This is a genomic window from Mycobacterium sp. pV006 (assembly GCF_041287115.1).
GTDB lineage: Bacteria > Actinomycetota > Actinomycetes > Mycobacteriales > Mycobacteriaceae > Mycobacterium.
Map to the genome: position 1 here is coordinate 1 of NZ_JBGGKT010000022.1, position 48,549 is coordinate 48,549.

Below are 48,549 nucleotides of genomic sequence, written 5' to 3' on the forward strand. Positions count from 1 at the left end.
CACCACCGACCCCACACCGGCATCGGCGGAATGACACCAATCGAGCGCCTACGCGTTCACAACCTACCCGTGAAGAACATCTAGCGCGACTTCGCGGCAATTCCGCCCGGACCCTTCTGCTGGAATTGGAACACGTTCTAGTCTGTAGCCATGACCGCAGTCGATGCCTCCTCGCGCCAGCGCTCGTCGGACCCGATGCTCCGTCATTTCCTGCACTCCGGACACCTCACCGCCGGGGCGTTGCGGCGGCACAAGGACCGGCCGGTGCTGTTCCTCGGCGACACCACGATGACCGGCGGCGAACTCGCCGACCGCATCAGCCAATACATCCAGGCGTTCGAGGCGCTGGGCGCCGGCACCGGTGCGGCGGTCGGGCTGCTGTCGCTGAACCGCCCCGAGGTGCTGATGATCATCGGCGCCGGCCAGACCCAGGGCTACCGGCGCACGGCACTACACCCTCTGGGTTCCCTCGACGACCACGCCTACGTGCTCACCGACGCGGAGGTGACGTCGCTGATCATCGACCCGAACCCGATGTTCGTCGAGCGGGCGCTGGGGTTGGTGCAGAAGGTGCCGTCGCTCAAGCAGGTGCTGACCATCGGCCCGGTGCCGCCCGAGCTCGTCGAGGCCGACGTCACCGCGGTCGACCTGACCGCCGAAGCCGCGAAGTACCCGGCCCAGCCGCTGGTCGCCGCGGATCTGCCGCCCGATCACATCGGCGGACTGACCTACACCGGCGGCACCACCGGCAAGCCCAAGGGCGTCATCGGCACCACGCAGTCGATCACCACGATGACCACGGTGCAGCTGGCCGAGTGGGAGTGGCCGGAGAACCCCCGTTTCCTGATGTGCACACCGCTGTCGCACGCCGGCGCCGCCTTCTTCACCCCGGTGATCGTCAAAGGCGGTGAGCTGCGGGTGATGACGAAGTTCGACCCCGCCGAGGTGCTGCGCGTCATCGAAGAGCAGAAGATCACCGCGACGATGCTGGTGCCGTCGATGATCTACGCGCTGATGGACCACCCGGATTCGCACACCCGCGATCTGTCGTCGCTGGAGACCGTCTACTACGGCGCCTCGGCGATGAATCCGGTCCGGCTCAAGGAGGCGATCCGCCGCTTCGGCCCGATCTTCGCGCAGTACTACGGCCAGTCCGAGGCGCCGATGGTGATCACCTACCTGTCGAAGAAGGACCACGACGAGAAGCGGCTCACGTCGTGCGGACGGCCGACGCTGTTCGCGCGCGTGGCGTTGCTCGACTCCGACGGCCGGCCGGTGCCCCAGGGCGAGGTCGGCGAGATCTGCGTGTCCGGGCCGCTGCTGTCCGGCGGGTACTGGAACCTGCCCGAGGCCACCGCGGACACGTTCCGGGACGGCTGGATGCACACCGGCGACCTGGCCCGCGAGGACGAGGACGGCTTCTACTACATCGTCGACCGCACCAAGGACATGATCGTCACGGGTGGGTTCAACGTGTTCCCCCGTGAAGTGGAAGACGTTGTGGCCGAACATCCTTCGGTGGCCCAGGTGTGCGTCATCGGCACTCCGGACGACAAGTGGGGCGAAGCGGTCACCGCGGTGGTCGTGCTGCGTCCCGACGCCGACGGCTCCGAGGAGGCGGTCGCGCGGATGACCACCGAGATCCAGACCGCGGTCAAGGAGCGCAAAGGTTCGGTGCAGTCCCCCAAGCAGGTGATCGTGGTGGACTCGGTGCCGGTGACCGCGCTGGGCAAGCCGGACAAGAAGGCGGTCCGGGCACAGTTCTGGGCTGGCGCCGACCGTTCCGTCGGCTGAGCCGACGAGTCAGGCACCGTAGGCTGAGACCCGTTGTGGCGAGCGCGCGTGTTTGTGCGCAACACACCGGGGAAAGGTGAGCACTTTGGGCGCGCTCGCGGGCCGCTGGTTTCCCGGTGACCACCTCGGTCTCGACTTTCCCGGCGACGCCGAGGCGCTCACAGCCGGCGGACCCGCGTTCCTGACCGACGCGCTGCACCGCGCCGGCACCCTGGCGGCCGGCAACGCCGTCGTCTCCGTCGACGAGGTCCGCGAGTTCCGCGGCGGCAGCACCGGCCGCAAGGCACTGCTGACCGTCTCCTACCGGCAGCCCACCGACCTTCCGGACGAATTGTTCGTCAAGTTCTCCCGCGACTTCGACGACCCGGCCCGCGACCTCGGGCGCAGCCAGATGGCACTCGAGGTGCGTTTCGCGTTGCTGACCCGCGACCAGAGTTTCCCGATCGCCGTGCCGCGCTGTGTGTTCGCCGACTATCACGCCGCCACCGGGACCGGAACTCTGATCACGAGCCGAATCCCGTTCGGCGTCAACGGCGTCGAACCGCACTACGACAAGTGCGCCGATTACACGATGCCCGACCCGCTGGCGCACTACCGCGCGTTGTTCACGGCGCTGGGGCGGTTGGCCGGCGCCCAGAAGAGCGGCCGGCTCGGCACCGATGCGGACTTCGCCGTCGACATGCGCGCCCTGTCGGTCGGGGAACGCCCGCCCCCGACCGGCGAACAGATACATCGCCGGCTCGACCAACTCGCCGAACTGGCGGGCCGCCCCGGCCTGCTGCCCGCGAATATCACGACGCCACAATTCCTCTCGCGGCTGCGGCGCGAGGCCCCCGGTGTGCCCGGCCGGGTCGACGCCCTGTGGGACACCCTCGGTGACCCGGACTACGTCGCGCTGTGTCATTGGAACGCCAACGTGGACAATGCGTGGTTCTGGCGCGACGGCGACGCACTGCGGTGCGGCCTACTCGACTGGGGCTGCGTCGGCGAGATGAACCTGGCGATGGCGGTGTGGGGTTCGCTGTGCAGCGCCGAAACCGCCCTGTGGGACACGCATCTCGACGAACTGCTCGAGCACCTCGTCGCCGAGTACGTCTCTGCCGGCGGTCCGCCGCTCGATGTCACGCGACTGCGCGCCCACTTACTGACCTACGTCGCGATCATGGGGACGACGTGGCTGCTCGACGTCCCGGGGTTCCTCCTCAAGGCGCTCCCCCCGGATGTGGCCGACCGATTCGACCCGCGGGTCGCCGACGACGAGCAGATCCGCAGCCGGCTGCTGATGATGACCAACTTCCTGAATCTGTGGGACCGGTCGGACGTCGCCGCGATCGTCGCTGACTGACCCAGACACCGTGCGGGGCGGCCAGAATCGGTTTCCAGGCGTAACTTCGGACCCATGGGCAATGCACGCATCCGGCCACCGTGGTGGCTCAAACCGCTCAACAAGACCCTGATGGCCGGGGTTCGGATCGGGCTCATCAAAGACGGGCCCGTGGTGCTGACGGTCACGGGCCGCAAGTCCGGACGCCTGCGCTCGACGCCGATCACCCCGTTCGAGGTCGACGGCCGACGCTACGTGGTCGGCGGCTTTCCCGGCGCGGACTGGGTCCGCAACGCACAGGCCCACCCCGAGGCGACGCTGACCCGCGGCAAGGTGCGCGAACCGGTGCGGATGGTCGAGCTCCCCGCCGAGGAGGCCCGCCCGCTGTTGCGCCAGTTCCCGACCCTGGTGCCCACCGGTGTCGACTTCATGAAGAACGCCGGGTTGGTCACCGGGGCGAACCCCGACGAGTTCGAAAGGCTGGCCGGGCGCTGCGCGGTGTTCCGGTTCGATAGCGTCTGACAGGTGGACAACCCGTTCGACGCCAGCCTGTGGGAGCCGGTCCCCGGCTTCGAGGACCTGACCGACATCACCTATCACCGCCACGTCGCCGACGGGCGGCGCCTGCCGACGGTGCGGGTCGCGTTCGACCGCCCCGAGGTGCGCAACGCGTTCCGACCCCACACGGTCGACGAGCTCTACCGCGTGCTCGACCACGCCCGGATGTCGTCCGACGTGGGCGTCATCCTGCTGACCGGCAACGGTCCGTCCCCCAAGGACGGCGGCTGGGCGTTCTGTTCGGGCGGTGACCAGCGCATCCGCGGCCGGTCGGGCTACCAGTACGCGTCCGGGGAGACCGCCGAGACCGTGGATCCGGCCCGCGCCGGCCGGCTGCACATCCTGGAGGTGCAGCGACTGATCCGGTTCATGCCGAAGCCGGTGATCTGCCTGGTCAACGGGTGGGCCGCCGGCGGCGGCCACTCGCTGCACGTGGTGTGCGACCTGACGCTGGCCAGCCGCGAGCACGCGCGGTTCAAACAGACCGACGCTGACGTCGGCTCGTTCGACGGTGGCTACGGCAGCGCGTACCTGGCACGCCAGACCGGACAGAAGTTCGCGCGCGAGATCTTCTTCCTGGGGCGGGCCTACACCGCCGAGCAGATGCACGCGATGGGCGCGGTCAACGAAGTGGTGGACCACGCGGACTTGGAAACCGTTGCGTTGCAATGGGCTTCGGAGATCAACGGCAAGTCGCCGCAAGCCATCCGGATGCTCAAGTACGCGTTCAACCTGCTCGACGACGGGTTGGTGGGTCAGCAGCTGTTCGCCGGCGAGGCCACCCGCCTGGCCTACATGACCGACGAGGCCGTCGAGGGCCGCGACGCGTTCCTGGAGAAACGCGACCCCGACTGGTCGCCGTTCCCCCGCTACTTCTGACCGCCGCCGGACCAACGGAGCGGACCAGGGAGAGGACGAGACCATGAGCAGGAATCCGTTGCGGCGGCTGGCCGATCAGGTGCTGCTGACCAGCATGCGTCCGCCGATCCTGCCGGCGCTGCTGGAGCGGACGTCACGCGACATCGTCGACCTGGCCGGGAAGCGGATCCTGCTGACGGGCGCGTCGTCGGGTATCGGGGAGGCGGCCGCGGAGAAGCTGGCCCGTCGCGGCGCCACGGTCATCGCGGTGGCGCGGCGCCAGGAACTGCTCGACGCGCTCGTCGAACGCATCACCACCGACGGCGGCGCCGCGCGCGCGTATGCGAGCGACCTGTCCGACCTCGACGCCGTCGACGACCTGGTGGCCGCTGTCGGCGAGGAATTCGGTGGCGTCGACATCCTGATCAACAACGCCGGCCGCTCGATCCGCCGCCCGCTGACCGAATCGCTGGACCGCTGGCACGACGTCGAGCGCACCATGGCCTTGAACTACTACGGTCCGCTGCGGCTGATCCGCGGGTTGGCCCCCGGAATGCTCGAGCGCGGCGACGGCCACATCATCAACGTGTCGACGTGGGGTGTGAAGACCGAGTCGCCGCCGCTGTTCGGGGTGTACAACGCGTCCAAGGCGGCGTTGTCGTCGATCAGCCGGATCATCGAAACCGAGTGGGCCGGCCGCGGTGTGCACGCCACGACGCTGTACTACCCGCTGGTCAAGACCCCGATGATCGCCCCGACCCGCGCCTACGACGGGCTGCCCGGACTGTCGGCCGCCGAGGCCGCCGGATGGATGGTCACCGCCGCGCGCCACCGCCCCGTCAGCATCGCACCGCGCATCGCCGTGACCGCCCACGCGATCAACAGCATCGCCCCGGGCGCCGTGGACGCCATCATGAAGCGCCAACGGATGCAGCCCACCGATCGATGATCGCGACCGTCGCCGACATCCTCCGCGTCCACGGGCGTGCGCGTCCCGACGCGCCGGCACTGATCGTCGACGACCGCGTCCTGACCTTCGCCGACCTCGACGCCCGCTCCAACCGGGCCGCGCAGGCCTTCGCCTCGGCCGGTGTCGGTCGCGGGGACCGGGTGGCGTTCGTCGAGAAGAACAGCGTCGAATTCTTCGACGTCGCTTTCGGTCTGGCGAAACTCGGCGCGGTCGCGGTGCCGGTGAACTGGCGCCTGGCCGCCCCGGAGATCCGCCACATCCTCGCCGACTGCGACGCGAAGGTCGTCGTCGTCGGCGCCGAGTTCTTCGGCCAACTCGAAGCCGTCGAGAACGACCTCGACGCGACGCTCGTCGCGGTCGGATCCCACGACCGCTGGCCTGATTTCGACGACTGGGTGGCCGGCCACTCGGCCGTCGACCCCGGGGTGCGCACGGCTGCCGACGACCTGGTGATGCTGATGTACACCTCGGGCACCACGGGGTTGCCCAAGGGGGTGATGCTCAGCAACGCCAACTACGTCTGCAAGACCGGCGGGGTGGCTGCGGGGGCGTGGCAGCTGTCCGCCGACGCGGTCAGTCTGGCGGTCATGCCGCTGTTCCACATGGCCGGTTCCGGTTGGGTGTTCGCCGGGTTATGGGAGGGCGCGACGACGGTGCTGCTCCGCGACGTGGTTCCGTCGGCGATCCTCGACGCGATCGAACGCCACCGCGTCACCAACATCCTGCTGGTGCCGGCCGTCATCGCGTCCCTGCTCGACACCCCGGAGGTCGAGTCCGCCGATCACTCGGCGTTACGCCTGATCGTCTACGGGGCCTCCCCGATCAGTGACGACGTGCTCCTGCGCGGCATCGACCGGTTCGGTGCCATCTTCGCGCAGGTGTACGGCATGACCGAGACGTCCGGATCAATCACCCAACTCGACGGCCCCGACCACACGCCGCAGCTGCTGCGCTCGTGCGGGAAGCCGTATCCGTGGGTCGAGTTGCGCATCGTCGGCCCGGACGGTCGGGATGTCCCGACCGGTGCGGTCGGCGAGGTGTGGACGCGTTCGGCGCAGAACATGCTGGGCTACTGGAACAACCCGGACGCCACCGCGGCCACGCTGACCGCCGACGGCTGGCTGCGCACGGGGGACGCCGGCTACGTCGACGCCGACGGCTACCTGTACCTCTACGACCGGGTCAAGGACATGATCGTCTCCGGCGGTGAGAACGTGTACCCGATCGAGGTGGAGAACGTTCTGATGGCGCATCCCGGGGTCGCCGACGTCGCGGTGATCGGCGTCCCCGATCCGAAGTGGGGCGAGGCCGTCAAGGCCGTCGTCGTCCCCGCGACCGGCGTCCGGCTCGACCGGACGGAGCTGCTCACGTTCGCCCGCAGCCGCCTGGCCGGGTTCAAACTGCCCAAGAGCATCGACGTCGTCGACGCGTTGCCGCGCACGCCCAGCGGCAAGATCCTCAAACGCGCTCTGCGCGAGCCGTACTGGGCCGACGCGGAGCGCCGCATCGGCTGAGCACTCTGGTAGACACAATGACCATGGACATCCTGGCCAGCCGGGTGCTGTTCCGCCCGAAGGACTATGCGCGCACGGTGGCGTTCTATCGCGACGGGCTGGGCCTCGCGATCGCGCGGGAGTACGCCGCCGGGACCGTGTTCTATGCCGGGCAGTCGCTGATCGAGATCGCCGGCCACGGCGGCCCGGACGAGGGTGCGCCGCCGTTTCCCGGCGCGCTGTGGCTGCAGGTGCGCGACGTCTACGCCACCCAGGAGGAGTTCCGCGCGCGCGGTGTCACGATCACCCGCGAGGCGAAGCAGGAGCCGTGGGGACTGCTCGAGATGCACGTCAGCGATCCGGACGGGGTGGAGCTGATCTTCGTGCAGGTGCCCGACGACCATCCGTTGCGGCGCGACATCCGGAATTAACGCGTCGGCGCCCCCAACGGCCACCCGACCGAGGCCAACCGGGCCGCGACCTGGTGGATCTCCTCGGGGTTGGGTTCCTTGGCCGTCACCATGTGGATGGCCGCGCGGATCTCCTGCGGGGTGACCGTGTCGGAATCGTTGCCCCGCAACACGGCCTGGGCGACCTCGACGACCTCTTCCTCGGTCAGGGTGCGCGACAACAACGCCAGCAGGGGAAAGTAGTCATGCCGCGGGACGCCCTGCGGGTAGCCGTCGTGCAGCCACGTCAGCACGCTTTCGAAAACACCGGAAGCCATTTACATCACTCACTTGGCGGGCAGGAACGGGAACAGGTCCACACCGGTGTGGTGGATGATCGTCGCGCGGGTGATCCACAGCACCGCGGTGATGATCGCCCACGCCACGAACACGAACAGTGCGATGCCCAGGTAGCGCATGCCGGGCCGGGCGGCCACGACGGCGGACCCGTCGGACCCGTCGCTGCCCTGGCCGCGCGAGTACGCCACCAATCCGGCGGCGAACAGCGCCGGCAGCCCGGCCCCCAGCACGAGGCCGACGGCCAACACCTTCAGGATGCTCTCGAAGTACGTCATCACTGTCCTTCCCGGCTCAGACGGCGACCGGTTCGACGGTCGGCTTGGGCGATGTCGGGATCTCGCGCAGTTCGGCCGGGATGACCGAGTTGGTCTGGCCGTCCCAGTCGGCGTTGACGTTGGAGTGGTCCACCTTCTGGATCTGGGCGCGCCGCCACATGGCGTAGGACGCGGCCACCAGCACCGCGAAGATCAGGCCGTCGCCGGCCAACGCGGAACCGGTCAACGCCTCCACCCCGTGCGACAACCAGAACGCCAGCGCTCCGACCAGCCCGGCCGCGGGCAGTGTCACCAACCAGGCCACGGCCATCCGGCCGGCCACCGCCCAGCGCACCTCGGCGCCGGTCTTGCCGACGCCGCTGCCCAGGATCGATCCGGTGGCGACGTGGGTGGTCGACAGCGCCATACCCGCCGCGCTGGAGCTCAGGATGATCGCCGCCGACGACGCCTCGGCGGCCAGACCCTGCGGCGACTCGATCTCGACGAGCCCCTTGCCCAGGGTGCGGATGACGCGCCAGCCGCCCAGATAGGTGCCCAGGCCGATGGCCACCGCGCAGCTGAAGATCACCCAGAACGGCAGCCCGTCCTGCTTCACGTCGCCGCTGAGGTGACCGGTGGTGATCAGCGCGAGCGCGATGACGCCCATCGTCTTCTGCGCGTCGTTGGTGCCGTGCGACAGCGCGACCAGCGAGGCGGTCGCGATCTGTCCCCAACGGAAGCCCTGTTCGCGCTGCTTCTTGGCGACGTTGCGGGTGATCCGGTAGACCAGCCAGGTGCCGCAGGCCGCGACCAGACAGGCGATCACCGGCGCCGCGAGCGCGGGCAGCAGCACCTTCGCCGTCACCCCGGACCAGTTGACCCCACCCAGACCGATGGCCGCGATCCCGGCACCGATCAGACCGCCGAACAGCGCATGCGACGAACTCGACGGGATGCCGAAGAGCCACGTCAGCAGGTTCCACAGGATGCCGCCGATGAGCCCGGCGAAGATGATGGTCAGCCCGGTAGAGGCGTCGATGGTCGGCAGCAGCGCGCCGCTGGCGCCGTCCTGGATCCGCAGCACCGAGGTGGTGACGGTGACGGCGACCTCCACCGACAGGAAGGCGCCGACGAGATTGAGCACCCCGGCCAGCAACACCGCCGACTTGGGCTTGAGCGCGCGGGTCGCGACCGACGTGGCCATCGCGTTCCCGGTGTCGTGGAACCCGTTGGTGAAGTCGAACGCCAGTGCCGTTGCCACCAACAGCACCAGAATGATCAACTCTGCGCTCATGCCGTCATTCTGCTGCTCGCAGCGCGGAATCCACTAATCGACACCCGGAAAAATCGACGTCCTGACGTGCCACTTTTCCCGCGCTGGGAACACTGTTCATCTGTTGTTCACCTGACGTCCGGATGTTGTTGGCCCGGCTGATCCCAGCCGTCCCACAGCTACCATCGGAACCGCACGCATCCTGCCGACCGAGGACACACCATAGCCACGCTGCAGCCCGTCGAGATCCCCTCCGGCCCGGCCGCCGTGTCCGCTGTCCGGGTGGCCGACGACGTCCTGCACGGCCGCATCTGCGCGTTGCCGGTACCTGCTGCGGATCCCGCCCAGATCACGCTGCTGACAACGACTTTGCGGGCCGGCGAACCGATCGACGACGCCGTCGCGGTGGTGCTGTCCACCTCGGGGACCACGGGACCGCCGAAAGGCGCGCTGCTACCCGTGTCGGCCCTGACCGCCAGCGCGGAGGCCACCCACGACCGGCTCGGCGGACCGGGTCGGTGGCTGCTGGCGTTGCCGGCCTATCACGTCGCGGGATTCCAGGTGCTGGTGCGCAGCGCGCTCACCGGCACTGACCCGGTGGCGGTGCCCCCCGGCTTCGCTCCCGCCGATCTGGTGGTCGCGGTGGCCGCCATGGGCAGCGGCCGGCGCTATGCATCGCTGGTTGCCGCACAGCTGGACAAGGCGCTGCGTGATCGGTCCGCCACCGATGCGTTGGCCGCGCTGGACGCCGTCCTGATCGGTGGCGGTCCGATGCCCGCCGGACTGTCCGAAAAGGCCTCTGCCGCAGGGATTACGGTGGTGCGCACCTACGGGATGAGTGAGACCGCCGGCGGCTGCGTCTACGACGGCCGACCCCTGACCGGGGTGGAGGTGAAAGTATCCGACGCCGGCCTGGTTTCGTTGGGTGGGCCGACGGTCGCCCTGGGTTACCGCAACCCCGTCACCCCGGACCCGTTCGCTGATCCTGGCTGGTTCCAAACCAATGACGTTGGCGTGCTGGATGATTCGGGCACGCTTCGCATTCTGGGCCGCGCCGACGACGGCATCAGTACCGGTGGGCTGACGGTGCTGCCGGAACTGGTGGAGGCCGCGGTGCAGACCCATCCGGGGGTGGCCGAGTGCGCAGTCTTCGGCGTGCCCGACCAGCGGCTCGGTCAGCGCGTGGTCGTCGCGGTAGTCCCCGAACGCGGCGCCACAGTGACGCTGGAAGCGCTGCGCGAGCACGTGGCCACCCGGCTGGCGCCGACGGCCGCGCCGCGGGAACTGCACGTCGTCGACGAGCTGCCACGGCGAGGCATCGGCAAGGTGGACCGGCGCGCGCTGGCGAGCCGGTTCGAAGACGCCGCGCCTTCGGCATGATGGGACCCATGAGCCGCCAGGTCACCAGCGCCGAGGAACTGCGCGCCATCGTCGGCCAACCCAGCCAACCGGTCATCGACAAGGTCAAGGACCGGCTGTTGCCGCCGCACCGGCAGTGGTTGGCGCACACACCGCTGGGCTTCGTCGCGACCACCGACGCCGCAGGCCGGGTGGACGTCTCACCCAAAGGGGACCCCGCCGGATTCGTCCACGTCATCGACGACACCACCATCGCGATTCCGGAACGCCCCGGCAACCGGCGGGTCGACGGCTACCTCAACGTGCTGGAGCGACCCCGCGTGGGCACCCTGTTCGTCATCCCCGGCCGCGGGGACACGCTGCGCATCAACGGCAGCGCCCGCGTCATGGCCGACGCCGACTACTTCGACACCATGGTGGTCGCGGGCAAACGTCCGCTCCTGGCGCTGGAAATCGATGTCGAAGAGGTGTTCTTCCACTGCTCCAAGGCATTTCTGCGCGCTGAGGCCTGGCAACCCGACACGTGGGATCCCGCCGCGGTTCCCAGTGCCGCGCAGTTGGTCAAGATGATGTGGGAGTCGGCCGATCTCGGGCAGCTGACCGACTACTTCAGCGAGTCCAACATGCGCACCATGCTGTACTGAACGGCCAACACTGACGATTGGATGACATCCAGGCGGGCAACCGTCGTTGCGCGCTAACCTCGGTGTGGTGACCCGTGTGCTGATCGCGGACGACGACGACGTCGTGCGCAACGTGGTGCGTCGGTACCTGGAGCGCGACGGTCTGGAAGTCCTGTCCGCCAACGACGGCACCGAAGCGCTGCGCCTGTTGCGTTCCCAACGCATCGACGTCGCCGTCCTCGACGTGATGATGCCCGGGCCCAACGGACTGTCGCTGTGCCGCGGACTGCGGCGCGGCGGCGATTTCTCGATGCCGGTCATCCTGCTGACCGCGCTCGGCGAGGAGGAGGACCGCATCGCGGGCCTCGAGGCCGGCGCCGACGACTACCTGACCAAACCGTTCAGTCCACGCGAGTTGGTGCTGCGGGTCCGCTCGGTGTTGCGCCGCAGTCCCGCCGCCGGGCCGTCCCCCGACCAGATCCGGTCCGGCGATCTGACGGTGTCACCCGCGGCCCGCACGGCATCGGTGGCGGGCGTCCCGGTCAGCCTGACGAACCGCGAATTCGACCTGCTGGTGTTCTTCCTGACTCACAGCGACGTCGTGTTCACCCGCGAGGACCTGCTCAAGCAGGTCTGGCGGTGGGACTTCGGCGACCTGTCCACCGTGACGGTGCACGTGAAGCGGTTGCGCGCCAAACTCGGCGACCGGCACCGGGTGCAGACGGTGTGGGGCCGCGGTTACATGTGGGCGTCGCAGCAACCCGCGCCGGCCTCCGGACAGACGGATGCCGCCAGCTGAGTTCGCCGAGATCGTCGGCTGGGCCCTGGCCTGCTCGGTACCCGTAGTCATCGCCGGCGCCGCGGTGATCCGCATCGCGCGCTCGTGGTCGCTCGCGGTGAGCATGGTCGCGCTGGTGCTCATCCCGGTGCTCGCGACCTTCACCGGGGTGCTGGGCGCCAGTGGGTTCACGGTGACCGAGACGTTCTCGCGGACGTGCGTCGTGCTGGTGGTGGTGGCGATCGTGACGATCCCGGCCGCGGTGATGCTGGGCCGCTACCAGGCGCGTCGCACGGTGTGGGAGGCCGAGATCCGCGACTCCGAACAGGCCGCCGAACAGTCGCGGCGGCAGTTGGTGGCCTTCGTCAGCCACGATCTGCGCACCCCGCTGGCCGGGATCCGGGCGGTGGCCGAGGCGCTCGCCGACGGGGTGGTGCCCGCCGAGGAGGTCGCCGCGCACGCCCAGCACATCGAGCACGAGTCGGTGCGGCTCAGCGAGATGGTCGACGACCTGTTCGAGATGTCGAAGATCAACGCCGGCGCACTGACCCCGTCGCTGGACCCCGTCGCCCTCGACGAGGTCGTCGACGACGTGCTCGCAGCCCACCGCTTGACCGCCGAACGCGCCGGTGTGCAATTGCGCGCCGACCTGCCCGAGCAGCCGGTGCGCGTCCTGGGCAGCCACCGCGCGCTGGTGCGGGTGTTGTCGAACCTGGTGGCCAACGCGATCGCCCACACCCCGCCCGGCGGCCGGGTCGAGCTCGCCCTGGGCGCCGACGGGCACGCCGCGTGGGCGCGCGTCGACGACACCGGGGTCGGCATCGACGAAGCCGACCTGCCGCGCGTGTTCGATGTCGCGTACCGCGGCTCCAACGGCCGTGTGCCGCGGGCGGATTCGTCGCTGCCCAGCGGATCGGGCCTGGGGCTGGCGATCGCGGCCGGACTGGTGCAGGCCCATCGCGGCACCGTCTCGGCGCACAATCTGACCACCGGCGCGCGCTTCGAGGTGCGGCTGCCGCTGGCGTGACCTCAGCCTGGCAGAGAGTTGCTCAACCGCTCGGCCGCGGCCAGGTAGTCCTCGATGAACTCGCGCACCACCTCGCGGGCCGGCTTGACCTTGTTCATCAGGCCGACGCCCTGCCCGACGAAATAGGTGGCCAGCGCCTGGGCTCCCTCGTGGCCCTGCGAGGCCAGCACGTCGATGCGCCGGATCACCGGCTCGCACAACATCGACTGCAGCGGCAGCGGCAGCGGCTGCTGACCGTCCTTGGCCGGGAGCCACGCGTCGGTCCACTCCGAACGCAGCTGGCGCGACGGCTTGCCGGTGCGGCCCGCCGAACGCACCGTGTCGCGCGACGTGGCGGCCAGCATCTTGGCCACGGTGTGCGGCGCGGTCTCGGCTTCCTCGGTGGTCAGCCACACCGAACCCGTCCAGGCGCCGGCCGCGCCGATGGCCACCATGCCCGCCATCTGGCGGCCGGTGACGATGCCTCCGGCGGCCAGCACCGGCACCGCACCGTCGACCGCCTCGAGCACCTCGGGGACGACGACCAGCGTGCTGACCTCGCCGCAGTGTCCGCCGGCCTCGGTGCCCTGCGCGACGATCAGGTCCACGCCCGCGGCGACCTGCTTGACCGCATGCTCCTTGGCGCCGACCAAGGCGGCCACGCGCACCCCGTGTTCTCGCCCGGCCTCTAACATGTAGTCCGGCGGCACGCCGAGTGCGTTGGCGATCAACCGGATCGGGTGCGACAGCGCCACATCGAGCAGTTCCTGGCCGGTGTTGCCCGACAGCATCGGCTTGCCCAGGCGGCGCTCGGGTTCGGGCTCGATGTCGTAGGCGCGCAGCAGGTTGTCGACGATGTCCTTGTACTCCTGCGGGATCCGCCCGGCCAGGTCGGTGCTGGACAACTTCTCGCCTTTGCCCTCGAACTTCGCGGGCACGATCAGGTCGACGCCGTAGGGCTTACCGGCGACGGCCTCGTCGATCCAGGCGAGCTCCTGGTCGAGTTGCTCGGGGCTGTAGGCCGTCGCGCCGAGCACGCCGAAGCCACCCGCGTTGGTGACGGCCGCCACCACGTCGCGGCAATGGCTGAACGCGAAAAGCGGGAAATCGATGCCGTACTGCTCGCACAGTGCTCTGCTCATGGCGTCAGTATGGCTTGACGGGTGTCAACGACACCAGGGGCCCCTGCCCCAGTTCTCACGGCAGCTCGAACGGCAGCGTCATCCCCTCGTGGGGCAGACAGTGCGTGCAGGTTCGTTCGGAGTCGACGACCACAGCGGCCTCAATGGCCTCGTGCACGAGCTTCTTGAACGGCACCAGGTTGCGCTGGAACTCGGCGAAGACGTCGACCGCGCGCACCCCCTGCCCCGACTCGATGCCCGCATCCAGGTCGGTCACCAGTGCGATTGCGGCGTAACACATCTCGAGCTCACGGGCGAGCACTGCCTCCGGGTAGCCGGTCATGTTGACCAGCCGGAAGCCCTGGCTTGCGAACCACCGACTCTCGGCGCGCGTGGAGAACCGCGGCCCCTGGATCACCACCATCGCGCCACCGTCGACGACGTCGGGCAGGCCGGTGACCGCGGTTCGCAGCGACGGGCAGTACGGATCGGCGAAGTCGACGTGGATGCCGCCGGAATCGAAGTAGGTGTCCGCGCGCCCGGAGGTGCGGTCGACGAGTTGGTCCGGCACCACGATCGAGCCGGGGCCCAACGCCGGGTCGAGGCTGCCGACCGCGCACGGGCCGAACACCCGCCGCACCCCGAGCGTGCGTAGCGCCCACATGTTGGCGCGGTAGGGCACGGTGTGGGGCGAGAACTCGTGGTCGATGCCGTGGCGCGGCAGGAACGCGACCTCGTGCGCACCGACCGTGCCGACGGTGAGCGGTGCGCTCGGCGGACCGTACGGGGTGTCCACGCTGACGGCGCGGGCGTCGGCTCCGAAGAACGAGTAGAAGCCGCTGCCGCCGATGACTCCGATCACCGGCTACGCGTCGTCGTCGGACTGCTGCACCGCGCGCCGGGCGGTATCGCGGATCTCGAACACGTCGGTGGCGAACCCGCCGACGGCGTTCGCGACGTCCTTGACCGCCGTGGTGATGATCGTGCTCACCTCGCCGATGACCGAGGCGCCGGACGCGACGATCTCCTGGAGCGCGTCCTTACCGATCTCGGCCTTGCTCAGTCGCTCGTCCATGCGCACAGTCTGCCACGCCCGGCGACCTGCAAGACTGGCCCTCGTGGCCACATTCGCGCAGTGGGTGGAGGGCGCGCGTCCGCGGACGCTGCCCAACGCCGTCGCCCCCGTCCTCGCAGGCACCGGTGCCGCCGCGGCGCTCGACGGTGCGTCGTGGTGGCGTGCGCTGCTGGCCTTGCTGGTCTCGCTCGGCATGATCGTCGGGGTCAACTACGCCAACGACTACTCCGACGGCATCCGCGGCACCGACGACGTCCGCGCCGGCCCGTTGCGGTTGGTCGGTTCGAAGGTGGCGTCGCCGCGGGCGGTGCTGACCGCGGCGATCGTGAGCCTGACGATCGGCGCGCTCGCCGGTCTGGTGCTGGCCTGGGTGTCGGCGCCGTGGCTGATCGCCGTCGGCGCGGTATGCATCGCCGGGGCCTGGCTGTACACCGGCGGGTCGAAGCCGTACGGCTACCGCGGGTTCGGCGAGATCGCCGTGTTCGTGTTCTTCGGCCTGGTCGCGGTGCTGGGCACGCAGTACACACAGGCGCTGCGGGTCGACTGGGTGGGCGTGACGCTCGCGGTCGCGACGGGCTGTCTGTCGTCGGCGGTGCTGGTGGCCAACAACCTGCGCGACATCCCCACCGACGCCGAGAGCGGCAAGATCACCCTGGCCGTGCGGCTCGGCGACGCGAAGACGCGGGTGCTGTTCCAGGTGTTGCTGGCCGCCGCGTTCGCGCTGACGTTGGTGCTGGTGGCCGCGACGCCGTGGTGCGCGGTCGGGCTGGTCGCGCTGCCGCCGGCGCTGCGGGCCGTCAAGCCGGTGCGCGGCGGTGCCGGTGGTAAGGACCTGATCCTCGTGTTGCGCGACACCGGGCTGACGATGCTGGTGTGGGCGGTCGCGGTCGCGCTGGCGTTGATTTTCGGCTGATCGGGTGGCCTGAAGCACTCTGAGCGGGCGTTTGCGCCCCGGATTCGCGTGGTATCTAGGCCGGGATGAACGCTGCCCCGACATCCGGTGAGTCCGTCGACGCCCGCGAGGCCCACCGGGTGGTGGCGGCGCTGTCCGAGGCGTTCTCCGCGAAGATCGTCGGTCAGGAACGCCTGCGTGAATCCCTGCTGATCGGTCTGCTCACCGGCGGGCACGTACTGCTGGAGAGTGTGCCGGGGCTGGCCAAGACCACCGCGGCGCGCGTGATCGCCGAGTCGATCGACGGGCGCTTCCACCGCATCCAGTGCACCCCGGACCTGCTGCCCAGCGACATCGTCGGCACCCAGATCTACGACGCCTCGACGGGCCGGTTCGTCACGCAGCTGGGCCCGGTGCACGCCAACGTCGTACTGCTCGACGAGATCAACCGTTCCAGCGCCAAGACCCAGAGCGCGATGCTCGAAGCGATGGAGGAACGGCAGACCACGATCGCGGGCACGGTGTACCCGATCCCCGAGCCGTTCCTGGTGATCGCGACCCAGAACCCGGTCGACCAGGAAGGCACCTACGCCCTGTCGGAGGCCCAGACCGACCGGTTCCTGATCAAGGAGATCGTCGGCTACCCGACGCCGGAGCAAGAGGTCGAAGTCATGCTGCGCCGCGACGCCGGGATCTACGAGAAAGACCGCCCCACCCGTCCGGTGGCCACGCTGGAGCAGATCCGGCGCGTCCAGCAGGTGGTGCGCGAGGTGTACATGAGCCCCGAGTTGATGCTCTACGCCGGGCGGCTGGTCGGCGTGACCCGCGACCCGGGCAACCACCTGCCCGCTCAGGTGGCCCGGCTGGTCGACTACGGCGCCAGCCCGCGCGCCACCATCGCCCTGTGCACCGCAGCCCGCGCGCTGGCCGTGCTGGCCGGCCGAAATCATGTGCTGCCCAGCGATGTCGCCGACGTCGCCCACCGGGTGCTGCAGCACCGGCTGATCCTCGGCTTCGAGGCGGCCGGCGCCGGCGTCACCGCCGACGTGGTGATCGACGCCGCCCTGCGAGCCGTGCGGGTGCCCTGAGGGGGCCGCGGTGGGTAAGCACCTCGACCGGACCCGATCGATCTTCGGGTCGGACACCCGCGGCATGCTCGACGGCGGCCGACACGCGCTCCTGCACACCCGCACACTGGATTTCGACGAACTGCGCCCGTATGTCCCCGGCGACGACGTCCGCGACATCGACTGGAAAGCCACCGCGCGTTCGGGTGAGGTGCTGATCAAGAGGTTCGTCTCCGAGACCCACCACAAGGTGCTGCTGGTCGCCGATGCCGGGATCAACATGACCGCGCTGACACCGAGCGGAGAACGCAAGTGCGACATCGCCACCCACATCCTGGGCGCGATCGGGCTGATCACCCTGGGTCGCTCCGACGAGATCGGCATGGTCTACGGAGACGCGCGCGGCAGCATCAACGTCCGTCTCCGCCGAGGTGAGAACCACGTGGAGAACATGCTGGCGCGCTACCACGACCACCTGTCCGGCCAGCAGGGTGCCAGCGACATCGTCTGCCAATTGACCTATGTGGCAGACCATTACCGGCACACCATGCTCGTCGTGATGGTCTCCGACGAGCCGGACCCGACACCCGAACTCGAGGCAGCGCTACAGCGCCTGGCCGGTCGCCACGACCTGCTGTGGGCGATGGTCGCCGACCGCTCCGCCGCCGAGGACGGCGGGTTCGACGTGGCCAGCGGGCGGCCCGTCCTCGGTTTCGCCGCCGCCGATCCGAGGGTGGTTGCCGCGTATCGGCGCGCGGAGCAGCACCGCGCGGCGCGCACCACCGAGTTACTGAATCGGCACGCGATCGCGCACACCACGATCACCTCGAGCAAAGGCATCCGGACCCACATCGCCGGTCTGACGAGGGTGGGATCGCGTGCAGGATGATCTGCTGCGGTTCGTGGGCGGTCCCCCCGGATACTCGCCGTGGTGGCTGGTTCTCGGCGTCCTTCTGCTGGCCCTCGTCATCTGCTGGTACGCAACCGTTTTCGTGGCCACTATGCCGTCGCAGCGGTTGCGTCGCATCCCGGTGATCCGCGACCTGCACGCCCGTGTGCTGCGTCACCGGTATGAGCGCACCGTGGCATCGATCGGTCGGCGGCACCGCGCCGGTGAGCTGTCCGACGCACAAGCCGGCGCGGAGCTCAGCAGCGCGTTGCGCAGCTTCCTGCACCAAGCCACCGGCCAACGCGCGCAGTACATGCATGTCCGCGCGATCGCGATGAGCGAGAACCGCACGGCCGCACCGTTGCTCGATACGTTGGAGTCCGCGCGGTTCGACCGGACCGCAGAGGTCGACGTGGCACGGCTGGCCGACGAGACCGGGGAGTTGATCCGCTCGTGGCGCTGACGTGGTGGCCGGTGGCGGCCACAGGGGCGGTGCTGCTGATCGCGGCGATCGTCATCGGCTACCTGTGGCCGACGAAACGCTCGGCCCGACACCGGATCCCCCTGGCCAACACGCACCGGCTGACGCGGCTGCCCGAGTACCGAACGGTGGTACGACGTCAGCTCCAGTCCACGGTGATGGTGTTGGCGCTGGCGGTCCCGCTGTTCGGTGCGCTCGTGTGGGCGAGCGCCCGTCCGACCGCAGCGGTGGACGACGAGGCCGGCGCCGAGCGACGGGCCGACATCATGCTGTGTGTCGGGCAACCGGTCACCGACGCCACCAGCGGCAGCTTCCTCGGATACTTCGCGCGTCAGGTCGGCGCCTACGCCGCCGACCGAATCGGGCTGACCTCGGTGAACCGCCGGGTGATCCCGATGACCCGCGACTACCAGCTCGCCGCGGGGCGCCTCGGGGAGTACGCCCAAGCCGCTCAACTGCAGGCCGAGGCGGAAGCCGGGACGTTGGGTGCCGCGGGTGCTGTGACCCTGCGGTCGCGGACATCGTCGTTCGCGCCGACCGTGGAGTACGACGATTACGCCCCGACCGTTGCCGATGTCCTGGCGTTGTGCCTGACCGGTTTTCCCGACTTCGAGCGCCCCGGCGACGTCCCGCGCTCGGTGCTCTACCTCGGACCCGGCGAACTGCGCGCACCCGACGACGACCGTCCGTCGCTGTACGGCGGCGACGAGGTCGTCGACATGGCCCGGCGGGCCGGGGTACGGGTGGACGCCGTGGCGACCCCCGGACGTCCCACCGAGACGCTGAGCTCGGTGGCCTCGGCGACCGGCGGGCAGTTCGTGCGCGCCGATCCCGAGCAGTTGACCGATGCACTCGATGCGATCCTGACCGACCTCCGGGAGCCCGATGAGGCCACCGAGCGCCGGGACTCCCCCGGTCCGGCGCTGCTGGTGGCGCTGGCCGCCGGCGCCCTGCTCGGTGTCGCTTTGTTGGCGGCGCGCCGATGACCTTCGATCCTGTTGCCCCCGCGCCCGCGCTGGCGGTGCTGGCCGCGGTGCTCGTCGTGCTGCGGTTGGTGGCGTTGTGGCCGGCGAGATCCGCGGGCCGGGAGTCGCTCGCACGGTGGGCGGCGATGACGGTCGCGCTGATCCTGGTGCTGCTGGCCGCATTTCGGCCCGGCAGCGGTGCGGTCGAGGACACCGAGCACTCCGCGACCGCAGGCGGCGGCACGAATGTGTTCTTCGTCGTGGACCGTTCGGCGGATTCGGCGATTGCAGATTTCGGTGCAGCGCCGCGGATGTCGGGGATGCGTGCCGACATGACCGCTCTGATGGAGGCCCATCCCGACGCCCGATTCTCGGTGATCTCGTTCGCGGCACGGCCGGCGATCGACTGGCCGCTCTCTGCCGACACCTGGAGCCTGGCACCCATGCTGGACGCGCTGAGCCCGTACCCCGGCGAGCAGGCAGAGGCACCCAATCCGGTTGCGGCGGCCACCGTCCTGCGCTACCAGTTGATCGCCGCCGGACAGCAGTATCCAGGTGCGGACAACCTGGTCTACTACTTCGGTTCGGGCGCCGAGCAGGCGCAGACTCCGCCGGGCGGGTTCGAGTCCGACGGCGTGGACGGCGGCGCGGTGTTCGGGTACGGCACTGCGGCGGGACGAGATCGCTTGTCCGCCATCGCTGATCAACTCGGGGTTCCGTTCTACGCCCGCTCGCCCGGCACCGAGCTGCCGCAGGGGCAGGACCGCGCACCGGTCGCCGCGGCACCGACCGCTGCGTCGCAGGAACGGCGCACGGAGTTGTACTGGCTGCTGACGATGGCTGCGGCGGTGCTATTACTCGGCGAGATCACGCTGTCGGTGCGCGACCTGCGACGGGCCCGCGCCACCGGACGGGAGGTGCGCGCATGACACCCGCCCGGCTGCGGCTGCGGCGCCGACTGCTGATCGGATCGGCGGTGCCGATGCTGGTGGCCGTTCTGGTGGCGGTGAAGCTGATCTCGATGGTGGTCGCGGGCTCTGCCGCACAGCGCGATTTCGCGGCCGGACGCGCCGACGCGATGGCCACAGCCGTCGGTGTCCTGCAGGTGTTCGACGTCATCGAGCCGGGCACCACCGCGTTCGCCGCCGGTAGCCAGGCCGTCCTCGATCAGCGACTCGACGTCGCCGACGGCTACTTCTCCGAGGCGCTGGCGCGCACCGCCGCCGACGCGTCGTGCCCGGTACGCGTCAACCTGATGCTGGTGCGGGAACGCCGAGGTGACATCGACGCGTGGGAGGCGCGCATCGACGCAGCGCGTGATCAGTACCAGTCGGCGCTGACCGTGATCGCCGAGGCCCCCGCAGGATGCTTCGCCGGCAATGACGACACCGATCCGCAGCGACGGGCGGTACGAGCGGACGCGTCCGCTCGTATCACCGCCAAGCTCGCGGCTCTCGGTTCGGTGGCACCCCTCACGCCACCGGTACCGACGCCTCCGCCCGCCGCTGCGACGGCTCCCCCAGATATCGGTGTCGATGATCCCGACGCGCCCCGCCAACGCCAGCTGTCGCCCGACACCGAGGATCCGCTCGAGACGCTGCGTCGCGTGCTGCGCGACGCAGCCGGCGCTTAGCCGCGCGCGGTGCCGTTCCAGTACTCGACGATCTTCCCGTTGGCGATGCGCATCATGTCGTTGCCGGTGTAGCGGGCCGGTCCGCCGTCGGTGGATCCGGTACCGATCCACCGGCGCCCACCAGGTCACCTTCCTGGAACGGGCCGACGTCGAGGACGAACTGCAGTTCCTTGAGGGTTTCGCGGGTCTGGTCGACCACCGACTGCAGTTCGGCGGGGCCGCGGACATCCCGGTTGGGCCAGTGGCCGACGAAGTCGTCGGAGACGAGCTCAGCGGCGGTGCAGCGACCGCTCCACAGCTCGTTCAGCCAGCGCCGGTACAACACCTTGTGCACCGAAGGAGGCCTGACACTGCTGACATTTCCGTGACCGCTGTACGCCCTCGGGCGGTTCATCACCTGCCGATCGCTCATGCAGCTTGGGTTACCCATTCGTTACACAACTAAGCATCAAAGGTTTGCCGAGCAAACCTCGAACTTTGCCTGAATCAGGGTCCGACCACTCGTAAGAAGCGGGGTGACCAGTGTTGATACCGGTCAGGATCTATTTTTGGGCGGTTTCGGAGAGTCGGCGCCACTGGATTTCGGGGTAGCTTCACCGCGCAGCCGAGCCTGCAGCTGGTCCTTGTCACGGCGGCGGCGTTCGTCCCACTCGGCGATGCCGGCCGTCGCACGGCGGCGCAGCGGCGCGAACAACCAGATCCCCAGGGGCAGCGCGATGACGATCGCGAACAGCAAGGCCACCACCAACGGAAACTCGTCCACGCCGAACAACTTTCCGGCCCCGAGGATCAGCGCGGTGAGTGCCACCACGAGCAGCAGTCGGGCGGCCGTGTAGGCCAGGACGTCGATGAGCAACCGGGATGTCGGGCGTGGGTCGTCGGACACGGTCCGAGCCTACCGACGGTGCGTATTATTGACACCAAGGAGGTTTTTGGTGGCGTACTTGCTCCTGATGCTCGTCTTGGCCGCAGTCGTCTATGTCGGCTGGCGAATGACCCGGATGGCGGCGAACAGACCGCGCACCCGGGTGATCGGCCCTGACGATGATCCGGATTTTCTGCGGCGGATCACTCCGCGCGACGATCAGCCGCGGTCCTGACCCGGGTCCGGGAATCCGGCTGCGACCACCGCTGCGAGTTCCAGGAGCGCCGTCCGTGTATCGCGGCGCAGACGATCGAGACTGATCTCGGCCCCCTCCTCGAGGTGCGGATCGAACGGCACGATGCACACCGCCCGACAGCGCCGGGAGAAGTGGTCCACCACCTTCTTGATGTCGACCTTGCCGCCGCCCCGTCCGCTACGCGGCCGAACACCGTTGATCACCGCGATCGCGTTGCGGACCATGTCCTCGTGACCGTGGGCGTCGAGCCAGTCCAGGGTCGCTGACGCGCTGCGCGCCCCATCCACCGAGCCCGAACTGATCACCACCAGCGCGTCGACGCGCTCCAGCACACCCGACATCACCGAATGCACCATCCCGGTGCCGCAGTCGGTGAGCACGACGCTGTAGTAGCGCTCGAGCAATTGCACCGCGCGGCTGTAGTCCTGCGCGCTGAAGGCCTCCGACACCGAGGGGTCGCTCTCGGAGGCCAGCACCTCCAGCCTGCTGTCCCCCTGTGAGGTGTACTGCCGGACGTCGCTGTAGGCGTTGATCCCCTCGGCGTCGCGGAGCAGGTGCCGGATGGTCGCCGGGGTCTCCACCGGCACCTTCTGGCTGAGCGTCCCACGGTCCGGGTTGGCGTCGACGGCGATGACCCGGTCCCCGCGGATCGAGGCGAACGTCGCGCCCAGCGTCGCGGTGATGGTGGTCTTGCCCACCCCGCCCTTCTGCGACAGCATCGCGACGCGGTAGCAGCCGCGTACCGGGCGGGCCACCTGCGCGGTCAGCGCTTCGCGGCGCAGCACCTTCGGGCTCTCGCCGAGGTTGATCAACCCGGCCGAACCCTTGTACAACCACCGTCGCCAGCCCTCCGACGGGCCGCGGCGCGGCGCGCCCAGCAGCGCGGCGGTGCTGAGGTCCACCGGCGCGGGGAGGTTCGCCGGCACCGGCCCGGGCAGACCCTGCGGTGGGGTGGGCGGGAGACCCTCGGGCGGTGTGGGCGCGGACCACTCGGCGGGGACGACCTCCATGGGGTCCCGGAACCGTTGCTGCGCACGGAAACTGGTCACTACGTCGGTCACCGGTCGATCCCCCACGTCAGCAGTCCGTCTCGGCAGTCCTCAGGCACTCCACCCGGTGGCCGGCTCAGCCGACGCCTGCATACGAGTGCAGACCCACGGTCACCAGGTTGATGAAGAACAGGTTGAACACCATAGCGATGAAACCGGCGACGTTGATCCAGGCGGCCTTGCGGTCGCGCCATCCCGCGGTCGAGCGGGCGTGCAGGTAGGCGGCGTAGAGCACCCACGCGATGAACGACACCGTCTCCTTGGGGTCCCAGCCCCAGTACCGGCCCCAGGCCTCCTCGGCCCAGATCGCGCCGAAGATGACCCCGAACCCGAACACCGGGAACGCGAAGATCGTCGTGCGGTAGGCGATCCGGTCGAGCAGCTGCGCATCAGGCAGCTTGGCCACCAGCCGAGCCACCGGGTCGGTGCGGTCGGGCTGACCGAAGCGCGACATCTTCAGCAGGAACAGCAGGCTGGCGACGCCCGCGACCAGGAACACCCCGGAGCCGAGGCTGACCACCGACACGTGGATGGGCAGCCAGTAGGACTGCAGCGCAGGCATCACCGGCGCGGCGTGCGAGTAGAGCCACTTGCCGGACACGGTCAACAGGATCAGCACCGGCACCAGAACGAACACCCACAGCGACCGGTACTGCGGTTTGCGCAGCACCACCGCGGCGGCCACCAGCCCACACCAGCAGGTGAGGTTGATGAATTCGTACATGTTGCCCCACGGCACCCGCGAGGTGGACAGACCGCGCAGCACGATGCACGCGAGCAGCGCCGCGATCCCCACGTAGGTCAGGGCGACACCGCTGGAACCGATCCGCTCGTCGAAGGGGCGGCGTGGCGCGTCGACGACGACGCCGGGCCGGGCGTCGTCGGCCGCGACACCGGCGTTGACCAGTTCGCGGCTCTCGACCTTGCGGCTGCGGCTGTAGGCCAGTTCCACGGCGAACAGCAGCAGCGCGGCCAGCAGGATCAGCACCGACGAGGTGAACGCCCAGTCGGAGTAACGGGCCAGCCCGATGTCGACGGTGGTGCTCATGCGCGATCTGCCTTCTTCTCGTCCTGCCGGGAGGCGTCGGTGGCGGTGCCGACATCGGCCAGCAACCGCTCGGTGAGCCGCTCGAACTCGTCACCCCAGCCGGAGTTGTCGGTGCGGGCCAGCCCGCCCAGCTCGACGTTCACGGTACCCGGCGAGACCGGCGACAACCGAACCCAGATGCGTCGCCGCCGGATGATCAGCGAGACGAGCAGCCCGCCCATCATCGTCATCGAGAACACGAGCACCCAGATCTGGGCGGGGTCGTGGGAGACCTGCAGGTTGACGAACGGCACGGCCCCGTCGAACCGCACGACGGTGCCGTCGTCGAGGCGGGTGTCCTCGCCGGCCTTGAGGTTCACCCGGGCCATCTTGGTCAGGCGGCCCTGGCCGATCATCCGCTCATCCAGGGTGAACAGCGATTGCGGCCGGCCGGTGTCCAGGCCGCTGTCGCCCTTGTAGATGTCGACGGCGACGGCGGGGTCGTTCATCTCCGGGAAGCTCGAGGACAGCAGGGTGCCGTCGAGCTGGGCGGTGGGCGCGAACAAACCTTGGATGGCGATCTGGTTGCGGCGGCGTTCCCGGTCGTCGGTGTAGGTGCCACCGGGCGGGTCGAAGCGCATGGCGCCCGACGACAGGAACGTGATCTGGTCCTCGGGTCGCCACTGCAGCGTCTGCGTGCGGGTCTGGCCGTCGGGGAAGGTCACGGTGAAGGTCGGCGCGTAGCCGTGGCCCTGCAGGTAGACGCGGTCGCCGGCGACGCGCAGCGGCTCGTTGACCTTCAGCAGATAGGGCTGCCAGGTGCCGGTCTGCAGATCGTCACCGGCCTGGTACTCGATGTCTGCCTGGAATCCGACGGCCTGCCCGCTCTCCAGATAGGTGGCCTCGAAGTCGTTGACGCGCACACAGATCGGGTACAGCGAGGTCCCGTCGACGGTGTTGCCGGCGCGGAACGAGTCGAACGCGGCCGGGGAGGCCGAGCAGAAACCGGGGCCGCCGTCGGCGACGACGATGACGTTTCCTTCGTAGCTGAACATCTTGCCCGCGGCGATAGCGACGAGCAGCCCGAGCAGCGAGAAGTGGAAGACGATGTTGCCGAACTCGCGCAGGTAGCCCTTCTCCGCGGAGATCTCGATGGTGTCGATTTCGTCCGTCCGGCGGGTGGTGCGCCGCCACCCGCGCAGCCGGGCGTCGACCGCGGCGGCGATGGCGTCGGTGTCTGTGCCGGTGATCTGCGTCTCGTGGTGTTTCGGGAGCCGCGCGAGGTTGCGCGGTGCGGGCACCGGGACGGCGCGGAGGCTGCGGACGTGTTCGATCAGACGTGGTGTCAGGCAGCCCACCAATGACACGAACAGCAGGACGTAGATCGCGGTGAACCAGAAGCTGGAGAACACGTCGAAGGCCTGCAGCCGGTCCAGCCACGGGCCCAGCGTCGGGTGTTCGTCGAGGTAGTCGGCGACCAGGGCTTCGTTGAGGCTGCGTTGCGGCAGCAGTGCGCCCGGGATCGCCGCCAGCGCGAGCAGGAACAGCAGCACCAGCGCGGTGCCCATCGACGTCAGCGTCCGCCAGGTGTTACGTATCAACGCGAGCAGACGCGAAAGCCCCCTGTTGGGCCGCTTGGCGGGGGTTTTCACGTCTGCTCGCGGAGAGGAGGTGACCATCAGATGGGGAGCCTGACGTCGCTGACGAAGGCGTCGCGGATCCACGACACGAAGTCGTTCCACAGGCCGGTGACCAGGGCGGTGCCGACGACGATCAGCAGGATGCCGCCGAAGATCTGGATGGTGCGGGTGTGGCGGCGCAGCCAGCCCAGCCCGTCGACCGCCCGCGAGGACCCGAACGCCAACAGCACGAACGGGATACCCAGGCCCAGACAGTAGGCCAGCACCAGCACGATGCCGCGGGCCACGTTGGCCCCCTCGGTGGCCGAGGCCACGGCGATCACCCCGGTCAGCGTCGGGCCCAGACACGGCGTCCAGCCCAACGCGAACACCGCACCCAGCAGCGGGGCACCGGCGAGCGTGGAGATCTGCCGCGGCGCGAACCGGGTATCGCGCTGCAGCATCGGCACCAGACCGATGAACACCAGGCCCATGAAGATGGTCACGACGCCGCCGATGCGTTGCAGCAGCAGCTGATTGGTGATCAGCGTGGTCGTCATACCCAGCACCGCGACGGTGCCCAGCACGAACACCACGGTGAAACCGGTGACGAACAACGCGGCAGCACCGGCCACCCGTAGCCGGGAACGGCGCACCGCAAGGGTGCCCGATGTGTCGGCACTGCCGACGGGTGCGGGCTGGTCCTGCACCCCGACGACGGCGGCCAGGTACGACAGGTAGCCGGGCACCAGAGGCACCACGCACGGTGAGGCAAAGGACACCAGTCCGGCCAGCACGCTGACCGCCAGCGCCAGCAGCAGCGGTCCGGTGGCGGTCAATTGGTCGAGCTGATCGAGATTCACTGCTCTGCGGCCACCCGTTCGACGACCGGCTGCAGGTCCTCGGCGAGCAGTTCCCGCAGGAACACCGCCGCGACGCGATGGGATCGGTCGAGCACCACGGTCGACGGGATCACGGTGGTCGGATAGCGGCCGCCGAACGCGATCAGCGTGCGCATCGACGGGTCGTAGATCGACGGGAAGGTGACCCCGCGGTCGATGATGAAGTCACGTGGGGCGTCGATGTTGTTGTCGCGCACGTCGATACCGAGGAACGCGACACCGCGCTCGCGGGTGGCGTCGTAGACCTGTTGCAGTTCGGTGATCTCGGTGCGGCACGGCCCGCACCATTGGCCCCACACGTTGATGACCACGACCTGGCCGGCGAAGTCGTCGAGTGAGATGGTCCTGTCGGTGTCCATCAGGTCCGGACCCGACAGTGGCCCGGGCTTGCCGCGGTCCTGCGGTGGGTCGTAGAAGATGTCGGTCTTGCCGCCGGGGGCGACGAACTCGAAGGTGCCGCCCTGGGCGACGGCACCGGAACCGGTGGAGCAGCCGGCGAGCACGAGGGTGGTCACGCACGCCGTGACCAGCGCGCGCCAGAGAACCACCGATCTGTTCACTGCCCGGCCAACTCCGCATACCCCCAGCCGACGCATTCGTCGTGGTGGAAGTAGAACGACGTCACCGACGCCAGGTTGCACATGCGCCGCGTCGGAAAGTGATGCAGCGGGCGGCCGGTCATGGCGCGGCGCAGTGTCTCCACCGGCAGCTGGTGGCTGACGCAGACGGCCTCGTGTCCGGCCGCTTCCGCGCGGGCCCGATGCAGCGCGCGCTGCATCCGGGCGGCGATGTCGTGGTAGGGCTCCCCCCACGACGGAGTGCGCGGGTTGCGCAGATGCCACCAGTTGCGCGGGTCGCGCAGCGCGCCGTCGCCCGGCGAGACCCGCTGTCCCTGAAACACGTTCAGCGATTCGATGAGCTCGTCGTCGGTGGCCACGGGAACGCCGTGCCGTTCGGCGATGGGTGCCGCGGTCTCCTGCGCCCGTTCCAGCGGCGAGGCCACCACATAAGTGATGTCGCGGTGGGCCAACCACTCGGCGACCGCCTTGGCCTGCGCCTGTCCGCGATCGGAGAGGTGGTAGTCGGGCAGACGCCCGTAGAGGATCTGGTCGGGGTTGTGCACCTCGCCGTGGCGCATCACGTGCACGACGGTCCTGGTCATGTCGCTCATGCGGATTCCCTGGCCTCGGCGGCGGCGCGTGCCGCGCCCGGCAGGGCGGCGGCGATGCGGTCGAAGGCGTCGTCGTCCAGTGCTGTTGAGACGAACCAGGTTTCGTAGGCGCTCGGCGGCGGGTAGACACCCGCGTCGAGCAGGGCGTGGAAGAACGCGGGGAACCGCCACGTCTCGGTGGCCCGGGCCGACTCGAAGTCGGTGACCGGCTGGTCACCGAAGAACACGCTGAACATGTTTCCCGCCCGTGGAATCTGATGTGCCACACCGGCTTCGGTCAGCGCGTTGTCGATCAGCGCGACCAGACGGTCGGCGTTGGCATCGACGGTGGCGTAGGCGGTGTCGTCGGCGGCGCGCAGCGTGGCCAGCCCGGCGGCCATCGCCACCGGGTTCCCGGACAGGGTGCCGGCCTGATAGACCGGGCCCAGCGGTGCGAGCCGACCCATCACCTCGGCGGACCCGCCGAACGCGGCGGCGGGCAGCCCGCCGCTCATCACCTTGCCGAACGTGAAGAGGTCCGCCTCGACGGGATCGAGGCCGTACCAGCCGGCGCGGCTGACCCGGAAGCCGGTCATCACCTCGTCGACGATCAGCAGCGCACCGTGCTCGGCGGTAATGCGGCGCAGCGCGGCGTTGAAACCGGGCCGCGGCGGCACGGTGCCCATGTTGCCGGGGCTGGCCTCGGTGATGACGCACGCGATGTCGGGACCGGCCTGCTCGAACACCTCGGCGACGGCGGCTTCGTCGTTGTAGGGCAGCACGATGGTGTCGGCCGCGGCGGCGCCGGTCACCCCGGGTGACGACGGCAACCCGAGCGTGGCCACGCCCGAACCGGCGTCGGCCAGCAGCGCGTCGCTGTGGCCGTGGTAGCAGCCGGAGAACTTCACGATCTTGGGCCGGCCGGTGTAGCCGCGGGCCAGCCGGATCGCGCTCATCGTGGCCTCGGTACCGCTGTTGACCAAGCGCAACCGTTCCACCGGGGCGACCCGGTCGATGATCTCGCGGGCCAGCTCGGACTCCGAGGGGGTCGGCGCGCCGAACGACAGCCCGTCGGCGGCCACCCGCTGCACGGCCTCGACGACGGCAGGGTGCGCGTGGCCCAGGATCATCGGGCCCCACGAGCACACCAGGTCGACGTAGGTGTTGCCGTCGGCGTCGGTGAGCTCGCAGCCCTTGGCCGACGTGATGAAGCGGGGGGTACCGCCGACCGAGGAGAACGCGCGCACCGGGGAGTTGACTCCGCCCGGGATCAGGGCGGACGCGTCGGCGAACAGTTTCGCGGACGCGTCGGTTCTGCTCATGCCGACCAGTGTCCCAGCCGGGCCGACGCCGTCAACTACAGGGTGTAGTGGTAGAGGTCACCGACGCCGGGGGTTCAGGCCATCAGCGCCTCCCCCAGCGTCTGCCCTGGCTGGACCCCCGGCAGGATCGCGAAGGTCGCCGAGCCGATCGTGGTGATCCACGGATTGAGCCCGTCAGACTCGGCCAGCCGCTGCTGCACCGGGACGAACTGCGTGGCCGGGTCCTTCTGATAGGTCGCGAAGAGCAGCCCGCTGTCGGTGGTCTGCCCGGGTGAGGGCGGGTCGTCGTAGTTGTACGGCCGGCGCAGGAACCGCTCGTCCTCGGTGCGGTGCCGCGCGCGGGCGATGTGCGAGTTGGGCGCGATGACCGGGATGCCGCCGACGTTGGCCTCGAAGTCGGGTTCGTCGGTCTCGACGTCCCCGGTCAGCGGAGCGCCGTCGGACAGGCGGCGCCCGACGACGAGCTCCTTGGCGTCGCGGTCGAGCTCGTCCCAGGTGTCCATGACCGCCCGGATGCGCCGCAGCACCAGCACGGTCCCGCCGGCGAACCAGGGTTGGTCCGACCCGTCGTGCCAGACGTGGCGGTCGAACTCCTCCTCCGTGCGCAGGTTCACGGTGCCGTCGACCTGACCCATCAGGTTGCGCATGCTGCCGCCCGGCGCCGTCGCCCCGTGAGCGTTGCGGAACCCGCTCTGGCGCCAGCGCTGCCGGGTCATGGTGCGGACGTTCTTGAGCATCACCCGGCCGGCGTGCGCGATCGCGACCGGGTCGTCGGCGCACAGTTGCAGCAACAGGTCGCCGGCGGACCACCGCGGCTCCAGTTGGTCGGTGGCGAAGGCCGGCATCTCGGTGACCGCGCCCGGTCTCCGGTGGGCCAGCCCGGTGCGGTCGAACACCGACGGTCCCAAACCGACGCTCACGGTCAGCCGGGCCGGGTTTTCGGCGAGCTCGGGTTCGGTGTCGGCCAGCGCCGGTTGCCCCTGGGTCAGCCGCTGCGCGTCGGACGTCCACAGCCGCAGGATCGCCTCCAGGGTGTCGTGGGCGGTGCGGTTTCCGGCCGGGGCCAGATCGAGGGCGACGAACAGCGCGTGCGCCTGCGGGACGGTGGCAACACCTGCCTGGTGGCGGCCGTGGAACGGCTCGACGGCACGACCGAACTCGCGAAAACCTTCGGTGGCTGCTGCGCCGGCGCTGGTGCACCCGGCGGCAAAGCCGGCGCCGGCCAGCGCGGCGGCACCCCCGGCGACGAAGCGCCGCCGGTTGACCGCGGGAAAACGTGACTTACCCATGGTGGTGGTGCGCACCGCCCTCCGTCTCGGTGTCGGGACTGTATTCCTCTCCGCCACCGGCGAAGTCGCGAATCTGAGCGGTCACCGGCAGCGTCGATCCGTCCTCGAACTCCAGCGTCACCGTGATGTCGGCGCCCGGAAGCAGCGGCTGCGTCAGGTCCATCAGCATCAGGTGGTCGCCACCGGGGATCAGCTCCCGCGTCTCACCTGCGGGCACGGTCAGTCCACCGTCCTTCTCCCGCATCATTTTTCCGCCCAGCTCGTCGGCCACGACCTCGTGGATCTCGACGTGTCCGGCCTGCGGTGAGCTTCCGCCGACGATCTGCGCGTCACGGCCGCCGGTGTTGGCGAGGCTGCCGAAGACTGCCGCCATGCCGGTCTCCGCGGCGTTGGCCCACTGGTTTTCCATGGTGACGGTGTCGGCCATCGGCTGCGCCGGCTGCTCTTCTGAGCTGCAGGCCGACGTGCCGACGAGTACGACGGCCAGCGCGCCGACGGTCAGGAATCGAATTCTCTTGTGCATCTACTTATTTCCTTTCTGAGGCATTGGAAGACCGGCGGCGGCTGATCACAGCTTCGGCGGCGAGTACGACCAGCAGGGAGATGCCGAACACCGGGAAGATCACCCCGAGAACGACCGCTGCGACGACCAGCGCGACGAGTGCGCGTTTGGGCATCGGAGAGCCGGCCGGTGTGGGCAGGCCGGCGCTGCCGGCCGGGCGGCGCTTCCACCACATCGCCAGGCCGGTGGCCACGCTGCCCAGCACCCCGAGGCAGGCGATCGTGGCGAGGATGCGGGTGAGGACGCCGTACTGGTGGCCCATGTGCATCGCGATGCCGAAACTGGTGAGCTTCGACAGTGCCCCGTCCTGCGCGGCCGTGGCGTTGGTGATGGTTCGGCCGGTGAACTGGTTGAGGTAGAGGGTGCGCTGTTCGGACAGTTTCTGCGGCCAGGCGTTGACGACGGTGTAGCTGCCGTACACCGGCTCCACCGGGTCGGTCACATCCGACGGCGGGATGATCGCGTAGCCGGGCACCATGTGCTCACCCTTGGCGATCCGGTCGATGTCCTCAAAGGGAAGCCGCTGCGGGACAGCAGTATTCGGCGCCGAGGCGTACACCGGGTCGTCGGTGGCGGCCCATGCGATGCGGCGGCCCAACCGGTCGTAGTCGCCCAGTTGCGCGGGCGTCGACGGGGCGTCGACCTGGGTGGACGGGGCGACCGTGGACGAGAACGCGCGCCAGTTCTCGCCCCAGTACCGCGACCAGGTCATCCCGGACAGGACGTAGCCGATCAGGATCACCGCGACGACGACTCCGGTCAGCGCGTGGATGGCGCGCCACCGGATCCGCCCGCCCTGTCGCCACCGCACCCGCAGTAGCGGTTTGGTGGCTTCGATCGCCCGGGGCCACCACAGGTAGATCCCGGTGGCCAGCAGCACCAGGATCCAGATGGCCGTCAGCTCCATCCAGAGGTTGCCGATGCCCACGGGGATGGTGGCGTCGGGGTAGGCGGTCGGGTTGATGAGATGGCCCAGAGACGGAAGTTGCAGCGTCGGTGCGTCATTGCCGAACATCCGATGGATCTGGTTGGCCCAGCCGACCAGCCCGGACAGTTCGCTGCGCTGGCCCAGGTACCGACCGGTGTAGGGGTCGATGAACACCTGCGTGACGTTGCCCTCGGCTGCGGGGTATTGCTGTGCGTCCGCAGGCAGGAAGTCGACGCGGGTCGAGCGCCCCGGACCCGCCGGGGGTGTCACCGCGTCGAGGGTGTGATCGGCGCCGACGTGCTGTTGGGCGATGGCGATCTGAGCGTCGAGTGACACCGTGTCGCTCGCCTGATCGACCACGAACAGGTCGCGGTGCAGCCAGTTGTCGAGCGGTTGGCTGTAGAGGATCACCAGTCCCGAGCATGCGAGGACGATCAGTGCGGGGGCGGCGAACAGCGCCACCCAGAAGTGCATTCGCCAGATGCGCTGCAGGACGGCGGTGTTGCCGCCTCGGGTGGAGGGCTTCGAGATCGGTGGAGCGCTCATCGGCGTCTCCGGAGGGCAGGTACGGGAATGGGAAGACCAAAGGTCACGGTGAAGTTCTTTCGCCGAGAAGTCGTGGTGCGGAGCGCGACCTGTGCTGTGGGTGCCGCGGACGACGCCCAGGGGTCAGCGCACGAGCACCGCGCGTGTGGCGCGGTGTGACAGAAGCAGTTTCGCAGCCGCTATACGGCCGGGATGAGGGCGACGCGGGGCGGTGCGCGCATGCCCAGACCGGTGGCGCACAGCGCCGACCGCACGAAAGACGGGCGTGGTTCGGTGTCCTGACGCGGCGCGGCGGGCAGCCGGCGAGCCGCGGCGAACAGGCGCAGCCAGCACAGCACCGAGACACACACCACGTATAGGTATTCGGCGGCAGTGATCACGGCTCCGAGCAGCACGGCTGCGGCGAGGTGAGCAGCCGCCATCGACCACGACATCCCGAGCCCGCTGTGGTGGTGGGTCGCGGCGGCGACCAGCGTGAGGTGGCCGAGGGCCTGGGCGGCGGCGAGCGCACCGATGACGGTCAGCAGCCGCAAACGGCGCCCGTCCAGGGCGGCGCCGGCCAGCGCGGCTCCGACCACCGCGCAGACCAGACCCACCACGATCAGCGCCGGGCCGGACGGTACGTGTCCGCCGGCGCCGGTGTGGGCCCCGCAGGTGGCCACCGTCGAGCATGCACCGACCAGCGCGCCACGCAACCAGCGCGCACGGGACCTCGGTGTGCTCACGTCATGGACCATACCGGGGCGCTACTAGGAGTCCGGTCGTGCTCTCACCCGAAGATCCCCGGCGGGATCGCCGGCACCCGGTTGAGAGCCGCCTCGTCGACGCGGACATTGAGCACCCCGAGTCGACCCGTTCCCAACGCGCCGACCTCGTCGACGGCAGCGAGGAAGCGCTGCTGCTCGGCAGGATCGACGATGCCGTCGGCCAGGGTGGTGAACTTGTCGCGGTACTGCTGCCGGGCGAACGGCCGCGCGCCCAGCGGGTGGGCGTCGGCGACGGCGAGCTCGTCGCTGATGACGTCACCGTTCTTCAGCGTCACGACCGCCTCGGCGCCGAACGCTTTCTCCGCGGGGTCGTTGGAGTGGTAGCGCCGGGTCCACTCCGGGTCCTGGACGGTGGAGATCTTGCGCCACAGGTCGATGGTGTCGGGCCGGTGTGCCCGTTCCGGCGCGTACGACGTCTCGTGATGCCAGACCCCGTCCTGCAGCGCGACCGCGAAGATGTACATCACCGAGTGGTCCAGTGTCTCCCGGGAGGCGTCCGGGTCGAACTTCTGCGGATCGTTGCTGCCGGTTCCGATGACCACATGGGTGTGATGGCTGGTGTGCAAGACAATCGACTCGATCTGGTCGAGATCGCCGATGCGCTCACGCATCCGGCGGGCGAGGTCGATCGGTGCCTGGCTCTGGTACTCGGCGGAATGCTCTTTCGTGTAGCTGTCCAGGATCGCGCGTTTGGGTTCGCCGGGTTCGGGCAGCGGGACCTGGTAGGTGTGCTCGGGTCCGGCCAGCATCCAGGCGATCACGCCGTCCTCGCCCTCCCAGATCGGCGCCGGCGATCCTTCACCGCGCATGGCGCGGTCGACGGCTTCGATGGCGACCTTGCCCGCGTGGGCGGGGGCATACGCCTTCCAGGAGGAGATCAGTCCCTTGCGGGACTGCCGGGTCGCGGTGGTCAGATGCAGCGCCTGACCGATCGCGGCGTAGATCGTGTCGGGATCCAGCCGCAGCATGGTCCCCAATCCGGCTGCGACAGAGGGGCCCAGGTGCGCGACGTGGTCGATCTTGTGTTCGTGCAAGCAGATTCCGCGGACCAGGTCGATCTGGATCTCGTAGGCGGTGGCCAGGCCGCGGGTCAGGTCGGTGCCGCCGACGCCGAGTTGCTGCGCCACGGCGACGAGCGGGGGGATGTTGTCACCCGGGTGGGAGTAGTCCGCGGCCAGGAAGGTGTCGTGAAAATCCAGCTCCCGGACGGCTACGCCGTTGGCCCAGGCCGCCCATTCGGCGGAATAGGTGCCGTCGACGCCGAAGACCGCCGCACCGGTCCGGGTCCGATGCGCCTGTGCCTGCGCCCGGGCGACCGCAACGGGTCGACGCGTGACCGCGGCCGCCGACACTGCCGCGTTGTCGATGATCCGGTTCTGCACCATCTCCCCGACGTCGGCGTCGACCGGAACCGGGTCGGCCGCGACTTGGGCGATCTTCCAGGCCAGGTGTTCGTCGCGCGGGAAGTCCTCGGCGCTGCGCCGGGTGCGGACGTCGTGCTCACGCATGCTCCGCACGGTACGCAGAACCGATCAATGCCGCGCGCGCCAGGGTTTCCTCGGCCATCTTCACGTGCGCGGCGTCGACCAGTACGCCTTCGACGCCCACCGCGCCGCGGCCCTTCTCCTCGGCTTCCCGATAGGCCTTGACATTGCGTTCCGCACGGGCGATTTCGTCGTCGGTGGGTGCGTACACCGCGTTGGCGATCGGCACCTGGTCGGGATGGATCGCCCACTTACCGGTGTAACCCATCAGTGAGGACCGGCGCGCGTCACGCTCGTAGCCCTGCAGGTTCTTGTAATCCGGGTACGGCGAGTCGATCGCGTCGATGCCGGCGATGCGCGCGGCGACCATGATCTTGTTGCGGGCGTACACCCAGAAGTCGCCGGGGTACTCGCCCAGCGGGTCGAAGTTGGTGTCCACCCGGGCGCCCTGGGACAGCGAAAAATCCCCGACACCGAAGATCAGGGCGTCCAGGCGTGGGCTGGCCACGGCGATCTCCTCGGCATTGGCCAGACCCTCGACCTCCTCGATGAGCACCTCCAGGCGGATCTCGCGCTGCAGACCGAGTTTCGCTTCGAGCTGGGTCAGCAGCACGTCGACCCACCAGACGTCGCGTGCCGTGCGAGCCTTCGGGATGACGACGGTATCGAGGTTCTCTCCCGCCTCGGTCACCACCTCGATGAGGTCGTCGTGGCACCACGGCGTGTCCAGGCCGTTGATGCGGATGGCGCGAGCCGTGTGCCCCCAGTCGAGCTCGTTGAGGGCTCTGATGGCCTTGGCGCGGGATTCCACCTTGAATGCCGGTGGGACCGCGTCTTCGAGGTCCAGGAAGACCAGGTCCGCGCCGCAGGAGGCGGCTTTGTCGAACATGTTGTCGTTGCTGGCCGGTAAGGCGAGCTCAGAGCGGCGCAATAAATCGGTCATCGAAATTCCTTCGGGGTCAGAGCACGCCGCGGGCGCGCAGGTCGTCGATTTGAGAAGTGTTGAGGCCCAGCAGTTTCCCGTAGACCTCGTCGTTGTGTTCGCCGAGCGGCGGGCCGAGATGGTCGATCCGGCCGTCACTTTCGGAGAAGCGCGGTACCGGCGCCTGCACGGTCATCCGGCCCAGCTCGGTGTCGTCGACGCTGACGAACACACCGCGGTGACGAAGTTGGGCGTCGGCCACCAGATCTACGATGTCGTAAACCGGGGCGGCGGCGACCTCGGCCGCGTCGAACACCGCCATCGCCTCGGCGAGGGTCTTGGTGGCGACCCACTCGGCCACCACCGCGTCCACCTCGCGGGCGCGGGCCAGCCGTCGCTGCGGATCGGAGAAGTCGGCATCAGAGACGAGGTCGGCCCGGCCGATCGCGGTGAACACGCGCAGTGCCAGCGCCGGCGAGCTTCCCGACATCGCCAGCCACTTGCCGTCGGCGGTCTGATAGGTGTTGCGCGGGGCGGAGATGTCCCACCGGTTCCCGGCCCGCCGCGGCACCAGTCCGAGTTGGTCGTAGCCCAGCAGCGTCTGCTCGAGCAGCCGCGCCAACGGGTCGATCAGGTTGATGTCGATCAGCTGTCCGCCGCCGCCGTGGACGTCACGGTGGTAGAGCGCCATCAGTACGGCGTACGCGGCGTTCAAGGATGCGACGCCGTCGGCCAGCATGAACGGCGGCAGGGTCGGTGGGCCGTCGGCCTCGCCGGTGAGGTGGGCGAACCCGCTCATCGCCTCGCCGAGGGTGCCGAATCCGGGTCGCTGCGCCTTGGGCCCCGACAGTCCGTACCCGGTGATGTGGAGCATGACGATTCGGTCGTTGACACCACGCAGCGTGTGGTAATCCATGTGCCAGCGGCTCAACGTCTGGGGCCGGGTGTTGACCACAACGACGTCGGCTTGCTCGACGAGCCGGTGCGCCAGCGCCTGACCCTCGTCACCGCGCAGGTCGAGTGTGACGGATTTCTTGTTGCGGGACACCGATTTCCACATCAGGCCGACACCGTCGCGCTGATTGCCCCAGGACCGTATCGGGTCGCCGTGACGCGGTTGTTCGACCTTGATCACCTCGGCTCCGAACTCCCCGAGGTAGGTCGCGGCCAGCGGGGCGGCGGCCAGGGTCGCGAAGTCGAGAACCCGCACCCCCTCGAGCATCTGCCGCGAGGCCATCAGGCGGTGGCGCCCATGCCGGTGGCCACGGGACGATCCAGTCCCAGATGACCGCGCAGCGTCGAGGCCTCGTAGGCGGTGCGGAACAGTCCGCGTCGCTGCAGCTCGGGCACCACCATGCGCACCACGTCCTCGAACGCTCCCGGCATGTGCGTCGCGGCCAGGACGAACCCGTCACAGGCCTCGGCCTCGAACCACTCGGCCATCTGGTCAGCGACCTGCTCCCCGGTACCGACGAACCGCGGTCCCTGCAACAGGGTGGCGCGGTGCCCGGCGAGGTCGCGGATGGTCACGGTGTCGCCGCCGATGTGTTTGCGGATGTTCTGCACCAAGCCCCGGATACCGGACACCGACGCGATGAGCTCGTCGGTGATCGGGTCGTCGAGGTCGTGCTGCGCGAAGTCGTGGTTCATCAGCTCCGACAACAGCGTCAGCGAGGCCATCGGGTCGACGAGGTCGTGCAAGAACATCGCCTCGCGTTCCTTGGCGTGTGACTCGCTCTCCCCGACCACCGCGTAGGCCATCGGGCAGATCTTGACCTTGGCCGGGTCGCGGCCGGCGTCGGCGATGCGGGCCTTCTGGTCGGCGTAGTGCTCGGCGGCTATGGCCAGTCCGGGGTCGCCGGTGAAGATCAATTCGGCCCAGCGCGAGGCGAAGTCGCGGCCGCGGCCGGAGGATCCGGCCTGCAGGATGACCGGTCGTCCCTGCGGCGTCCGCGGCACGGTCAGCGGCCCTCGCGCGGAAAAGTACCGCCCGGTGTACCCCAGTTCGCGCACCTTGCCGGGGTCCGCGTACAGGCCGCCGGCACGGTCGTGCAGGACCGCACCGTCCTCCCAGGTGTCCCACAAGCCGGTGACGACGTCGAGGAATTCGTCGGCGCGGTCGTAGCGCTCGTCGTGGCCGAGGTGGGCGTCCACGCCGAAGTTCTGTGCCTCGCTGTCGTTGACCGACGTGACGACATTCCAGGCCGCCCGGCCACCGGAGAGGTGGTCCAGAGTCGCGAAGGTGCGCGCGACGTGGAACGGCAGGTAGTAGGTCGTCGAGTAGGTGGCACCCAATCCGATCCGTGAGGTGGACTGGGCCAACACCCCGAGGATGACGCTGAGGTCGAGCTTGACGGGGCGTGCGCCGTAACGCACGGCCTCGGCGACCGAGCCCCCATAGATTCCGGGCATCGCCAACCGGTCGTCGAAGAACATCAGGTCGAAGCAACCTTCTTCTAGCTGTCGGCCGACCTTCGCGTAGTACGAGGCGTCCAGGTAGCCGTGCTCGGTGGCGGGGTGGCGCCACGAGCCGGCGTACACCGAAGTGCTTCCGGCCTGCATGAAAGCCACCAGGGACATCTTGTCGGTGCGTCGCTGAGCCATAGTCTGGAATCTAACATTTGATATATCAGGTATCAAATGTGAAGTGTGTCATGTTGCTAAACTCCGACCATGACGGGAGCGGTCGACATCGGCGGGACGGTCCGCGAACGCGCCGCCCGCGAACTGCGCGATCGCATCCTCACGGGGGCTCTGCCCGCGGGAAGCCGCATCGATCTCGACGCGATCACCGAGGAATTCGCCACCAGTCGCACCCCCGTGCGCGAGGCCCTTCTGGAACTCTCCTTCGAGGGTCTGGTCCGGGTGGCCCCCCGCAGTGGCATCACCGTGATCGGGATCAGCCCTGCCGACGTCCTGGACAGCTTTACGATCCTCGGCGTGCTCACCGGTCAGGCCGCGGCGTGGGCCGCCGAGCGGGTCAGCTCCGAGGAACTGGCCCACCTGCGCGAACTCGCCGCCGGTGTGGCCGCGCATTCCGGGGACGATGCGATCGGCGAGGCGAATTGGTTGTTCCACCAAGCCATTCACCGTGCAGCGCACTCGCCGCGACTGATGACCCAGATCAAACAGGCCGCGCGCGTCGTGCCGACCAACTTCCTGGTGCTGTTCCCCGAGCACGAGAAGCACTCGCTGTCCGAACACGAGGAACTGCTCGAAGCACTCGAGCGGCGCGACGGCGACCACGCGCGCGCCATCGCCGAACGGCACGTCCTGGAAGCGGGTCGCTCGCTGGTCGAATGGCTGGACCGGCGCCGGGCCGACGAGTCGGCGAGGCGGCCCGAAGCGCGATAGAGGTACGCTGCTGGCGCAGCTGGTTTGACCGGCGCGGCCTCTTCGCGAGAACCGCGTCGGACATCGAGCGCCGCACGCTGACACAGGTGCGGACGCGAGAGGGAACCCGGTGAGAATCCGGGACTGTCCCGCAGCGGTATGCAGGAACGACCGCCGTCACACGCACTGGCCCTTCACGGGCTGGGAAGCGACGGCCAGTAGGTGCACGAGATGTCGTGCGCGCCTGCGAGTCCGAAGACCTGCCGGCTGTACCGGGCGCGCCGCGTCCGGTGGTTCATCGCCTCGTGGAGTGGGCGTCGGCCGAAACGGACACCGCTGGGTGCTCCGTGCTCGGTCCGGCGTCCGTCGGCGATGACCTCCCGTCGCACCAACAGGACATGTGATGACCGAAGTTCACCCGTTCACCGCCACCATCCTCGGTTCGCCGCGCATCGGCCCCAACCGTGAGCTCAAGCGCGCCGTCGAAAAGTACTGGGCCGCAGCCCTCGACCGCTCCGAGCTGGAAACCGTCGCCGCAGAGATCCGGCGCAACACCTGGGCGTCGCTCAGCGCGGCCGGCCTGGACTCCGTGCCGGTGAACACCTTCTCCTACTACGACCAGATGCTCGACACCGCGGTGCTGTTCGACGCGCTGCCCGATCCCGTCGCGGGGGTGAGCGACGAACTCGACCGCTACTTCGCCGCCGCGCGCGGGGGGACCTACGACGGCGCTGACATCGCGCCGCTGGAGATGACGAAGTGGTTCGACACCAACTACCACTACCTCGTTCCCGAGATCGGTCCGGACACCCGGTTCCGCTTGAACCCCAGCAAAGTGCTGAGCGAACTGGAAGAAGCTCGGGCGCAGGATATTCCGGCGCGGCCTGTGCTCATCGGACCGATCACGTTCCTCGCACTCAGCAAGGCGGTCGGCGACACCGGTGTGCCGCTGGACCGGCTCGCCGACCTCACCGTCGTCTACGCGGAACTTCTCGCCCTGCTCGCCGAGCGGGGCGTGGAGTGGGTCCAGATCGACGAGCCCGTGCTCGTCACCGACACCCTTGACGATGTCGCCGGCCTGGTCCAGCAGACCTACGACACACTCGGTCGCTCGGCCGCTCGACCCGCGATCTTCGTGGCGACCTATTTCGGCCACCTGACCGATGCCCTACCCGCGCTGGCCGACACGCCCGTGGAGGCGATCGGCGTCGATCTCGTCGCCGGATCGGCCACGGCGGTGGCGGCGGTTCCCGCGCTGACGAACAAGACCGTCGTCGCCGGCATCGTGGATGGTCGCAACGTCTGGCGCACCGATCTGCAGGCCGCGCTGACCACCGTTGCGTCGCTGCGGGATTCGGTCGGGACACTGGCCGTGTCCACGTCGTGCTCGACCCTGCATGTTCCCTACACCCTGGATGCGGAAGACGACATCGACGCGGACTTGCGCAGCTGGCTGGCGTTCGGATTCGAGAAGGTCACCGAGGTCGTCGCGCTGGCCCGCGGGCTCAGGGACGGCCGCGACGCCATCGCGGCCGAGATCGCCGCGTCCGACGCCGCGATCGCGTCCCGCAGCGCGGATCCCCGGCTGAACAACGCCGACATACGGTCGCGGCTGGCCGCGATCTCCGCGTCGGGCACCCGCCGCGGCGCACCCGACCGGCGTCGCGCCGCACAACAGGAACGGCTGCAGCTGCCCTCCCTGCCCACCACGACGATCGGTTCGTATCCGCAGACGTCGGCGATCCGGGTGGCCCGCGCCGAACTCCGGTCGGGCAAGATCGATGCCGCCACCTACGAGCAGCGGATGAAGGACGAGATCGCTGCGGTCATCAAGCTGCAGGAGGACCTGGGTATCGACGTGCTGGTGCACGGCGAGCCGGAGCGCAACGACATGGTGCAGTACTTCGCCGAGCAGCTCGACGGGTTCTTCGCCACACAGAACGGCTGGGTGCAGTCCTACGGCAGCCGGTGCGTGCGGCCACCGATCCTCTACGGCGACGTGGCCCGCCCGAAGCCGATGACCGTCGAATGGGCGACGTTCGCCCAGTCGCTGACGTCGCGTCCCATCAAAGGCATGCTGACCGGACCGGTGACGATCCTCGCGTGGTCGTTCGTCCGCGACGACCAGCCGCTTTCCGATACTGCAGCACAGGTGGCGCTGGCGATCCGCGAAGAGACTGTGGACCTGGAGTCCGCCGGCATCGGCATCATCCAGGTGGACGAGCCCGCGCTGCGTGAACTGCTGCCGTTGCGCGCGAAGGACAAGGACGCTTACCTGAAATGGGCGGTCGACGCGTTCCGGCTGGCGACCTCGGGGGTAGCCGATTCGACCCAGGTGCACACCCACCTGTGCTACTCGGAGTTCGGCGAGGTGATCGGCGCCATCGCCGATCTGGGCGCCGACGTGACGTCGATCGAGGCGGCCCGGTCTCACATGGAGGTGCTCGACGACCTCAACGCGGCGGGCTTCGGCAACGGCATCGGTCCCGGCGTCTACGACATCCACTCGCCGCGGGTGCCCACCACCGAGGAAATGGTGACATCGCTACGGGAAGCGTTGAAAGCTGTTCCCGCCGAACGACTCTGGGTCAACCCCGACTGCGGACTGAAGACCCGGAAGACCGACGAGGTGACCGAGTCGCTGCGCAACATGGTGGCTGCGGCCAAGCAGATCCGCGACAGCGCGTAGTCGGCGAGGTGGCGACCGTGAGCCACACGGCCACGGTCGCCGCGCCCGGCGTGGGCGACGTCAGCTCGGCGGTTCGCTCACCTTTATAGCTGAACACATGTGCAGGTAGACAGATGCGGTTGGCCAGCCCTACGGTGGTTCCGGACCCGCGGTGACCGCTGCGGCGCCATCGCGTTCCACTCACGCAAAGAGAGGACCTTCATGGCCGAGTACACGCTGCCGGACCTGGATTACGACTACGGCGCACTCGAGCCCCATATCTCGGGGCAGATCAACGAGATTCACCACAGCAAGCACCACGCCACCTACGTCAAGGGACTCAACGACGCCATCGCGAAGTTGGAGGAGGCGCGGGCCGAGGGCGACCACGCGACGATCTTCCTCAACGAGAAGAACCTGGCGTTCCATCTCGGTGGGCACGTCAACCACACCATCTGGTGGAAGAACCTGTCACCCAACGGTGGCGACAAGCCTACGGGCGAACTGGCGGCAGCCATCGACGACCAGTTCGGTTCCTTCGACAAGTTCCGCGCACAGTTCACCGCCGCTGCGAACGGTCTGCAAGGGTCGGGCTGGGCGGTCCTGGGCTACGACACCCTCGGGCAGCGGCTCCTCACCTTCCAGCTCTACGACCAGCAGGCCAACGTGCCGCTGGGTATCATCCCGCTCCTGCAGGTCGACATGTGGGAACACGCCTACTACCTGCAGTACAAGAACGTGAAGGCCGACTACGTCAAGGCGTTCTGGAACGTCGTGAACTGGGAAGACGTCCAGAACCGGTTCGCAGCGGCCACCAGCAAGGCCCAGGGCCTCATCTTCTGATCCGCGTGCGAGACAGGCCGGTCCCTGGTGCACAGTCGCGATTCGGCACACCGGGAACCGGCTCAGTCTCCGCGCATGGCAACATCGATGGGGCTGGTCGTTTGAGCTGACGGGAGGCGGCCCCTATCGACGTGAGTACGGACGACGGAACCGTCGACGACTTCGTTCCGCCGGGCACGGTCATCGACCTCGACAACTGTGCCCGCGAGCCGATCCACGTCCCGGGCAGCATCCAACCCCGCGGTGTCCTGGCCGTCGTCAACGAGTCGGACTTCACCGTGCGCCACGTCAGCGCCAACGTCGCCGGTGTGCTGGGCCGCACGGTCGACACGGTCCTCGGCGCACATCTGTCCGCGCTCGTCGGCGCCGACCAGGCCGAGCTGATCGCGCAGGCGACGGCGACGTTCAGCGATCTGCACCAGCGCAATCCGATCGAATGCCTCGTCGAGGTCGACGGTGTGCTGCGGGAGTTCGACGCGATCCTGCACCGGGACACCCCGGGCCGGCTGTTCGTCGAACTCGAGATCGCCTACGGCCAGCGCCCGTACTCGTTCCCCAACACCTACCAGGCGGTGCGCAGCTCCGTGGAGGCCCTGAACCGGGCCGCTTCGCTGGCCGAGCTCTACGACGTGACCGCGCGCGCGGTGCGTGAACTCACCGGCTTCGACCGGGTGATGGTGTACCGCTACGACGAGGAGTACAACGGCGAGGTCGTCGCCGAGGCCAAACGCGAAGACCTCAACTCGTTCCTGGGACTGCACTATCCGTCCACCGACATCCCGGCGCAGGCACGCGCGCTGTACGAGAAGAACTGGATCCGGCTGATCTCGGACGTGGACTACACACCGGCACCTGTGGTGCCACCGGTCGACCCTGCGTCGGGCGAGCCGCTGGACCTCACCTTCGCCACGCTGCGCAGCGTCTCTCCGATCCACATCGAGTATCTGCAGAACATGGGTGTGCGGGCGTCGATGTCGATCTCGCTGCTGCGACACGGTCGGCTGTGGGGCCTGATCGCGTGCCACCACTACGCCGGACCGCACCTGCCGCCGTTCGGCACCCGGGCCGCCGCGGAGTTCCTCGGATCGACGCTGTCGTTGCGCCTGGTCGACCAGCACGACGAGGACCAAATGCAGCGCCGCCTGGTGACCCGCGAGGTGCTCGCACAGCTGATCGTGGCGACCCTCGACGACGAGAAGCCGCTGCCGGCAGCACTTCTGGGCACCCCGGGCCTGCTCGACCTCGTTCCCGCCGGCGGTGTCGTCGTCGCCATCGAGGGTGAGGTCGTCACGAGCGGCACGGTCCCGGCGCCTGAGGTGGTTTCCGCAGTCATCGACTGGGCCCGGCGCCGAGACGACGAGTCCGCCTGCACCGACCGGTTGTCCGACGAAATCCGTGACGTCGAACTGGACCCGCGCGTCGCCGCCGGTGTGTTGACCCTCAACCTTCCCGACGACCAGGCCCTAGTCTGGTTCCGTCCCGAGGTGCTGCGCTCGGTGGACTGGGGCGGCGACCCGCACAACAAGGCGATCGCGGTGGCCGAGGGCGATCAGGTCCGTCTGAGCCCGCGCAAGTCGTTCGACCGCTGGCGCGAGATCGTGCGCCTGCGCAGCGAGCCGTGGGCGGCCGGCGAGGTCGAGGCCGCCGCCGCGCTGCGGCGCAGCCTGGTGGAGTCGCTGTACCGGCGCGCCCGAGGCGCTCTGCGGGTGGCCGAGGTTATGCACAAAAGCCTGATGCCCCAGTCGATTCCGAAGATCGACGACTGGGAGTTGTCCGCGCGGTACGAGCCCGCCGCCGGGGGTCGGGTCGGCGGGGACTGGTACGACGCGTTCGAGTTGCGCGACGGCCGGCTGGCGGTGGTCCTCGGCGACGTCGCCGGGCACGGTGTCACGGTGGCCGGCACGATGGCCCAGTTGCGCAATGCGTTGCGGGCCCACCTCTACGGTGGGGCCGGGCCTGCGGAAGCGTTACATCAGCTCAACGACTTCTGCCTGCACATGGTCCCCGGTGTCTTCGCGACGGTGGTCGTAGCCCGCGTCGACCTGGCCACCGGTCACGTCGAGGCCGCCTCGGCAGGTCACCTGATGCCGTACCTGACCCGTTCCGGGCATGCCCGGCAGGCACCGATCCGGCTGTCTCCCCCGATCGGCGCCCGGGGCGCCACGTTCTATCCGAGCACCTTCACGATCGAACGGGGGCACGGCCTGGTGATGTTCTCCGATGGCCTGATCGAACGGCGCGGAGAAGCCATCGACGACGGAATCGACCGGCTCGCAGAGCTTCTCGGCCGGCACGGCGACACTCCGGCGAACTGGATCTGGGACGCGACCCGAACCGACGACAGCGAGGATGACATCACAATCATTGCGCTGCAACGGCATTAGCGACGGCGCAGGCGCGCCCGGATCGGCCCCTTGGCCACCGTGGTGAACGGCACTTCGCAGTCGAACACGTCCTCCAGGGACTCGATGACCGTCGAGCGCACGATGGTGGCCAGGGCCAGCGTCGTCTCCAGCCGGGCGAAGTGCTCACCGATGCACGGACGCCCGCCGCCCAGGAACGGCAGGAACTGCCACCGGTCACGGTTCTTGACGTTCTCCGGGCTGAACCGCTCCGGATCGAACTCGCTCGGGTTCGGCCACAGCTGCGGATCATGGTGCAACGCATACAGTCCGATCGCGATGAGGCTTCCCGCCTCGACGCGGTAGCCGTCGACGACGATGTCGCGGGTCGCCAGCCGCGCGACCCCGGCCGCCGGCGGGCACAGCCGCAGCGCCTCGTGGAGGACCTGTTGCGTGTAGCCGAGGCGGGGCACGTCGTCGGGGGTCAGCTCGCGCTCACCGATCGCCGCCACCTCCGCAGCCACCCGGTCCTGGGCGTCCGGATGGTGTCCGAGCACCCACAACGAGTAGGTCAGTGCGGTCGCGGTGGTGTCGTGGCCGGCGAGCATGAAGATCAACAGGTCGTTGGAGATGTCTGCGTCCGACAGCGGTCTGCCGGTCTCGGGATCGGAGGCAGCGATCAGGGCCTGTACCAGCGGCGCGTCCCGGGTCGGGTCGACGCGGCACGCGTGCACCATCTCGTCGGTGATCTCGCGCATCGCACGCACCGCGGCGCGGGTGCGGCGGCGCGCCGGCGTCGGCAGCCAGCGTGGCGCCCGGACCGGCCGCAGTGCACGGTCGGCGGTATAGGACGACGCGACATGCATGCACCGCGCGATGGTGTCCGCGCGTTCGTTGAGGTCGACGCCCAGCACCGAGCGGCCGAGGGACTGCATCGCGACGCGGCGGCACTCCTCGTCGAGATCGACCTCACCGCCGGTCGGCCAGCGGTCCACGAAAGCCTGTGCGGCAGCCGACATGTGGCCGCCGAAGTCACGGACGTTCTGTTTGGTGAACACCGGCTGCAGCGCGCGCTTACGTGGCCGCCACTGCTCGTTCGGCAGGACGAACAGGCTGTCCCCGGCCGCGTGCCGGACCTCGTCGTGGATGACGCAGCGCTCCGATGCGGCGTCGCTGCGGCCCAGGACGTCGCGCATACCTGCCGGCGACATGACCGCCACGATCGGCGGGATGAGTTGCTTGGGGCCGAACTGGATGCGGGTGATCGGCCCGCCCGCGTCACGGATGACCTCCTGGCCGGTGTCGAGCCTGCGGACCAACTTGGCCAGCCGCCACCACGGCAACGGGTTGCGCGGCGCCAGCGGCAACGATGCGACGTCGCGCGCCTCGGTCGTGGTCATGAAGCCCATCCGTTCGTCGGCTGATCTTGTGCCGATCGTAGGCAACCCCGTGACACCACCGAGAGCCGAGTCGCACGCACCCGGGCCGGCGGCGCGGGTCACTCGTCGAGCTTCTTGCGGAACTCCTCGGTGTTGCGGTATTCGACGTTGCCTTCCTCGGCGCTTGTCTCGATCTTGCCCTTGTGCTCGTCGTCCACCCAGTCGGTCACCGAGGTTCCGGTGACCGTGCCGCTGGAGCCGGGCAGCGAGGTGGTCTGCAGATCATCCGAGTAGGCCTTGGCCATCTCTCTGGCCTTCTCCCGGTGTTCCTCGGTCACCTCGGGCTTCTCGGTGCGCCGCGATTCGTCGTCCGGATCGGGTGTCTCGGTGACGTGCTCGAGTTCGACGTTGGGCATCTCGTTCGTTTGCTGGCTCTGGGGAGTGTTGTCATCCATGGGTGACGGATGACCGAAACTGTGATCTACGAAACTTTCAGGCCGGCACCGTGCGCAGGGCCACCGGCAGACTCGGGAGGAAGTGCTGGCGAGCGAACGCGCGGATGTCGTCGGCGGTCTCCAACGGCTGCGCGCTGGGCACCAACAACACCAGCGCCGCATAGCGCAGGATGCAGTCGGCGAGTTCGTCGACCGCCTCGGCACCGATCCGGTCGGCGAAACCCGGTGGGAAGATCACCCGCAGCGCCTCGGCCATGCGGTCGATCGCGGCGCGGTGATAGCGGCCCGCCAGTTCCAGCACCAGACCGGGCTCGTCGGTGAACATCTGGTTGAGGATCCGGTGCCGGCGGAACTTCAGGATCGACAACGTGAATGCCTCGACGTACACGTTCGATTGCGGTTCGGCCTGTTTGAGTTCGGCAGCGATGTCGGCGAACAGTCGCACGTTCTCCCGTTCGATCACCGCCCCGACGAGTTCGTCCTTGTTCGCGAAGCGGCGATAGATGGTGGTCCGGCTGACACCGGCGCGCCGAGCAACGTCTTCGAGAGCGACCCGCCGGAAGCCGTGTCGCTCGAACTCGACGACCGCGGCGTCGAGGATCTCGGTCGCGGCCCGGTCAGGCCCGCCCATAGGCCCGGACGGCGTATCCGTTGTAGCGCACCGACATCGGCAGCCGGTCCCACAGCCAGTTCACCGGGCGCGACCGCCAGAATGCCGCGAAGCGCTGATACCGCCGCTCCTGCTTGTCGGTCCAGGGCAAGTTCAGCAGTGCCCGGGCGCGCGGCGGCAGTCCGCCGGTGGTCAGGAATGCCGCGAGCGGGTTGAAGACCGGTGCGAGCAGACGCCACACCAGCGGGTGCACCGCCTTGGGTTTCGGGAAGCCCTTGGTGACGTAGCCGACGCCGTACTTGGCGCTCGGGTGGGCGACGAGGACCTCGTTCATCATCCGGTCCCAGTACTGCTCGAACTCGGCGTAGGTGGCCGGCATCGGGCGGTCGCTGACGCCGTAGCGGCGGTACCAGGTCTTGGATTCCTGCCAGATCTGCTCGCGCTCGGCGTCGGTGAGGCGCTTCACGAAGGTGTCGGCGAAGTAGTAGATCTGCTCGACGAACGTGGCGTGCGCCCAGAAGTAGGTGTCGGGATCCAGCGCGTGGTACCGCCCGGCCGGCTTTCCGTCCTGGGCGGGCATGTCGCCCTTGACCGTGACGTGGAAGTCGCGGACCTGCAGTCCCGCGTGGTTGTCGTCGGAGCCGTAGACGGTGTTGAAGATCGGCGGGATGGTCCGCTTGAGCCGCTCGGCGGTGTCGGCGAAGAAGGTCGAATGGTCGTACACGCCCTGGCCGAGCTCGGCGAGCATGTTCTGCAGAACGGCCGGGCGCGGGCCGATCAGGTACATCCGGTTGTCGCCGAAATAGCGCCAGACCAGCGACTGCGGGCCTAGCGGGAGCGCATCGGGAAGCACGCTGTCGAGGTGTTCGTTCTTGTCCGCCAACTCCGTCATGGACACAGTGTTACAAAATCTGCACTTTGTTCCAAGACGATGTGGCGAGGCTTACAGGCTCGCTCGCCGAAATTGCATTCCACGCGCGTCAAACTGCGGGCGGATTCATACGGTGAGTGCAACATCCATTGATCTGGGGAGTTGCTATGCCGTCAGGAGTGCCGGTGCCGCTGTCGG

49 protein-coding genes, 1 pseudogene and 1 riboswitch are annotated in these 48,549 nt (G+C 68.9%); of the genes and pseudogenes, 23 read left to right on the top strand and 27 right to left on the bottom strand.

Annotation, left to right across the window (positions count from 1 at the left end):
- Positions 1–150: 150 nt before the first annotated feature.
- The 7 genes from fadD8 (at position 151) to ACAG25_RS22905 (ending at position 7,428) form a co-directional block, all read left to right on the top strand.
- Entirely contained in the window at positions 151–1,794 is a 1,644-nt protein-coding gene (fadD8, locus tag ACAG25_RS22875) for a fatty-acid--CoA ligase FadD8 (protein WP_370490771.1), read from the top strand.
- Positions 1,795–1,879: 85 nt separating this feature from the next.
- The gene (locus ACAG25_RS22880; protein WP_370490772.1) at positions 1,880–3,139 is read left to right on the top strand and encodes a hypothetical protein; all 1,260 of its coding nucleotides are present in this window, start codon (positions 1,880–1,882) and stop codon (positions 3,137–3,139) included.
- A 54-nt stretch (positions 3,140–3,193) separates the two neighbouring features.
- On the top strand, positions 3,194–3,640 hold the full coding sequence (locus ACAG25_RS22885; RefSeq protein ID WP_370490773.1) for a nitroreductase family deazaflavin-dependent oxidoreductase: 447 nt from the start codon (positions 3,194–3,196) through the stop codon (positions 3,638–3,640).
- A 3-nt stretch (positions 3,641–3,643) separates the two neighbouring features.
- Positions 3,644–4,555, top strand: a complete 912-nt coding sequence (locus ACAG25_RS22890) for a 1,4-dihydroxy-2-naphthoyl-CoA synthase (RefSeq protein ID WP_370490774.1) — start codon at positions 3,644–3,646, stop codon at positions 4,553–4,555.
- Between the two features lie 43 nt (positions 4,556–4,598).
- Positions 4,599–5,483 carry an SDR family oxidoreductase gene (locus ACAG25_RS22895; protein ID WP_370490775.1) on the top strand — a complete coding sequence of 295 codons (885 nt, stop codon included), beginning with the start codon at positions 4,599–4,601 and terminating at the stop codon, positions 5,481–5,483.
- Positions 5,480–7,018 carry a long-chain-fatty-acid--CoA ligase gene (locus tag ACAG25_RS22900; RefSeq protein ID WP_370490776.1) on the top strand — a complete coding sequence of 513 codons (1,539 nt, stop codon included), beginning with the start codon at positions 5,480–5,482 and terminating at the stop codon, positions 7,016–7,018. Before ACAG25_RS22895 ends, ACAG25_RS22900 begins: the two co-directional genes overlap by 4 nt.
- A 23-nt stretch (positions 7,019–7,041) precedes the next feature.
- A complete protein-coding gene (locus tag ACAG25_RS22905; protein ID WP_370490813.1) occupies positions 7,042–7,428 on the top strand; it encodes a VOC family protein in 387 nt (128 codons plus the stop codon).
- Here the strand turns inward: ACAG25_RS22905 and ACAG25_RS22910 are convergent.
- From ACAG25_RS22910 to ACAG25_RS22920, 3 genes are read right to left on the bottom strand one after another with little or no spacing between them, the layout of a single operon-like run.
- Entirely contained in the window at positions 7,425–7,724 is a 300-nt protein-coding gene (locus tag ACAG25_RS22910; RefSeq protein WP_370490777.1) for a DUF3349 domain-containing protein, read from the bottom strand. The two genes, ACAG25_RS22905 and ACAG25_RS22910, sit on opposite strands and share 4 nt — an antisense overlap.
- A 9-nt stretch (positions 7,725–7,733) precedes the next feature.
- On the bottom strand, positions 7,734–8,021 hold the full coding sequence (locus ACAG25_RS22915) for a hypothetical protein (protein WP_370490778.1): 288 nt from the start codon (positions 8,019–8,021) through the stop codon (positions 7,734–7,736).
- A gap of 16 nt (positions 8,022–8,037) precedes the next feature.
- On the bottom strand, positions 8,038–9,294 hold the full coding sequence (locus ACAG25_RS22920; protein WP_370490779.1) for an anion permease: 1,257 nt from the start codon (positions 9,292–9,294) through the stop codon (positions 8,038–8,040).
- Positions 9,295–9,495: 201 nt separating this feature from the next.
- Here ACAG25_RS22920 and menE point away from each other — a divergent pair, with 201 nt between their 5' ends.
- From menE to ACAG25_RS22940, 4 genes are all read left to right on the top strand, one after another.
- Complete coding sequence (gene menE, locus ACAG25_RS22925) at positions 9,496–10,653, top strand: o-succinylbenzoate--CoA ligase (protein WP_370490814.1); 1,158 nt, start codon at positions 9,496–9,498, stop codon at positions 10,651–10,653.
- 8 nt (positions 10,654–10,661) lie between these two features.
- Positions 10,662–11,276 (top strand): pyridoxamine 5'-phosphate oxidase family protein, encoded by a 615-nt coding sequence (locus ACAG25_RS22930; protein ID WP_370490780.1) that lies wholly within the window; start codon positions 10,662–10,664, stop codon positions 11,274–11,276.
- Positions 11,277–11,343: 67 nt separating this feature from the next.
- Positions 11,344–12,054, top strand: coding sequence for a response regulator transcription factor (locus ACAG25_RS22935; RefSeq protein WP_370490781.1), 711 nt, complete (start codon positions 11,344–11,346; stop codon positions 12,052–12,054).
- Positions 12,041–13,060, top strand: coding sequence for a sensor histidine kinase (locus ACAG25_RS22940; protein WP_370490782.1), 1,020 nt, complete (start codon positions 12,041–12,043; stop codon positions 13,058–13,060). Before ACAG25_RS22935 ends, ACAG25_RS22940 begins: the two co-directional genes overlap by 14 nt.
- Positions 13,061–13,062: 2 nt before the next feature.
- On the opposite strand, the gene ACAG25_RS22945 is transcribed toward ACAG25_RS22940, so the two are convergent.
- Genes ACAG25_RS22945 through ACAG25_RS22955 form a run of 3 tightly spaced genes read right to left on the bottom strand, consistent with a single transcriptional unit; the run spans position 13,063 to position 15,235 of the window.
- Positions 13,063–14,181, bottom strand: coding sequence for an NAD(P)H-dependent flavin oxidoreductase (locus tag ACAG25_RS22945; RefSeq protein ID WP_370490783.1), 1,119 nt, complete (start codon positions 14,179–14,181; stop codon positions 13,063–13,065).
- A gap of 55 nt (positions 14,182–14,236) precedes the next feature.
- Positions 14,237–15,022 carry an S-methyl-5'-thioadenosine phosphorylase gene (locus ACAG25_RS22950; protein WP_370490784.1) on the bottom strand — a complete coding sequence of 262 codons (786 nt, stop codon included), beginning with the start codon at positions 15,020–15,022 and terminating at the stop codon, positions 14,237–14,239.
- Between the two features lie 3 nt (positions 15,023–15,025).
- On the bottom strand, positions 15,026–15,235 hold the full coding sequence (locus ACAG25_RS22955) for a hypothetical protein (RefSeq protein WP_370490785.1): 210 nt from the start codon (positions 15,233–15,235) through the stop codon (positions 15,026–15,028).
- Between the two features lie 43 nt (positions 15,236–15,278).
- On the opposite strand from ACAG25_RS22955, the gene ACAG25_RS22960 reads away from it, so the two are divergent.
- The 7 genes from ACAG25_RS22960 (at position 15,279) to ACAG25_RS22990 (ending at position 21,162) form a co-directional block, all read left to right on the top strand.
- On the top strand, positions 15,279–16,148 hold the full coding sequence (locus ACAG25_RS22960; protein ID WP_370490786.1) for a 1,4-dihydroxy-2-naphthoate polyprenyltransferase: 870 nt from the start codon (positions 15,279–15,281) through the stop codon (positions 16,146–16,148).
- A gap of 65 nt (positions 16,149–16,213) precedes the next feature.
- Positions 16,214–17,215, top strand: a complete 1,002-nt coding sequence (locus ACAG25_RS22965; RefSeq protein ID WP_370490787.1) for an AAA family ATPase — start codon at positions 16,214–16,216, stop codon at positions 17,213–17,215.
- A 10-nt stretch (positions 17,216–17,225) separates the two neighbouring features.
- The gene (locus ACAG25_RS22970) at positions 17,226–18,083 is read left to right on the top strand and encodes a DUF58 domain-containing protein (protein WP_370490788.1); all 858 of its coding nucleotides are present in this window, start codon (positions 17,226–17,228) and stop codon (positions 18,081–18,083) included.
- Positions 18,073–18,546, top strand: coding sequence for a hypothetical protein (locus ACAG25_RS22975; RefSeq protein WP_370490789.1), 474 nt, complete (start codon positions 18,073–18,075; stop codon positions 18,544–18,546). The genes ACAG25_RS22970 and ACAG25_RS22975 overlap by 11 nt, the downstream gene beginning before the upstream one ends.
- Positions 18,537–19,550, top strand: a complete 1,014-nt coding sequence (locus tag ACAG25_RS22980; RefSeq protein WP_370490790.1) for a hypothetical protein — start codon at positions 18,537–18,539, stop codon at positions 19,548–19,550. Before ACAG25_RS22975 ends, ACAG25_RS22980 begins: the two co-directional genes overlap by 10 nt.
- A complete protein-coding gene (locus ACAG25_RS22985; protein ID WP_370490791.1) occupies positions 19,547–20,458 on the top strand; it encodes a VWA domain-containing protein in 912 nt (303 codons plus the stop codon). Before ACAG25_RS22980 ends, ACAG25_RS22985 begins: the two co-directional genes overlap by 4 nt.
- Complete coding sequence (locus ACAG25_RS22990; protein ID WP_370490792.1) at positions 20,455–21,162, top strand: hypothetical protein; 708 nt, start codon at positions 20,455–20,457, stop codon at positions 21,160–21,162. Before ACAG25_RS22985 ends, ACAG25_RS22990 begins: the two co-directional genes overlap by 4 nt.
- Here the strand turns inward: ACAG25_RS22990 and ACAG25_RS22995 are convergent.
- Both ACAG25_RS22995 and ACAG25_RS23000 read right to left on the bottom strand, forming a co-directional pair.
- Positions 21,159–21,574 (bottom strand): annotated as a pseudogene (locus ACAG25_RS22995) (ester cyclase). The gene ACAG25_RS22990 and the pseudogene ACAG25_RS22995 overlap by 4 nt on opposite strands.
- Positions 21,575–21,697: 123 nt before the next feature.
- Positions 21,698–22,048, bottom strand: a complete 351-nt coding sequence (locus ACAG25_RS23000; protein WP_370490793.1) for a DUF4229 domain-containing protein — start codon at positions 22,046–22,048, stop codon at positions 21,698–21,700.
- Between the two features lie 49 nt (positions 22,049–22,097).
- On the opposite strand from ACAG25_RS23000, the gene ACAG25_RS23005 reads away from it, so the two are divergent.
- Positions 22,098–22,262, top strand: coding sequence for a hypothetical protein (locus ACAG25_RS23005; protein WP_370490794.1), 165 nt, complete (start codon positions 22,098–22,100; stop codon positions 22,260–22,262).
- Here ACAG25_RS23005 and ACAG25_RS23010 read toward each other — a convergent pair.
- The 15 genes from ACAG25_RS23010 to ACAG25_RS23080 form a co-directional block, all read right to left on the bottom strand.
- Complete coding sequence (locus ACAG25_RS23010) at positions 22,247–23,293, bottom strand: MinD/ParA family protein (protein ID WP_370490815.1); 1,047 nt, start codon at positions 23,291–23,293, stop codon at positions 22,247–22,249. The genes ACAG25_RS23005 and ACAG25_RS23010 overlap by 16 nt on opposite strands.
- Positions 23,294–23,408: 115 nt before the next feature.
- A complete protein-coding gene (ccsB, locus tag ACAG25_RS23015; protein ID WP_370490795.1) occupies positions 23,409–24,380 on the bottom strand; it encodes a c-type cytochrome biogenesis protein CcsB in 972 nt (323 codons plus the stop codon).
- A complete protein-coding gene (locus ACAG25_RS23020; RefSeq protein ID WP_370490816.1) occupies positions 24,377–25,927 on the bottom strand; it encodes a cytochrome c biogenesis protein ResB in 1,551 nt (516 codons plus the stop codon). Before ACAG25_RS23020 ends, ccsB begins: the two co-directional genes overlap by 4 nt.
- A 110-nt stretch (positions 25,928–26,037) precedes the next feature.
- Positions 26,038–26,841 carry a cytochrome c biogenesis CcdA family protein gene (locus ACAG25_RS23025; protein ID WP_370490796.1) on the bottom strand — a complete coding sequence of 268 codons (804 nt, stop codon included), beginning with the start codon at positions 26,839–26,841 and terminating at the stop codon, positions 26,038–26,040.
- On the bottom strand, positions 26,838–27,440 hold the full coding sequence (locus ACAG25_RS23030) for a TlpA disulfide reductase family protein (RefSeq protein ID WP_370490797.1): 603 nt from the start codon (positions 27,438–27,440) through the stop codon (positions 26,838–26,840). Before ACAG25_RS23030 ends, ACAG25_RS23025 begins: the two co-directional genes overlap by 4 nt.
- Positions 27,437–28,042: a histidine phosphatase family protein gene (locus tag ACAG25_RS23035; protein ID WP_370490817.1), complete on the bottom strand. Its 606-nt coding sequence runs from the start codon at positions 28,040–28,042 to the stop codon at positions 27,437–27,439. The genes ACAG25_RS23030 and ACAG25_RS23035 overlap by 4 nt, the downstream gene beginning before the upstream one ends.
- Before the next feature lie 5 nt (positions 28,043–28,047).
- Entirely contained in the window at positions 28,048–29,352 is a 1,305-nt protein-coding gene (hemL, locus tag ACAG25_RS23040) for a glutamate-1-semialdehyde 2,1-aminomutase (RefSeq protein WP_370490798.1), read from the bottom strand.
- A gap of 74 nt (positions 29,353–29,426) precedes the next feature.
- Entirely contained in the window at positions 29,427–30,641 is a 1,215-nt protein-coding gene (locus ACAG25_RS23045; RefSeq protein ID WP_370490818.1) for a Dyp-type peroxidase, read from the bottom strand.
- Positions 30,634–31,164, bottom strand: coding sequence for a copper chaperone PCu(A)C (locus ACAG25_RS23050; RefSeq protein WP_370490799.1), 531 nt, complete (start codon positions 31,162–31,164; stop codon positions 30,634–30,636). The genes ACAG25_RS23045 and ACAG25_RS23050 overlap by 8 nt, the downstream gene beginning before the upstream one ends.
- A gap of 4 nt (positions 31,165–31,168) precedes the next feature.
- Positions 31,169–32,677: a PepSY-associated TM helix domain-containing protein gene (locus ACAG25_RS23055; protein WP_370490800.1), complete on the bottom strand. Its 1,509-nt coding sequence runs from the start codon at positions 32,675–32,677 to the stop codon at positions 31,169–31,171.
- Positions 32,678–32,856: 179 nt separating this feature from the next.
- The gene (locus ACAG25_RS23060; RefSeq protein WP_370490801.1) at positions 32,857–33,402 is read right to left on the bottom strand and encodes a hypothetical protein; all 546 of its coding nucleotides are present in this window, start codon (positions 33,400–33,402) and stop codon (positions 32,857–32,859) included.
- Between the two features lie 44 nt (positions 33,403–33,446).
- Entirely contained in the window at positions 33,447–34,952 is a 1,506-nt protein-coding gene (prpD, locus tag ACAG25_RS23065; RefSeq protein WP_370490802.1) for a 2-methylcitrate dehydratase PrpD, read from the bottom strand.
- Positions 34,945–35,871 carry a CoA ester lyase gene (locus ACAG25_RS23070; RefSeq protein WP_370490803.1) on the bottom strand — a complete coding sequence of 309 codons (927 nt, stop codon included), beginning with the start codon at positions 35,869–35,871 and terminating at the stop codon, positions 34,945–34,947. Before ACAG25_RS23070 ends, prpD begins: the two co-directional genes overlap by 8 nt.
- 16 nt (positions 35,872–35,887) lie before the next feature.
- A complete protein-coding gene (locus ACAG25_RS23075; protein WP_370490819.1) occupies positions 35,888–37,072 on the bottom strand; it encodes a CaiB/BaiF CoA transferase family protein in 1,185 nt (394 codons plus the stop codon).
- Between the two features lie 14 nt (positions 37,073–37,086).
- Positions 37,087–38,454, bottom strand: coding sequence for an LLM class flavin-dependent oxidoreductase (locus ACAG25_RS23080; protein WP_370490804.1), 1,368 nt, complete (start codon positions 38,452–38,454; stop codon positions 37,087–37,089).
- Positions 38,455–38,523: 69 nt separating this feature from the next.
- Here ACAG25_RS23080 and ACAG25_RS23085 point away from each other — a divergent pair, with 69 nt between their 5' ends.
- The 4 genes from ACAG25_RS23085 (at position 38,524) to ACAG25_RS23100 (ending at position 45,078) form a co-directional block, all read left to right on the top strand.
- A complete protein-coding gene (locus tag ACAG25_RS23085; RefSeq protein ID WP_370490805.1) occupies positions 38,524–39,204 on the top strand; it encodes a GntR family transcriptional regulator in 681 nt (226 codons plus the stop codon).
- Positions 39,205–39,271: 67 nt separating this feature from the next.
- Positions 39,272–39,466: riboswitch (cobalamin riboswitch) on the top strand.
- 120 nt (positions 39,467–39,586) lie between these two features.
- Complete coding sequence (gene metE / locus ACAG25_RS23090; RefSeq protein ID WP_370490806.1) at positions 39,587–41,872, top strand: 5-methyltetrahydropteroyltriglutamate--homocysteine S-methyltransferase; 2,286 nt, start codon at positions 39,587–39,589, stop codon at positions 41,870–41,872.
- A gap of 201 nt (positions 41,873–42,073) precedes the next feature.
- Positions 42,074–42,694 (top strand): superoxide dismutase, encoded by a 621-nt coding sequence (locus tag ACAG25_RS23095; protein ID WP_370490807.1) that lies wholly within the window; start codon positions 42,074–42,076, stop codon positions 42,692–42,694.
- A gap of 131 nt (positions 42,695–42,825) precedes the next feature.
- A complete protein-coding gene (locus ACAG25_RS23100) occupies positions 42,826–45,078 on the top strand; it encodes a SpoIIE family protein phosphatase (protein WP_370490808.1) in 2,253 nt (750 codons plus the stop codon).
- Here the strand turns inward: ACAG25_RS23100 and ACAG25_RS23105 are convergent.
- The 4 genes from ACAG25_RS23105 to ACAG25_RS23120 all read right to left on the bottom strand — a co-directional run bounded on the left by ACAG25_RS23105 (position 45,075) and on the right by ACAG25_RS23120 (position 48,372).
- Positions 45,075–46,436: a cytochrome P450 gene (locus ACAG25_RS23105; protein ID WP_370490809.1), complete on the bottom strand. Its 1,362-nt coding sequence runs from the start codon at positions 46,434–46,436 to the stop codon at positions 45,075–45,077. The genes ACAG25_RS23100 and ACAG25_RS23105 overlap by 4 nt on opposite strands.
- Positions 46,437–46,534: 98 nt before the next feature.
- Positions 46,535–46,870, bottom strand: coding sequence for a hypothetical protein (locus ACAG25_RS23110; RefSeq protein ID WP_370490810.1), 336 nt, complete (start codon positions 46,868–46,870; stop codon positions 46,535–46,537).
- Between the two features lie 37 nt (positions 46,871–46,907).
- Complete coding sequence (locus ACAG25_RS23115) at positions 46,908–47,501, bottom strand: TetR/AcrR family transcriptional regulator (RefSeq protein WP_370490811.1); 594 nt, start codon at positions 47,499–47,501, stop codon at positions 46,908–46,910.
- Positions 47,488–48,372 (bottom strand): oxygenase MpaB family protein, encoded by an 885-nt coding sequence (locus ACAG25_RS23120; RefSeq protein WP_370490812.1) that lies wholly within the window; start codon positions 48,370–48,372, stop codon positions 47,488–47,490. The genes ACAG25_RS23115 and ACAG25_RS23120 overlap by 14 nt, the downstream gene beginning before the upstream one ends.
- Positions 48,373–48,549 lie beyond the last annotated feature (177 nt).

Bases quoted from the DNA above. Each gene is read 5' to 3' on its own strand.
- fadD8 (WP_370490771.1), top strand. From the start codon at position 151: ATGACCGCAGTCGATGCCTCCTCGCGCCAGCGCTCGTCGGACCCGATG.
- ACAG25_RS22885 (WP_370490773.1), top strand. From the start codon at position 3,194: ATGGGCAATGCACGCATCCGGCCACCGTGGTGGCTCAAACCGCTCAAC.
- ACAG25_RS22895 (WP_370490775.1), top strand. From the start codon at position 4,599: ATGAGCAGGAATCCGTTGCGGCGGCTGGCCGATCAGGTGCTGCTGACC.
- ACAG25_RS22900 (WP_370490776.1), top strand. From the start codon at position 5,480: ATGATCGCGACCGTCGCCGACATCCTCCGCGTCCACGGGCGTGCGCGT.
- ACAG25_RS22905 (WP_370490813.1), top strand. From the start codon at position 7,042: ATGGACATCCTGGCCAGCCGGGTGCTGTTCCGCCCGAAGGACTATGCG.
- ACAG25_RS22910 (WP_370490777.1), bottom strand. From the start codon at position 7,724: ATGGCTTCCGGTGTTTTCGAAAGCGTGCTGACGTGGCTGCACGACGGC.
- ACAG25_RS22915 (WP_370490778.1), bottom strand. From the start codon at position 8,021: ATGACGTACTTCGAGAGCATCCTGAAGGTGTTGGCCGTCGGCCTCGTG.
- ACAG25_RS22920 (WP_370490779.1), bottom strand. From the start codon at position 9,294: ATGAGCGCAGAGTTGATCATTCTGGTGCTGTTGGTGGCAACGGCACTG.
- ACAG25_RS22930 (WP_370490780.1), top strand. From the start codon at position 10,662: ATGAGCCGCCAGGTCACCAGCGCCGAGGAACTGCGCGCCATCGTCGGC.
- ACAG25_RS22940 (WP_370490782.1), top strand. From the start codon at position 12,041: ATGCCGCCAGCTGAGTTCGCCGAGATCGTCGGCTGGGCCCTGGCCTGC.
- ACAG25_RS22945 (WP_370490783.1), bottom strand. From the start codon at position 14,181: ATGAGCAGAGCACTGTGCGAGCAGTACGGCATCGATTTCCCGCTTTTC.
- ACAG25_RS22955 (WP_370490785.1), bottom strand. From the start codon at position 15,235: ATGGACGAGCGACTGAGCAAGGCCGAGATCGGTAAGGACGCGCTCCAG.
- ACAG25_RS22965 (WP_370490787.1), top strand. From the start codon at position 16,214: ATGAACGCTGCCCCGACATCCGGTGAGTCCGTCGACGCCCGCGAGGCC.
- ACAG25_RS22985 (WP_370490791.1), top strand. From the start codon at position 19,547: ATGACCTTCGATCCTGTTGCCCCCGCGCCCGCGCTGGCGGTGCTGGCC.
- ACAG25_RS22990 (WP_370490792.1), top strand. From the start codon at position 20,455: ATGACACCCGCCCGGCTGCGGCTGCGGCGCCGACTGCTGATCGGATCG.
- ACAG25_RS23010 (WP_370490815.1), bottom strand. From the start codon at position 23,293: ATGGAGGTCGTCCCCGCCGAGTGGTCCGCGCCCACACCGCCCGAGGGT.
- ccsB (WP_370490795.1), bottom strand. From the start codon at position 24,380: ATGAGCACCACCGTCGACATCGGGCTGGCCCGTTACTCCGACTGGGCG.
- ACAG25_RS23020 (WP_370490816.1), bottom strand. From the start codon at position 25,927: ATGGGCACCGCGCTGGTGCTGCTGTTCCTGCTCGCGCTGGCGGCGATC.
- ACAG25_RS23035 (WP_370490817.1), bottom strand. From the start codon at position 28,042: ATGACCAGGACCGTCGTGCACGTGATGCGCCACGGCGAGGTGCACAAC.
- hemL (WP_370490798.1), bottom strand. From the start codon at position 29,352: ATGAGCAGAACCGACGCGTCCGCGAAACTGTTCGCCGACGCGTCCGCC.
- ACAG25_RS23045 (WP_370490818.1), bottom strand. From the start codon at position 30,641: ATGGGTAAGTCACGTTTTCCCGCGGTCAACCGGCGGCGCTTCGTCGCC.
- ACAG25_RS23050 (WP_370490799.1), bottom strand. From the start codon at position 31,164: ATGCACAAGAGAATTCGATTCCTGACCGTCGGCGCGCTGGCCGTCGTA.
- ACAG25_RS23055 (WP_370490800.1), bottom strand. From the start codon at position 32,677: ATGAGCGCTCCACCGATCTCGAAGCCCTCCACCCGAGGCGGCAACACC.
- prpD (WP_370490802.1), bottom strand. From the start codon at position 34,952: ATGCGTGAGCACGACGTCCGCACCCGGCGCAGCGCCGAGGACTTCCCG.
- ACAG25_RS23070 (WP_370490803.1), bottom strand. From the start codon at position 35,871: ATGACCGATTTATTGCGCCGCTCTGAGCTCGCCTTACCGGCCAGCAAC.
- ACAG25_RS23075 (WP_370490819.1), bottom strand. From the start codon at position 37,072: ATGCTCGAGGGGGTGCGGGTTCTCGACTTCGCGACCCTGGCCGCCGCC.
- ACAG25_RS23080 (WP_370490804.1), bottom strand. From the start codon at position 38,454: ATGGCTCAGCGACGCACCGACAAGATGTCCCTGGTGGCTTTCATGCAG.
- ACAG25_RS23085 (WP_370490805.1), top strand. From the start codon at position 38,524: ATGACGGGAGCGGTCGACATCGGCGGGACGGTCCGCGAACGCGCCGCC.
- metE (WP_370490806.1), top strand. From the start codon at position 39,587: ATGACCGAAGTTCACCCGTTCACCGCCACCATCCTCGGTTCGCCGCGC.
- ACAG25_RS23095 (WP_370490807.1), top strand. From the start codon at position 42,074: ATGGCCGAGTACACGCTGCCGGACCTGGATTACGACTACGGCGCACTC.
- ACAG25_RS23105 (WP_370490809.1), bottom strand. From the start codon at position 46,436: ATGACCACGACCGAGGCGCGCGACGTCGCATCGTTGCCGCTGGCGCCG.
- ACAG25_RS23110 (WP_370490810.1), bottom strand. From the start codon at position 46,870: ATGGATGACAACACTCCCCAGAGCCAGCAAACGAACGAGATGCCCAAC.
- ACAG25_RS23115 (WP_370490811.1), bottom strand. From the start codon at position 47,501: ATGGGCGGGCCTGACCGGGCCGCGACCGAGATCCTCGACGCCGCGGTC.
- ACAG25_RS23120 (WP_370490812.1), bottom strand. From the start codon at position 48,372: ATGACGGAGTTGGCGGACAAGAACGAACACCTCGACAGCGTGCTTCCC.